The organism is Lactobacillus sp. A27, assembly GCF_016742815.1.
Taxonomy (GTDB): Bacteria; Bacillota; Bacilli; order Lactobacillales; family Lactobacillaceae; genus Lactobacillus; species Lactobacillus gallinarum.
The window spans coordinates 1-57,671 of record NZ_JAEHNT010000084.1; the positions used below are offsets into that span (position 1 = coordinate 1).

Here is a 57,671-nt window from a genome sequence, read left to right on the forward strand (position 1 = left end):
CAAGCTGGTACATAGCAGCTTGATGCTTAATCCAATTATTAAATTATAGTTGACTTCTATCAACACGATTTGACAGAGAGCCAATTAAAAGCACAAATATTGCCTACTAAACAATATTTGTGCTTTTTTCTTTTTAGTTTTAGATCAAATTCATTTTTACTAAGTATTCCGCATTTTCAACAGTGTTCCAAGCTGCACCCTTTAAGAGGTTATCAGCTACGATCCACATATTAAATGCACCTGGATTTTCATAGTCAGGACGAATACGACCCACAAAAGTCTCGCGCTTACCTGCTGCATTAATAGGTTGAGGATAAATTTGATGTTTAATATCATCTTCAAGCACAACACCTGGGAAGTCAGCAACTGCAGCCATGATATCTTGAGTTGTTGCACTTTCATCTTCAACAGTGAAGTATACACTTTCACCGTGAGCAATTGGAACAGGAACTCTAACACAAGTTGCAGTGACTTTGATGTCTTTAGCGTTCATGTCGTTGAGCATAATCTTCTTGGTTTCATGAATCATCTTCCATTCTTCATGAGAATAACCAGAATCTTCTAACACATCAATTTGAGGTAGAAGATTGAATGCTAGTGGATAATGCTTCTTATCACCTTTAGTTGGCAAAATTTGTGCATCTGCTTGCATATCTTTGCCATCCAAATAATCTTGTGTTTCCTTTTTTAATTCTTCAATTGCGGCTTGACCTGCACCGGAAGCTGCTTGATAAGTTGAAACGATAATTTGCTTCAAACCAAACTTTCTTCTAATTGGTTCCAAAGCCATCACCATTTGAATAGTTGAACAATTTGGATTGGCAATAATACCGTGATGCTCTTTCAATGCATCTGGATTTACTTCTGGTACAACTAATGGGACATCTGGTTCCATTCTAAAAGCACTGGTATTATCTACACAAACTGCACCGCGCTTAACAGCTTCTGGTAAAAATTTCTTTGATACTGCACCGCCAGCTGATGAAAGAACTAAATCAACGCCATCAAAGGATTCTGGAGTAGTCTCTTCAACTACTAGGTCTTGATCTCTAAACTTTAATACAGTACCAGCTGAACGTGATGAGGCTAATAACTTTACACTTTTTACCGGAATAGTTGACTTAGCCAATTGATCAATCATTCTTCTACCAACAGCACCCGTAGCTCCTAAAATTGCAACATTATATTCTCTAACCATTTTTATTCAACCTCTTGTAAAAAATCATTCATTCTCTTCATTGCTTCTTGTAAGTTCTCATCGCTAGATGCATATGACAATCTTACATAACCTTCACCGCCAGGACCAAAGGCACTACCAGGAGTTACGCCTACCTTAGCTTTGAAGGCCAAGTCTAATGCAAATTGCATATCATCTTTACCATATTGAGATGGGATTTTCGTAAAGATGTAGAAGGCTCCTTCCGGCTTTACTGCTTGCATCCCCATCTTATTTAATTTTTCTAAGACAAAATCTCTTCGTTTTTGGTAAACTTTGCGATACTCCACTGGATCATTTAATCCATTTTCTAATGCTTCGGTCGCTGCGGCTTGGGATGAATCAGTTGTCGTTGTTACCATTAATCCGTGTACTTTACCGATTTGATCCATAATTTTAGCAGGTCCTGTAATGTATCCTAAACGATATCCAGTCATCGCATGGGACTTGGATAAACCAGAAATATAAATTGCTCGCTCAGGAATCAAACTAGCAATAGAATGATGCTCAACACCATAAGTCAAAGTACTGTAAATCTCATCAGTAATAACGTACAAATGATTTTCTTCAATTACCTTAGCCAAAGTCTTAATTTCATCTTCTGTATATTCCACGCCTGTTGGATTAGTTGGATAATTTAAAATCACGGCTTTAATTGTCGGATTTTCTTTAATAGTCTCAGTCAATTTTTGCGGCGTTAATTTGAAATTATCTGCAGTTGTGTTCATCAACACGTAACTGGCATCGGCTAAAGTAGCAACTGGCCAATATAATGAAAAGACTGGCGTTGGAATAGCTATCTTGTCACCAGGATTAGTAATAGCAAAAAGTGCAGCGTTGATCGCTTCTGTAGCACCAACTGTAACTACAATTTCTGTTTCTGGATCGTATTTAACGCCGATAGTCTTATCTAAATAGTTGCTAATAGCTTGTCGCAATTCTAATTTTCCTTTTTGAGGAGCATAGTGTGAATCATTATTTTGGATGCTTTTAATTGCGGCTTCTTTAACATGTTCAGGCGTATTCATATCAGGCTCGCCTAAAGTTAATTTGATGATTCCTGGAATAGTTGAAACCTTATTATCAAAGATTCTAATTCCTGAAGCTTTGACATTTTGTACTTTTTGGCTAAAACCTAAATCATTAGCTAATTCCGGCATAATCTTTCCTCCCTTAGTCTTTAAAGGATATTTTCTAAACCAATTACTAATTCATCTAATTGGTCAACTTTTTCTAACGCCACTTTTACTCCACTCATAAATGAGCCACGATCAAATGAATCTTGACGAATAGTTAATGCTTCACCCGGTCCCCCAAATAATACTTGTTCATGTGCAATATAGCCAGGCAGACGAACTGAATGAATCTTGATTCCTTGATAATCACCACCGCGAACATTTTTCAAGGTTTCCACTTCATCTGGTGCTGTTTGATGTTCAGGACGATTTTCAGCAATCATCTTAGCTGTAGCAAGCGCCGTTCCGGACGGAGCATCTTTTTTATCAGCGTGATGCATTTCAATAATTTCAACATCTGGGAAATATTTAGCAGCTTCTTTTGCAAATTTCATCAACAAAACTGCGGACATTCCGAAATTGGGGGCAATCAGACCGCCTACTTTTTCTTTTCTTGAAAGTTCAATCAGTTCTGCTTCTTGCTCATCACTCATACCGGTAGTACCTACTATTGGTCTAATATGATGTTGCAATGCAAATTTTACATTGTCATATACTGCCTTAGGTGTAGTAAAGTCGATCCAAAAGTCTGCTAAATGATCAGGAATTTCTGTTAGGCTCTTAAAAATTTTAGCGTCTGCAGGCAAATGATATTGTTCAGGATTATTTTCGGCAATTGGAGAAAGTCCTGCAACTACTTCAAAGCCTGGCATATTATTAACTAAATTCACGGCTTTTTGCCCCATGGCCCCCGTAAAACCTGCAATTAATACTTTTTTAGTCATTTTCAAGGTCCTTTCCTAAATCTAGTGGCAATTTTTGCAATAAAGCTTTATCTTCTAAGCCTAAATGCTGGGCTAAAGTTACTTTTTCTTCATCATTCAAGGCAACTAAAGGCAAACGACAATCTCCTGTTTCAAAACCTTGTGCATTTAAAACTGCCTTTACTGGTGATGGAGATGGATACATGAACAGAGCTTGCATTCTAGGCGTTAACCAACGTTGAATTCTTGCTGCTTCGGGATATTTTCCTTCATATAAAGCATCATACATCCGGCGCATTTCTTTAGTATAAATATGAGAGGCTACGGAAACGACACCATTTGCTCCGAGCAATCTTGCAGTTAAGGCTTGGGTATCTTCTCCGGTAAAGACTTGAAAATCTGCTGCTTTATGATCGATGATGTATTCCATTTCTTCAAGGGATGCACATTGCTTAATTCCCTTAATATTATCTAATTTAGATAATTGAACAACCGTCTCTTTTTCCATCTTAACGCCGGTTCTGCCTGGAATATTGTAGATTAAAATTGGCATCTTAACGTTGTCATTCACTGCAGTAAAGTGAGCAACCATGCTGCGTTGATTTGGCTTATTATATGGCGGTACAACAACCAATGCATAATCAATGCCGTCAATTTCTGCCACTTCATTGGTAAATTTAATTGTTTCAGCAGTATTATTGCTACCAGTTCCGGCAATCACAACAGCACGGCCATTAACGATTTGACCAAAGTGTTTATACAATTCGATCTTTTCATCATGAGTCAAAGTCGGGGTTTCACCGGTCGTACCACCTATCACAAAGCCATTACAGCCTTGCTCAATTAAGTAATTGGTTAATTTTTCCAAACTATCAAAATCAATCTTTTTATTCTCATCAAATGGCGTCACAATTGCCGTCAATAAATCTGCATCAATTAATGTAGCCATATTAGTTCCCCATTCTATCGATTAAAAATCCCTTAATTGCGTTAACTCCGCGCATAATACTCTTTTCGTCTGGATTCAAAGTTGCTGAATGCAGCTGTGAATTTGGATCACCAACACCTAGCCAAAACATTGTTCCTGGAAATTTGGCAAGTAAGAAGCCAAAATCTTCTCCTGTCATTTTTGGCTTAGTTTCAACAAAATCCACTTCCGGATTATTCTTCATATAATTAATGAAGTTTTTAGTTAGCTCTGGATTATTTTCTACTGGCCAATAACCACCCTGATTTAACTCAAGATTTACTTTCATGTTATAGCTACGAGCTATACCTTCACATAGATCACGCAACCGTTGATCAATTTGCAGAATCATTTTTTGCGTTAATCCGCGAATTGTTCCTTCAATCCGAGTCTGTCCAGCGATTACATTTCTAATAGTTCCAGCTCTAACCTTACCCAAAGTGATAACACCGCTTTGAATTGGATCGATACTTCGTGAAATAACCGTTTGTACTTGCATAATTAGACTAGCAGCAGCCACCACAGTGTCATTAGCATTCTGCGGAAAAGCCGCATGACCGCCCTTACCAACCAAATCAATGTTAACTTCAGTAGTTCCTGCAAATAATGTACCTTCACGACAACCAATTGTTCCAGCCGGTAATTCAGGGTTATCATGCAAGCCATAGAATTCATCAGGTTTAAACTTCCCCTGAAAGATTCCTCTTTCATATGCTTTTTTACCGCCACTTTCACTTTCTTCAGCTGGCTGGAAAAAGAACAGCATATTATCCTTAGGCTGATTTTCACTGAAATAACTAAGTAGTCCTAATGCAACACTCATGTGAATATCATGACCACAGGCATGCATAACTCCTGAATGCTTTGACGAAAAAGGTAAATCTGTTTTCTCCTCAACTGGTAACGCATCAATATCGGTCCGATAACCAATTGTTCTTTGCGGATTGCTTCCTTTAATTAGTACCAAAATCGCTGTTGGTAATTCTTCTGGTACTTTTACAGTTAAAAACTCTGAATTAAATCCCTTAATTACTTCTAGTAAATAATCATGTGTCTCTTTTTCTTGTAAAGCTAATTCAGGAATTTCATGCAAATGCCTTCTAATTTGAATTAGCCCGCTTTCAGTTAAAACTGCCATAATTAAATCTTTCTCAAGTTATCTTCTAGTCCTGTCTTGCTCTCAGTTTGATCGTCAACCTTTTTAATTACCTTAGCAGGAACGCCAGCTACCATCGTATGTGGTGCTACATCATGAGTTACGACTGCACCAGCGGCAATTACGGCACCTTCACCAACATGGACACCTTCGATCACTACTGCATTGGCACCCATTACTACGTTGTCGTCAATCTTAACTGGAGTAGCAGAAGCTGGTTCAATTACGCCTGCTAAAACGCTGCCTGCACCGATATGGCAATGCTTGCCGACGATTGCACGTCCACCTAAAACAACCCCCATATCAATCATGGTATCATCACCTATTTCAGCACCGATATTAATAATCGCACCCATCATGATGACTGCATTTTTACCAATAGCTACCTGATCTCGAATAATAGCACCTGGCTCAATTCGCGCATCAAATTTCTTCATATCAATCAGAGGCACAGCTGAATTTCTAGCATTATTCTCAATACGATAATCTTGAATCTTGTTGTAATTTTCTTTTAAAAATGGTTCAACATCTTTCCAATCACCAAAAAGCACTCCGGAATGTGCTTCAGTGAAATTGTCGATTCCTTCTGGAAACTTAATTTGATCAAGTCGTCCCTTAATAAAGACCTTAACTGGCGTTTTTTTAGGAGCATTGCCAATATAATTGATAATACTTTTTGCATCTAATTTCGTCATAATCTTTCCCCTTTAAAAATTAATCTTCATTATTATATGGTTGATCTAAATGAACTAAATCTTCTAGACTTTCTCGTTTAATGACTAGTTGAGCCTTGCCCTTTTCTGCAAAAACAACAGCTGGACGAGCATTGCGGTTATAATTTGAAGCCATTGAATAACCATATGCTCCAGTATCAAGCATTGCTAAAAGTGAGCCTGATTTAGTTGCTGGAAGTGCTTGATCTTCAGCTAAGATGTCACCACTTTCACAATATTTACCAGCGATTCTGACATGTTCAGTCAATTCAGCTCGAGGATCAGTAGCCAAAACTGTTTCATATTTTGCATCATATAGAGCTGGACGAATATTATCACCCATACCGCCATCTACGGTTACATATGGACGATGACCTGGAACAATTTTGCGACTCCCTGTTGTATATAAGTTATAACCGGCTGGTCCTACGATAGAGCGACCAGGTTCAATATCAATTTCTGGAAGTGGAAATGAGGCATTCTTAGCTTCTTCTTTGATAGTTTTAACAATTGCCCTAACAAATTCTTCTGGCTTTAATGGATTATCTTCTGCAGTATATTTAATACCAAAGCCACCGCCGACATTAATTACTTGAGCAGTATAACCATATTGACTACGCCAATTTTCAGCAATTTCCATTAATTTTTTAGCAGCCATTTCAAAACCATTCAATTCAAAAATTTGTGATCCAATATGAGCATGTAGCCCGATCATATTCATTCTTGAGTTAGCTAAAACTTGTTCTAAGGCTAAATCGGCTTGACCAGATTCTAAGTCAAAACCAAATTTACTATCGACCTGACCTGTTTGATCATATTCATGTGTATGAGCTGAAATGCCTGGCGTAATTCTTAACATGACATCAATTTTGGTATCTTGTTCACGTAAAACCTGATCCAATAACTTAATTTCATGAAAATTATCAACAATAATTTTGCCCACATGATTTTTAACGGCCATTTCAAGTTCTGACTTGGACTTATTATTACCGTGAAAACTGATTTTCTCTACTGGAAAATGTGCTTTCAAGGCTGTATATAACTCTCCATCTGAAACCACATCAGTGTAAGCTCCTTCTGCTGCAGCTAGTTGGTACATCGCTATACAAGCAAATGCTTTGCTGGCATAACTGACGGCATACTTTACATTTTCTTCTTCAAAAACCTTTTTAAAAGCTCTAATTTGATTACGAATTTGCTCTACATCGTATACAACAAGAGGTGTGCCATACTTTTTAGCTAATTCAACTGTATCAACACCGCCAATAGTTAAATGTCCTGCTTGATTGATCTGATTTTCTAAAATTTGTGAATTCATATCTTGCCCCTAGTCTCTATCCATGCGAAGCACCCAATAAAAAAATCCATTGTCTGCGCTAAACAAACAATGGATTAGTCTTCACTTAATCTAATGGTCGATAGCGCTCCGCGAATTTTGTCCGCGACAGTCCGTAATTTATTCAATCACGACCCAGCTTATCCCTTTAGCCTGGTTTAAGCTTCGGCAACCTCCCCTTTCGCAATTAGTCTTCGTTTTGCCTAACTCGTAATTGCTACTTATGTCAGTTGCGCCTCTTCGATTTACATGTAGTCTACATTCTTATTAAATTTTAGTCAATACTTTTTTATTGATTTTTAATTTATACTATATATGCTTTTCTATTCAAGGCCGGTATTTTCAACTTTTTGTTGCAAGATTAAAAAATAATGCTAAAATTCAAATTAATTTAGTTTGGATCCATTTTTAAATTAACGAATTATGAAATTTCACTTTAAGGGGATTATGTTATGAAAGTAGTTAAGTTTGGTGGTAGCTCTTTAGCTAACGGACAAAATGTAGAACAAGCATTAAATATTATTTTAAGTGATCCTGAAAGACGCGTAATCGTAGTTTCTGCGCCAGGTAAAAGAAACGATGACGACATCAAAATCACAGATCTTTTAATCAAGTACGCCAATATGACACTTAAGAGTGAAAATACTGATGAAATCGTCCAAACCATTTTTATGCGTTATCAAGAAATCGGGCATTTCTTTGGTGTAGCTGACGAAGAACTTAAGGTTATCAAAGATATTCTTTTAGCTTTACCTAGCAGAAATTATCCTAATTCGAGCTACTTAATGGCCGCTTTTAAAGCTCACGGCGAGCGTCTTAACGCCCGTTTAATTGCCATGATATTGCAACATCAAGGTGTTAAAAGTCGCTTTCTTGATCCAACAGAAGCGGGTTTAATCGTTACAGGCGAACCTAACGATGCATTGGTCAATCCGGAAAGTTATCTCAATCTTGACCAAGTAAAAATAGAACCTGATGAACGGGTTATTTTCCCTGGATTTTTCGGTATCACCCCATCAGGTAATATTGCCACATTTTCACGTGGTGGATCCGATATTACTGGGGCGATTCTAGCTCGCGGATTTCATGCAGATATGTATGAAAACTTTACAGATGTTAACGGAATTTTTGCAGCTAATCCGCATATTGTAGATAATCCACAATCCATTAGGAAAATGACTTATCGCGAGATGCGAGAACTATCTTATGCGGGCTTCTCTGTTTTTCACGATGAAGCTTTGATTCCCGCTATTCAAGGCCAAATTCCTATCAACGTAAAAAATACTCATGAGCCTGATCAACCTGGTACTATCATCGTTCCAGACAAGGACTTTGTACCAGATAATGTTATTACTGGTGTAACCAGCCAAAAACAATTCTCAGCTCTTTATTTGCATAAATATTTGCTAAACAAAGAAGCTGGTTTTACTTTACGTATCCTACAAATCTTGTACAAGCACAATGTGCCATACGAACACATGCCTTCTGGTATTGATGACATCACAATTATTTTTAACAATGATTTCCTAAATGATCAGCTAATTGATCAAATTTGTAATGAAATTCAAGCAACAATCAATCCAGATCAACTTGAATGGATTGACGATTATGCCATTATCATGGTCGTTGGTGAAGGAATGAAGAAATATCATGTTGTTAGTCGCCAAATTTTAGATTCTTTAGGTGATCACGATATTTCACCTCGCATGATCAACCAAGGTGCATCCCAAATCTCAATGATGATCGGAACCAAGAAGGAAAAGGCAGACGAAGCAGTTAAAATTATCTATCAACAATTTTTTACGAAGGGAGAAAATCATGGTTAAGTTATTAAAAGTACATGGGTCACAAAATCATTTCTTTATCCTTGATCAAACCGAATTGAAGCAAGAATTGTCTGATTCTGAACTAAAAGAATTAACTATTAAGCTTACAGATTCACAAACTGGTCTTCTTGACGGTGCAGACGGTGTATTAGTAGTCAATAAGCCAGTCAGAGAAAATGCTTTGGCCCAAATGCGTGTTATCAACGCCGACGGTAGTGAAGCTTCAATGTGTGGCAACGGGCTTAGAACTGTCGCTCGTTATTTAAGTGAAAAGTACCAAAAAACTAATTTCTTGGTTGATACAATGAATGCTAGTCTCCGCGTTAGAAAAGACGATGACTTTGCCCCAAGCGTTCCTGCCTTTGCAGTTGAAATTTCGCCTGTCCATTTCAATAAAGAAGCCTTGCCATTTGATAATTTAGGACATGATCGTCTAATAGATGATTTTGCTCCTGAACTTTATCCCGGTTTACGTTTTTCTTCTATTGCCGTGCCGAATCCCCATTTAATTAGCTTTGTTAATCAAAAACAAATAACAGGTCCTATCCTAGGAATCGTCGGTAAACGACTCAATAGTGAGAATCCTTACTTCACTGATGGTGTTAATGTTAATTTTGCTCAAATCCTTGATAAGAATCGCTTATTTGTGAGGACTTATGAACGCGGTGTTGGCTTTACCAATGCTTGTGGAACTGGAATGTCTGCTACCTCATTAGCATTTTGTTTAACCAAACCAGAAATGGCAGAATTTGACACACCAATCAACGTTTACAATCCAGGCGGCATGGTAAAAACCATTGTTCACTATGAAGACAATAATTACTGGATTGAACTCATTGGAAATGCGACCTTTACTCATCAAATTTCTATTGCTGAAGAGGATTTAAGAAATAGGAACTTTGCTAATGCACAAATTACTGAAACTAATGAGCAAACCGCCTATGAAAGATTTGTCGATAATTTACCTAAATTCAACGACATTACAACTTTAGCGTAATCAAAAAGACTTGCTTTTTTTAAAGCAAGTCTTTTTTGTATTTAATTTAAATCGGTTAAACCATGTTTTTTCTTTGAAGTACGATAAAAAATATAAGCTATTAAACCAAAGAAAATAGGTCCAAATCCAGTCCAGAAAGCTGTCGCATATCTGTGTTCCAAAATTGGTTGTAAAACTGTAAATATAATACCCGTGCAAACAATTATTTCAACAAATACTACCAGCGCTACTGTCCATTTATAATTCGTAAATACTCTAAATTTACGCGAATAATCTTTCTTTAAGAAAAATGGAAATGCACCTATCAAAAAGATATATGGCGCAGTTGCAGCAACATTACCCATATCGGTCAAAATTTGATAAAAGCTTGTAGCTGCACTACCACCGAAGGAAACGACCGCAATTAACAAGCAGACGAAAACAGTTTGAGCCCACATTGCATTAGCAGGAATGCCATGTTTGTTTAATTTAGTTGCAGCCTTCGGCCAAAGACGTGGATCAGATCCCATGATAAAGGACTTAACGGGTGAATATAGTAATACGAAGAAAGCACCCATCATTCCCATTAATCCTGATAAGGCAATTGCTCTCGTAAAGATTTTACCAATCATTAAACTAGTCTGCGGATCCAAATGTAAGGCGGTACCGAACGCTTTACCCAAAGTCCCGTAAACCACATAAGTAATATTACCTGTGTTAGCACCGGTTTGAACGATATCCTTTTGATAATTAACCGAAAAACCGGTCATAAAGATCATTAAAACATAAGAAATAATCGTAAACAAACTACCGATAATTAAGCCCTTAGGGAAATCTTTTTCGGGATGCTTCATACTGTCAATTACCCCACCTACGGTCTCCATACCACCATATGCAAATACTGCATAGACAACAAAGGAAATAATAGTAATTGGAGTTTGGAAATCCTTATTAGGTGAAATAATAAAACTCTGCCAACCAGTGATTGGCTGTGCTAATTGTCCATGATTCATAATGATGACTAACAAACTAGATAAGATAAAAATCGAGTTCATCCCGATCATAAACCAGCCACCAATTGAGGACATGATCTTAATTCCAGTCATCCCTCTTGAAGACAAGTATGTAGATACAATCATGAATAGAATTGCCAATACACCTATTAGCTGTGTTCCATGTAAATCAAATAAATTCCAACTCTGAGTTGTATCTTTACCAAAAACTAGCGCTGAAATCGAAATCCAGAGTCTTGAGGCACTAGATACTAGCCAAAGTACCCAGTTAGCCAGCCAAACAAAAGTCCCGATAAAGGCCCATTTTTCGCCAATAGAGCCCGCAAGCCAGGAGTAAATTCCACCTTTTGCATCGTGAAAGGCTGAACCATATTCTGCCATCATTAATCCAGCTGGAAAGAAAAAACAAATTCCGGCTAAAATAAACCAAATAATTCCGGCATAAGTCATTTGCCGGTATGAAACCGAGACATTACCGAAACCATAAACCGTAGTTATGATCATTAAAACCAGGCTTAAAGTAGTTAATGTCTTTTTCTGTGTTTTATTATCATCCAAGATGAAGCCTCTACTTTCTTTACTACACTTTCAATTTTAGCACCCTTTCTTTTAAGTAAATTTATTCTAATAATCATCTCATAAGAAAAAGCTGCTAACCTCAGTTAACAGCTTTCTCATTCTTTATTTACTAATTTTTTCTTCAATCCAGTTGCCCAGTTCTGCAACATGCAATTTAGTTACGGAACTGAATGTCAAAACCGTTACATGATCATAATTAAGATCTATGTTCTTTTTCAAACGGGACATTACTTTATTTACTTGGCTCCTTTTTATTTTATCAATCTTCGTACATACAACTAAAATAGGTAAATTCAGATATTGAGCATAATTATACATTGCAATATCATCTTTAGTTGGTTCATGACGCGAATCAATTAAAATTACTAATCCCTTTAAGTTGGGTCTTGTTTCCAAGTAATCTTGAATCATCTCACCAAATTCTTGGCGTTTCTTTTGCGAAACTCTTGCATAACCATACCCTGGTACGTCTACAAGATAAAACTCATCATTTACTAGATAGAAATTCAAGGTTTGCGTTTTACCAGGCTGTGAAGAGGTTCTAGCCAAGTTTTTTCGATTAAGTAGAGTGTTAATCAGACTTGACTTTCCAACGTTTGAGCGGCCTGATAATGCAATCTCAGGCAAATCATCCTTAGGATATTGATCTTCTCTAACTGCACTGACAGCATAACTACTACTTTTAATTATCATTAGCGCCTACCTGTGCTTTACTACTTTCTTTTTTATCCTTTTTACGAATAACCTTAGGTTCAGCATGACGCGTAATTACATCTTTGGTTACCTCAACGGCTTCAATGTCTTTTTCACTTGGAGTCTTGTACATGATATCCATAATTGAATTTTCAATTATAGTTCTTAAACCACGTGCCCCCATATTTCTTTGAATTGCCAAATCAGCAATTGCTTTAAGCGCACCATCAGTAAACTTAAGGTCAACACCATCAAGTGAAAGTAGCTTCTTATATTGCTTAACCAAAGCATTCTTTGGTTCAGTTAATACTCTTACCAAATCTTCACTGTTAAGCTTATCTAAAGTTGTGATAATTGGAATTCTACCAATAAATTCAGGAATCATTCCAAATTTAACTAAATCTGCTGTAGTTAAATGACGAGTCCAATCATCTGCATCAATTTTATCAACTTCATTTTCAGCACCGAAACCAATCGTCTTTTTACCTAATCTATTCTTAACGATTTGTTCAATACCATCAAAAGCCCCACCAACAATAAACAGAATGTTAGTGGTGTCCATCTTGATCATTTCCTGTTGTGGGTGCTTACGACCACCTTGAGGCGGAACTGAAGCAATAGTACCTTCTAAGATCTTCAGTAATGATTGTTGTACACCTTCACCTGAAACATCACGAGTAATTGAAACATTCTCAGATTTCTTAGAAATTTTGTCAATTTCATCGATATAAATAATGCCGCGTTGAGCACGTTCCAAATCGTAATCTGCATTTTGCAATAATTTTAGCAAGATATTTTCTACATCTTCCCCAACATAACCAGCCTCGGTTAATGTGGTTGCATCTGCAATTGCAAAAGGTACATTTAAGATTCGAGCTAAAGTTTGAGCTAAATAAGTCTTACCTGATCCAGTAGGACCAATCATTGCAATATTAGACTTCTGTAATTCTGTAGAAGAATCAACATCCATTTGACTGATTCTCTTGTAATGATTATAAACAGCAACAGATAATACCTTTTTAGCACGATTTTGGCCAATTACGTATTGATCAAGTTGTTTTTTAATTTCCATTGGTTTTGGTAATTGACTTGCAGTTTTAACAGAATCTGCACGTAATTCATCATCAATGATTTTTTTAGATAAGTCAACGCATTCATTGCAAATATAAACGCCATTACCAGCGATCATTTTTTTGACTTGGTCTTGAGTTTTACCACAAAAAGAACATTTAATCTCTTCTTGATCTGTAAACTGATTTGCCATTATATTTCCTCCCTATACCTACCAAAATAGATTATCATAAATTAACATATTTTGATAAATATTAAGCTTAAATATCAAAAAAAGCGGCCTAAAGCCGCTTTTTAATGAGAAATCAGTAATAATTTATTTATTACTTACTTTCCTTCTTGTCTTCTGCTTCTTTTGCTTCAAGCTTTGCCTTAGCAACTTGCTTAGCATTATCAGTAACAAGATCCATAGCCTTACGTACAGTGATGTCGTGACTTAACATGTCGTCTGACAAAGTGTTACGTACAGTCTTTTCATCCATGTTGTATTCAGCAGCAAGGTCCTTGATTTCCTTATCAATTTCTTCCTTGGTTGCCTTAAGGCCTTCTTTTTCAACAATAGCTTCAAGAACTAAGTTAGTCTTAACTCTTTCAGCAGCGTTCTTAGCAAATTGTGAACGTAATTGTTGTTCATTAGTATTGGTCAACTTGTAGTAAGTTTGTGGATCAATACCTTGACGTTGCATGTTACCTAAGTATTGGTTCAATTGAGTATCAACGTCGTCTTGAATCATTGCATCAGGAATTTCATCAACAGTAGCGTTCTTTACTGCACCTTCAATAGCTGCTTCTTGAATAGCATCGTTTGCAGCTTGTTCCTTTTGATCCTTCAATTGCTTCTTGATCTTGTCTTTTAATTCATCAAGAGTATCTACTGAATCATCAACATCCTTAGCAAACTCGTCGTCTAACTTAGGAAGTTGCTTTGACTTAACTTCGTGAATCTTAGTTGCAAAGTGTGCTTCTTTACCTGCTAAATCCTTTGCACCGTAATCCTTAGGGAAGGTTACAACAACATCAACATCATCGCCTGCTTCGTGACCGATAAGTTGATCTTCAAAGCCAGGAATGAATGCGCCTGAACCTAATTCAAGTGAGTAGTTTTCAGCTGAGCCGCCTTCAAATTCCTTGCCATCAATAGTACCCTTGTAATCGATGGTTACAGTGTCGCCCTTAGCTGACTTACCCTTCTTAAGTACAAGTTCAGCATTTTGTTCACGGCGCTTATCAAGTTCAGCATCAACGTCTTTTTGGTATACACGAGTATTTTGCTTTGGAACTTCGATACCCTTGTAGTCGCCTAACTTAACTTCTGGTTCTACAGTAACAGTAGCCTTCATAGTCCAGTCTTTATCTTTGTCCATTGATACTGGAACAATTTGTGGTTGACCAACTGCAGCAATACCTGCTTCCTTAACAGCAGCAGAATATGCATTTGGCAATACAATGTTTAAAGCATCTTCATATAATGCTTCTTCACCATAGTATTGATCAAAAATAACACGAGAAACGTGACCCTTTCTAAAACCAGGAACACGTAAGTTTTTCTTAACTCTTCTAAAAGCTTGATCCAAACCTAATTTAATTTCATCTTTTGAAATATCAAAAGTAAGTTCACCGGTTGTTTTACCGGTCTTTTCCCATTTTACAGACATTAATAAAATACCTCCAATGTCAAGTTTGAGTTTGCTTCTTGCATACTAAGTTATCTTACCTTAAACTGGCACAAAAAACAAATCTAAAAGAAAAAAGATGCGCTCCTGTGAAGAAGTGCATCTTTTTTGCTATATCGTTAGAAATTAGTCAAGGATTTCAGTAACCTGACCGGCACCAACGGTACGACCACCTTCACGGATGGTGAACTTAGTACCCTTTTCGATGGCAGCTGGCTTAATCAAAGTAACAGTGAATTCAGTGTTATCACCAGGCATAACCATTTCAGTACCTTCTGGCAATTCAATTTCACCAGTAATATCAGTGGTGTGGAAGTAGAATTGTGGACGGTAGTCTGAGAAGAATGGAGTGTGACGTCCACCTTCTTCTTTCTTCAAGACATAAACTTGTGCCTTGAATTCCTTGTGGGTTTGGATTGAGCCTGGAGCAGCCAATACTTGACCACGAACAACTTGGTCACGGTCAATACCACGAAGCAATACACCAACGTTATCGCCGGCTTCACCTAAGTCCAAAGTCTTGTGGAACATTTCCAAACCAGTAACAACTGACTTAAGAACCTTGTCTACCAAACCAACGATTTCGACTTCATCGCCGACCTTAACAGTACCACGGTCGATACGACCTGAAGCAACAGTACCACGACCAGTGATAGTGAATACGTCTTCAACTGGCATTAAGAATGGCTTGTCAGTTTGACGTTCTGGAGTTGGGATGTATTCATCAACGACGTCCATCAACTTAAGAATTTGTTCTTGAGCTTCCTTGTCGCCTTGTAAAGCCTTCAAAGCTGAACCACGAACAACTGGAATATCGTCACCAGGGTAATCGTATTCAGTTAACAAGTCACGAACTTCCATTTCAACCAAGTCGATCAATTCTGGGTCGTCAACCAAATCGCACTTGTTTAAGAATACTACGATGTAGTTAACACCAACTTGACGAGCAAGCAAAATGTGTTCACGAGTTTGTGGCATAGGACCATCAGTTGCAGCAACAACTAAGATAGCACCATCCATTTGTGCAGCACCGGTAATCATGTTCTTGATGTAGTCGGCGTGGCCTGGAGCGTCCATGTGAGCGTAGTGACGATTTTCAGTTTCGTATTCTACGTGGGCGGTGTTAATAGTGATACCACGTTCCTTTTCTTCTGGTGCAGCATCGATTTGTGAGTAATCTTCAGCCTTAGCCAAACCCTTGTCAGCTAAAACAGTAGTAATAGCCGCAGTTAAAGTGGTCTTACCGTGGTCAACGTGACCGATAGTACCAATGTTTACGTGTGGCTTAGTTCTAACGTAATGTTCTTTTTCTGCCATTAAAATGACCCTCCTGTAAATTTGCAAGAAGTCCGTTGAGATAAGTTAACGGATAATTCTCTGTTGAATATTGTACTACTTTCTTCGGCAATTGCCTAGTAAAAAAGCTTAAGCTAAATTGCCTAACGAAAATATCCTTTGCTAATTATACTAAATACTTTGAAAATGTAAACCTTTTTTACCTATTTTTTAATTTGTAAATTTTCGATAAATTTTTTCAAATAAATCTTGATGAGTTCTGCCATTTCTTTGTTGCAAATAAGCTACCAAATCGCTAGCAAAACTATCAGGTTCATCTACATAATCATCTAGCTTAGGGTACAAACTACCTAATACTAAATTGGTTTCACCAATCATAAGCGGTAATTGACTAGGATTATGACTAAATTTAGCCCCAATAGCTGAAATTATCTCTTTGTATTTAGGGGCTTTTTCTAAAAGCAAAGTATCTGCAGGAATAAATTCGGTTAAATCATCCAAAACCCACACTTTAAATTTATCTTTCAACTTTAGTCTAATAAGATCTTCACAAAGAGATAAGCGCACAGCGAATTCTGAAATAGGTTCTAATAAAATACTTTGAGCAAAAGTTGTAAAATTAACCAAATTTAATTTATGCAAGCTTTCATAATCCATTTGGTTAACCTGCTTTTTTGCCTTAAAAGACTGCATAATTTGCTGTTGCTTTTCTTCAGAAACAGGCTGCACCTTAAAAGGTAATTCTAACCCTGTAATTTCTTTTAACTGTAAAGCTTCTATTAAAAAGTTATTTTCCTTTAAAACTTTACAATACATCCGATATACTTGCTTATTAGAAAAAAGATCAGGCTCTTCTTTAATTAAAGCATAGGCCTGATCTTCTTGTTTATTTGCACAATAGAGATCACAAAGCTCCAAGATCACATCTAATGAATGCTCTCCTCGCAATGCTTCTTCTAAATTTTGAATTGCCGCAGCAAGATCTCCCTTGTGCTTATTTTCTTCAGCAAGTTTCAATAAATTCTTTTGACTTACTGATGTCATAATTATTCTTTCTTTTCTTTATTATTTCTTGTTTTATTGTTTGATGAATGTGATTTGTTATTTTCTTGCTTTTTCTCATTACGCTTTTGCATAGCACGATGACGGTTTTGGTTTACTTCCATCACAACTGGCAAAATAACGGGACGACGATTTGTTTTCTTATATAAGAATTTCTCCAAATCGCTGCGAATATCTTGCTTTAATTCTGTCCAATCAAACTTCTTGTGCTCGAAGTTGCTGTTAATTGCCTTTTTAATCACATCAATTGAATCATTCATCAACTGTCTATTGGCTTTAATGTAGACAAATCCACGGCTAGTTACTTTAGGTTCTGCGATAATCTTTTTCTTTTTACGATCAATTGTAACTACAGCAATGAAAATACCATCATCAGAAAGCACTTCTCGATCGCGCAAAACAATGTTACCTACATCACCAACACCTGAGCCATCGATCATAGTGTCTTCACCAGGGACAGGATCAGATAAGTAGAAGCGTTTCCTCTTAAAGTCGTAGTCTAAGCAATCACCATTTTTAGTAATATAGATATTCTTAGGACTCATACCAGTCTTAATAGCCAAGCTACGAACAATTTCTAACAATCTATACTCACCAATAACTGGGATTAAGAACTTAGGCTTTAAAGTATCAATCAATAATTGAATATCACGACCGGTTGCATGCCCACTAGTATGCATGTTGCGGCCCAATTGAATAACTGTTCCGCCTGCTTTATAGACAAGGTCACTGGTTTCAGCCACCATAGTTTCAACGGCATGAGATGGAGTTGTAGCAATAAAGACTAAATCACCATCATGAATAGTAATCATACTATGGCGATTCTTAGCCATTTTTTGTAATGAGTTAAGTGGTTCACCCATTCGACCAGTTTCCAAAATAACTGTTTGATTATCTGGCACGGTCTTTAAATCCTTAACTCGCATTAAAAGGCCATCTGGCACATCTAAATAGCCTAATTTCATTGAAGTTCTAACAATTTTAGCCAAATCACGACCAGTTAAAAGTACTCTCTTTCCAGTAGCTTTAGCTGCGTTTAAAACTTCTTGCACGCGATTCAAATTAGATGCCTTAGCTGCAACGATAATTCGACCAGTTGCATTTCTAAAAACATTAGTTACAAAGTTACCAATATCTTGTTCTGAAACATTAGGATATGAAGCTTCCGCATTTGATGAATCACTTAAAAGAGCAAGAACTCCTTTTTGTTCAATTTTAGCTAAGCGATCCATATCAGTCCGGTAGTTGTCGGCAGCAGTTGGATCAAACTTGAAATCACCAGTATAAACGATCTCACCTGCTGGAGTATGAACATCAATACCTAATGAATCAGGAATTGAGTGGGTAGTATGGAAGAATGAGATACTTGCATTCTTAAAATCGATTTCGGTATCTGCATCAATTACGTGGAATAAACTATTTTTGCGATGCTTATTTTCACGTTGAACTTCTATCTTGGCAAGTTCAATACTTAATTGAGAACCAAATACTGGAATATCATACTTACGCAAAATATATGGCAATGCACCAATTGAATCAGCATGCCCGTGCGTTAAAAAGATTCCTGCTACTCGGTCTCCATATTGTTCAAAGAAATCAAGATCAGGAATTACTACATCGATACCGAATAAAGAACTATCAGGATACTTCAGTCCGGCATCAAGAACAAAAATTTCATCATTAACCTGAACGGCAAACATGTCTTTACCCTGTTCACGTACACCGCTCAAGACCATAATCTTTAGTTGATTAGCCATTATATTTCCTTTTCTATATTAAAATTTTTAATTTTTTATGGATCTAAAAGATCACAACGTAAAAATATCTGTTTCAATTTTAGCATAAAGGAGGAAAATATGACAGATGCAAAAAAAGCCAACCCTATGGTTGACTTTTCTTTCGTTATGATTAAGAAATTAACGACGAAGACCTAGCTTCTTGATCAATTCACGGTAACGGTTAACGTCGTTGTTTTCTAAGTAACGAAGCAAGTTACGACGGTGACCGATCTTCTTAAGCAAACCAACGTATGAGTGGTGGTCGTGCTTGTGGCTCTTCATGTGGTCAGTCAAGTTGTTGATGTCTGCAGTTAAAAGAGCAACTTGAACTTCTACAGAACCAGTGTCGCCTTCGTGAGTTGCGTATTCTTTAATAATGTTGTCTTTTTCAGTTTTTGAAATTGCCATAAAAATTTCACCTTTCATAAATAATTGCCATTAACAACGTTTACCGTCGGTGTGAGCGGGTAAACAGCGTTAACGGTTCACTCGAACTATATTACACAATATTTTTTAAAAAAGCAAGCTCAAATTATCTTGCATCCCAAGTGGTTCTTAAGTATAATGGATGAAGTAAATTTCTAAATCATTGGAGGTGAATTTCATGCCACAAATCAAATCAGCTATCAAACGTGTTAAGACGCAAAACGCTACTAACAAACGCAACGCTTCTGAATTGAGCAAGTTAAGAACTGCTGTTAAGAAGTTCAAGAACGCTGTTGAAAGTGATAGTAAAGAAGACGTCTCCAAATTGCATTTAGAAGCTGTTCGCGCTTTGGACAAGGCTGCTTCAAAGGGCTTAATCCACAAGAACAAGGCTGCTCGTGACAAGAGTCGTTTAACTAAATTAGCAAACAAGTAATTTTACTTATTACTAATCAAAAAGAGAGAAGAAATTTGATTTCTTCTCTCTTTTTTTGCTTTAAACAGATAATACAAACAACTTTAAGAAATTGTCTTCATGATATGTTCCATTTTTGTAATTAAACTCCAGTTGAATTGCTTTTTGCAATAACTGCTCTAATTTAGACACATTTAACTTATTTTTTAAAGCCAATTTTACTCTATAGGGATGGACGCCGAGTTCTTTCACAATTTGTACTTCGCTTCTACCCCTTTTAGCTAGAATTTTTACCACTAATATTAATTCTAATTGGTTTTCAAAAACTGCTAGCAGTTGAATCGGATTTGTACCTTCTCTTAATTGATTATCAAGACGCTCTATGGCTTCTTGATAATTTTTATTTAATGCGGCCTCTAAAATAGCAAAAATATTTTGCGCTAATGATAAATCCACGTTCTGCATAACGGATTTTTCAGTGATCTTATTATCACTAGCTGCCATCTTTAATTTCTGATAATTACTTAAAATAGTATCAATAACTTGATCGCTGCGTTCAATTAATAGTTGCAAAGCAGATTGCGTAATAGTATATCCTTCAGCTTTAATAAGCGATTTTACTACTGCCCCTACTTCATAAGAACGAATAGTTGGCTCAACCACATTAAACTGCTTTAAGACCGTCTTAGTCAGCTTTTTACGACGATCAAGTTTATCATATGAAGCAACAATTACCACTACATCTTCTAATTCATTTAGATTATCAAAAATTTTCTGTAAATCATCCATCTGTTTCTTTAGCTTTTTTGGTACCTTTGCCGTTAAGAAAAATGGATTCTTTATAAGGATTAATTTATTTTCACTAAATAAACTTGATTCTGTCAAACTAGCAATTAATTCATCCAAACCATCATTTTCACAATCTACACTGACATGCTCTAAGTCCTTAAATTGATCTTCTTTAATATATGAATTAGCTAGATAATCATTAAGAAAATCATCTCCACCCCAAATCAAAGTATGGGGGTTATTATTATTCGTATTTTTAAATAAAGAAAGTAAGGTCATTTTTTACCCCGCTTCAAAAAGTAATTAAATTCTGATTTTTGCATTCCACCATAATACCAGCTAATCATACCACAGTCTTGGGTTGAAACCCATGGTATCTGTTGTTCACTAAGCGTGGTTAGCGTCTCTTGATGTGGGTGACCAAAACGGTTCTTTCGTCCTGCTGAAATAAAAACTTTTTGCGGATGAATCACTCGTAGAAAATCCGGATTGGATGAAGTTTTACTGCCATGATGTCCCAATTTGAAATAATCAACAGATAAATTGGATTTCTGCATAATCTCTTTTTCTCCTTCCTGGCCTAAATCTCCTGTAAAAAGCCAATTCTTATTGGCGACTCTAAAGAATAAACTCAAAGAATCCTCATTCTTTCCTTCTCCAGGTTGGTACGGATAAACCACATTAAACGTAATTTTAGGATCTTTTACTTGCATCCCTGCCAGTAGTTCAACTAATTTAGTATGTTTAATTCGACCATTTAATCTTTTTTGAAAAGAAGGATTATTAATCAAACCTTTAGCCATAAAAATTCTTTTCACATGAACTTGCTCAAGTAGCGGCCCTAAATCACCAACATGGTCTGCATCCTGATGCGAAACAAATACTCCATCAAGTGTACTAATCCCCAAACTTTTTAGAAAAGGAATAGTAATACGATTGACTTGGGGTGTTACTTTTTTACCCGAAAAATTCAGCTTTCCCCCTGTGTCAATCATATATGCCTTGCGCGGAAACGGAGTAGTAATCAAAATACTATCTCCTTGTCCTACATCAATGAAGGTTACTTGTCCTCGCAACGGAAAATGTATCATGCCGAAAAATATTAGATAAGTGCTAATTAAAACCATGCTTAATTCTTTTTTATTAAATTTCCATTCCGGACGTTCTCTTAAAGCAATTATCAGCAACATTGTTATCAATATTAAAATTAAACACTGCCACCAATTTATTTTGCCAAATGTTAATAACCCTAATTGGGTATTAGATAAACTACCAATTGCTTTTTCACCCAATTCCAAAATCTGTTCAAATAATGGAGCCAATTTTTTAGTAAAGCTAAATAATACAATATTGATAAACGTTACAGGCATAACACCCCAATTAAAATAAGGGACCACCATCAAATTAAATAAAACAGTCAGGAAATTAACCTGGTAAAAATAAAACAGTAATAATGGCGTTAATAGCACATTCAATAAAATCGATTGTTGCATTTTGCCAAATTTATTTGTCAGCTGTAAGCCTAAAGCCAACAAATAACTCAAAATTGCTCCAGCTATCATAAACAGACGTGGCACAATCATAATATGCAAAATGCAAGCTAAGCCCAATATATCAATTGCCGCTACTCGATATCCTTTGAATTTGCAAATTTTACCTAGAAAGTACGTTAAGCTGGCCCTAACAAATCCTGCTTGCCCATAGCTTAAAAAGATGCCCAACAATAGCACTACGCAACAACAAATAAATGCTTCTTCATCTGTCATTTTTAAGTAAAAACAGATTGTACTAATTATTAAGACGTATAATCCAACGTGCAAACCAGAAATGCTTAATAAGTGAATAACTCCCAAATCACGATAATTATTCAGAATTTCTTGATTTTCTTGCGCATTATTTTCACCTAAAAGTAATTCACTGGCAAAAAAGCCTAATAATTGTGGCATTTTTTGAAAATATTTTTGCAAATTAAAGCGCAATTTATGCAAACCAGTAATTACGCCATTTGATTTGACAGCCTTCATCTCGCAGCTAAAATATTTTATCTTTTGAGTGATTCCTTTTGCCGCGTAATAAGTTTGATAATCAAATTCGCCAATATTAGTTGCAGGTTCAATAATTCCGCATTCACCTTTAATCTGGCTAACTATCAATGGCAGTCCTTGCTTTAAATTATTTTCTTGTTCAGTTGGTACTTTGCCACTTATTAAGATTTTCCCCTGCTTAAAATGACCTACGCCCGTTAAATAATTATCTTTAACACGAACTTGATCGGGATAAATCTGTATTTGACTTTGCTCAGATAATTCAAAATGCACTTCTTTTTTATTCAAAATAATCGAACCAATAAATAGAGTGACTAGTACTAAAACCAATTTCAGACTAGCTGCATATTTTTTTAACAATAAAAAGGAAAAATAACCAGCAGCAGAAATGCAAACTATTTTTTGACTGAATGAGTCACAAATAAATGCTAAAAAAGAGATTACAATCAATAATAAAGCTGTTAATAAATAAAATCCAACATCATTTTTAAACAGTGAGTTGATCCTTGAGACTGGCAAAAGTCTTCTCTCCTATTCCTGATACCTGCATTAAATCCTCCACTTTTTTAAATGAGCCATTTTGTTCACGGTAGGCAATAATTTGCTCTGCTTTCTTTTCTCCTATTCCCGTTAATTTCTGTAAGCCAGCTACATCTGCTGTATTTAAATTAACCTTTTCCCCACTTCCTTGATTTTCAGAGGAGCTATTAGCAGCCGCTGAAGCTGAATTATTGCCCGTACCAGCAGTTAATGCACTATCTACTTTTTCGCCTTTATACGGAATATGAATTTTGTCTTGATCCTTTAATAAAATAGCCCGATTAATCGTCTTTAATTGCGCTTTATCCGTAGTTCCACCAGCGGCTTCAATTAACTCTTGCAATCTAGCCCCATTTTTTAACGTATAAACTCCCTGATGCTTAACGGCACCTGAAATATCGCAAGTTACTGTTTTAGACTCAGAAGAAGCAACATTAGACGCGTTGCTTGCTGAACTAGCATTAGCCGCAGAATTATCATTTGAGCTCATATTACTGGACTGACTTACTTTCTGATTATTATCAAATGAGGGCTCCTCTGCCCCATCTCCTTTTTTAAGCCATAGTCCACCTAGTAGCAATACAACCGCTACAATGAAATATAATTTCTTTTCCAACACAAATTCTTTAATTTTTTCAAAATCCATAAAATTTCACCTCTACTATTTAATACGCAAAAAAAGCCCAGAATTTTTTCTGGACTTTAATTTTTTTGCAAAAATTTTTAGTAATGTGATTTCAAATAGTTCAGAGCATCATCAAAAGTATCTACTGGAACTATTTTCATCTTTGTATGGATTTTTTTAGCGGTTCTTTTAGCTACAGCATAATTAGTTTCACTCTTTTTCACGCTTGATGAATCAGTTGGGGCAAAGAAGACTTCTGCTCCTTCTCGGCTGGCTGCTACTACCTTTTTATCGACCCCACCGATAATGCCGACCTTACCTGTTGGTGAAATTGTGCCTGTACCGGCAATTTTATGTCCATGACTAAGATTTTGCTTGCTGAATACTTCGTAACTTTCCAAAGTAAACATTAAACCAGCAGATGGACCACCGATTTCGCCAGCATTAATTTCTAGTTTAGGCTTAGTTTTAACTTCAACATGTTCAACTAGCTGAATACCAATTCCCGGTTTATTGGTTCCCTTAACTTTAACAACTTTACCGCTGATCTTCTTCGTTTGTTTTTCTCTTAAAACTGAAATAGTTATTTTGGAACCAATTTTTTGCTTACGTAAATATGTCATCATTTCTTCTGTTGAATGAAAACGATGACCATTTGCACCTAAAACAGTATCTCCGATTCTGAGTTTATGCTTAAAGCTAGAATTCTTTTGAACTTCCATTACATAAACGCCTAAATACTGCAAACTATGCTTTTTACCGGCCTTTTTAGCTGCATAATAAATCGCATTTTGTTGACTAGTTTCCATATACCAATCTTGCAACTCATTATATTGCACACTAGTCTGACCACCGAGTAATTCCTTGCTAGGAACTCGTTCATCATACGGCTTAGTGTAACTCCACAAGTATTGCAAAATAGATGCCGGCCGACTAGTTACGCTAACGGTGACTAAGTAAAAATTATCCGGCTTTTTATTTTTGGATTTAATAAACTGACTCACCGGAACCGCTTCACCCGGAGATTCAATAAAATAATCCGTTGGCCAAAATATTAATATACCAACAACTAAAATAGCAATAAGTGCAAGCAGCCAATTTCGTAATTGATGCTTCTTATTCTGCGTATTCATTGTTTAATTTCTTTCTTAAAGCCTTAGCAGCTTTTTCAGGTAAAAATTGACTAACGTCTTTGTCAAATCTAGCCAATTCCTTGATCATGCTGGAAGCTACAAACGAATTTTCTGGACTGCTAAACAATAAAACTGTGTTAATATCCGGAGCCAAGCGTTTATTAATTCCCGCAATTTCTTGTTCATATCGAAAATCAGCACTATTACGGACTCCACGTACTATTGCCTTAGCTTTTAATTCATGAGCCAAATCAACTGTAATCTCATCTGGCTTTTCTAAAACTTCGATGTTAGCAATATCTTTTAATGCATCCCTCGCAAAATCAGCTCTTTCTGCTGGAGAAAACAGATAATGCTTAGAAGTATTAGTCATTGCTACTAAATAAACTTTTTCAAAAATTTGAGCTGCTTTTTTTGCCGTTTCAATATGTCCATTTGTGATAGGATCAAAACTCCCTGGAAAAAGTGCAATAGTCATTTCTAATCCTTTCGATAAATTCTCACAATCGTTTTACCCAAATGGTGTTCCTTAATTAAGGAAAAGCCACTGATATCACCCAATTCAGTGTGATCATCAGTCTCTGCTACCACAGTTGCATTTGCATTCAACAATCCCAACTTATCCATTTGCAACATATCTTTAGCAATTTTTTCTTTAGCATATGGTGGATCCAAAAATACTAAATCAAATTTCTCTTGATTTTCTGCAAACAATTTTAATGCAGCATTGCTGCGCATATTATAAACGCTAAAACGATTTTCTTCTTTAGTTAAAGCTACATTCTTTTTAATAATAGAACAGGCGGCATGATTTATATCCACCAAACTGGCACGGTCGTATCCTCTTGACACGGATTCTATTCCTAAAGCACCGCTACCAGCATATAAATCTAAAACATTACCACCATTAAAAAATTGTCCTAATGAGTTAAAAAGCGATTCTTTAACTTTATCACTAGTAGGCCGAGTTTTATTGCTTTTTAAAGTAAATAAATTTCTTTTAGCATATTTTCCTGAAATGATTCTCATTGCATTTGATCCTCATTCTTTTCTTGTTCAAGTTGTAACTTTTTCTCCGCTTCTTTAGCCATTTCAACCAACTGTCCCTCAATATGTTGGCTATCTAAATTGACTTTTTCTTCTGGAGAAATTTCTACGTGATTTACAAAATCTAATTGTGCTATTTCATTTTTTAACTCTTTAGCTTCTTTGCGATTCACATACAGAACACAGTATTTCATATTCTTAGAGAAATAAACGATGTCACCATAATGACGCAGTTTGTATTGATCACTAACAGATCTTAGATAAATAATTAGTGCTACTCGTTTGGTTAAACGAGTATTTTCTATCTCTTGATTGATACTCACGCTATTGTTTCATCCTTTTCTTTGAGCATTTTTTCATTAGCAGATACATTTAAAACTAGCCCAATTGCGGCCGTTAAGACAATCATAGAAGAACCACCATAAGAAATAAATGGTAAAGTTACCCCGGTAATTGGTAATAATCCCAATACAGCTCCGATATTAAAAAATGCTTCAGTAAAAATAATTGTGGCAACGCCAAAACAAATTAGAGCATCAAATTGAGAAACAGCATGAATTCCCACATTCATGATTTCCAGCATTAAGTAAAATATTAAGCCAACTAACAAAATAGTTAAAATTACTCCAACTTCTTCAGCTGTAATTGACAAAATAAAATCAGTATATGGCTCTGGCAAATAGCCTCTTTTTTGCATACTATTGCCTAGCCCTACTCCTAATACGCCACCATTATGAATGGCATAGTACGAGTTAACTAACTGAGCTCCACCTTTTCTTTCTAATTCAAAGGGATGCAAAAACGACATTAATCGTTGAAATTGGTAACTCTTTTGCAAAAACTCAGGATTCCAAATAATGATTATAAGAACCACCAAGCCAATAACAAGTGCTATACCGATTAGCCAAGTTAAAGCTAATCTAGCTGGTATACCGGATACTGAAAACATTACTAGAGTAATCATAAACAGAATTGCAGTACCACCTAAGTCTGGCTCAACAATAACTAAGCACATTAAAAATGCAGCTAAAATAGCAGGGTGTGATAAATTATCCTTAATCTTACCTTTAACCAATTTACCATCCCTATGGTCTAAAACATAAGCCAAGTAAATAACTAAAGCTAATTTAGTGACCTCTAGTGGCTGTAAATTAATAAAACCTAAATTAATCCAACCTACAGCACCATTAACCGCTGCCGAACTATGGAAGAAGCGCAAAAAGACTAACCATAACAGCATTAAAATACAAATAATTAAAAAGCCCGCCACAAATTTAGGACTTTTAAATACCTTTATTTTTAGTGCAAAAAATGGAATACCAAAAAATAAAAATGCTACTAAAGCATAAATCGCTTGTCTAATACCATAAACACTTGGCTTAAAACCATTAACTAATAAAATATCTGAACTTGCTGAATAGACCAAAACTATCCCCAGAACTACCAAAATTAGATATGGGATAAATATACGATAGTTAAGGTATCTTAATTTTCGACGCACGAGCGTTGCCCCTTTTATGAAATAATACTTTTTCATTATAAAACAAAAAGGCCACCACTTCTATTAAGTGATGACCTTTTTAAGGTTATCTAAAATTAACCATTAGCACGAGCACGCTTCTTATCAGCCTTTTGACGCTCTGAAGTATTCAAGATCTTCTTACGTAAACGAATTGATTCTGGAGTTACTTCACAGTATTCATCATCGTTCAAGAATTCAATAGCTTCCTCAAGAGTCAAAGTTCTAGGGGTCTTAATTGCAGCTGCGTGGTCCTTACCTGCAGCACGAGTGTTAGTTAAGTTCTTACCCTTAGTTACATTAACTGCAATATCACGTTCACGTGATGATTGACCAACAATCATACCTTCGTAAACTTCAACACCAGCACCGATGAATAATTCACCACGTTGCTCAACTGATTGAAGTGAGTAAGTAGTTGATTGACCTTGGTTAATTGATACCAAAGCACCATTACGACGGCCTGGGTTCCAGTTCTTAACAACTGGCTTGTATGCTTCAAAGGTGTGGTTCATGATACCGTACCCACCAGTTTGTGACATGAATTCATTGTTGTAACCAATCAAACCACGTGATGGAACTAAGAATTCAAGACGAGTTTGGCCGTTACCAGTTGATTCCATGTTCTTCATTTCACCTTTTCTTTGTGAAAGTGAATCGATAACTGAACCAACGTATTCATCTGGAGTATCAATTTGAACAGACTCGAATGGTTCACACATAGTACCATCAATTTCACGGTAAATAACCTTAGGACGTGAAAGTTGTAATTCGAAGCCTTCACGACGAAGTTCTTCAACCAAGATTGAAAGGTGAAGTTCACCACGACCAGAAACAGTCCATGCGTTTAATTGATCAGTAGGTTCAACCTTTAATGAAACATCAGTACGAGTTTGACGGATCAAACGATCTTCAAGCTTCTTAGGAGTTACTTGGTCACCTTCACGACCTGCAAATGGTGAGTCGTTAGCAACAAAGTCCATTTGAAGGGTTGGTGGATCAATCTTAAGAAGTGGCAATGCTTCTGGATGTTCTGCTGAAGCAATTGTTTCACCAACGTAAATATCATTAATACCACTAATAGCAATGATATCGCCGGCCTTAGCTTCTTTAATTTCGTTACGCTTCAAACCGAAGTAACCAAATAATTTAGTAACACGGAAGTTTTGAGTAGAGCCATCACGCTTCATAACAGTGATGTTGTCTCCAACTTTAACCTTACCGCGGTAAATTCTACCAACACCAATACGGCCAACGTAGTCATCCCAGTCAAGCATTGTGATTTGAAATTGTAAAGGCTCATCTGAATTGTCGATTGGAGCAGGAATATTCTTAATAATGGTATCAAAGATAGGATCCATAGTTTCTTTTTGAGTACTTGGATCTGCATCATATGATGAAGTACCATTCAATGCTGATGCGTAAACAACTGGGAAGTCAAGCTGTTCATCGTTAGCACCTAATTCGATGAAGAGTTCAAGCACATCATCCAAAACCTTCTTAGGACGAGCACCTGGACGATCAATCTTGTTCAAAACAACAATTGGCTTTACACCGGCTTCCAAAGCCTTCTTCAAAACAAAACGAGTCTGTGGCATTGGACCTTCATAAGCATCAACCAAAAGTAATGCTCCGTCTACCATGTGCATAACACGTTCAACTTCCCCACCAAAGTCGGCGTGACCTGGTGTATCCAAGATGTTGATAGTAGTATCCTTGTATCGAACAGCAGTATTCTTAGATAAAATAGTAATACCACGTTCACGTTCAATAGCGTTTGAGTCCATAGCACGATCTTCCAGATTCATATGTTCTGGTAAAGTATCAGATTGCTTCAATAATTGGTTAACCAAAGTAGTTTTACCGTGGTCAACGTGGGCAATGATAGCAATATTTCTAAGATCGTCTCTTCTTTTTTCTGACAAAAGTATTCCTCCCCACTCTTCAATAAAAAAACTGTGACTCTGTCACAGTTTCGGTAACGCAGTAGCGCCTTATCGAAGTGCTTCTATTTTTGATCTGTATAGTTACGTTAGTGAATTTTACCACCTAACTGCACGCGGGTCAACGCTTAACAATAAGTTAACTTTTAATTGTTTTCATCTAAAATCAAGCAAAATCGCTTAAAATATGGTAAAAATATATTAGATAAGTTTTTTAAAAAGGAGTAATTATTTTGATCTTAATGAAAGATATCGTGCGTGACGGCGATCCCGTTTTACGCCAAGTTGCTAAGCCTTTAACTTTTCCGCTTAGCGACCACTACAAGCAATTAGCAGAAGATATGATGGAATATTTAGTTAATTCACAAGATCCAAAGATCGCTGAAAAACATCAACTTAGAGCAGGTGTTGGATTAGCTGCTCCACAAGTTGGCGAAGGCGTTCAAATGGCTGCGCTTTTAGTTCCTGATGATAAAGGTGAAATCATCTTTAAGGAAGTTTACGTTAACCCAGAAATAGTTTCTGAATCCGTACGTCAAGCTTGCCTTAGCGAAGGTGAAGGTTGCCTTAGCGTTGACAAAGTAATTAATGGTTACGTACCACGTCCAGACAAGTTAACTATTCATTACTACACTGTTGATGGAGAAGAAAAAACTATTCGCTTGAAAGATTATCCAGCTATTGTATCTTCTCATGAAATCGATCACCTTAATGGTCATCTTTTCTATGACAGAATTAATAAAAAAGATCCATTTGCACTTAAAGAAGATACTGTGGTTATTTCTTAATTGTTATTTAACCAAAAAAAGAGTCTGCATAAGCAGGCTCTTTTTATATAATAAAAAACCACTGGGTGACTGGACCAGTGGTTCATACATTGGGAATTAAGAAGATTGAAGAGACTTCTTATAGCGAGTAAATGAGTTTATTCATCATTCACTACAAATTCATAGTACAACTAATGTTATTTTACGTCAATAATTATCAAAAGAATTTCTTAATAATTTTCAAATGAATATAGATCTAAACATATTTATATACTTACCTTTACAAATATGATAAAATTTTTATTAGCTATAGAGTGATTTCACTCTAAATTGAACGTTTATACATTAATTAAGGAGAATCATTTATGATTTACAAAGTTTTGTATCAAAAAGACAAAATTGTCAACCCACGTAGAGAAACTACTCAAACTCTTTACATGGAAGCTGACAACATGGTCGAAGCAAGAAGTACGGTTGAGGACAACACCCCCTATAACATTGAACTCATCCAAGAATTAACAGGCAATTCTTTGGCTTACGAAAAAGAACACGCTGACTTTAAGTTAACTACGTTCGATAAGAAGTAATAAAGAGTGCGAATTAAAAATAATGAAGTAGCCGTTTATGCAATCGGGGGTTTGCATGAAATCGGTAAAAATATGTATTGTGTCCAGTATCAGGATGAAATTATCATCATGGACTGTGGTATTAAATTCCCCGAAGACAATTTATTAGGTATTAACTACGTTATTTCAGATTATTCATACCTAATCAAAAACCGTAAGAAGATTAAGGCTCTTGTAGTTAGTCACGGACATGAAGACCACATTGGTGGTATTCCATTTTTATTGGAAAAGATTCCTGAAATTCCTGTTTATGCAACTCCATTTGCCCTCTCATTAATCAGAGGCAAATTGGAAGAACATGGTATTTTGAAGACTACCGAACTGCATGAAGAACATGAAGATACGGTTTTAAAATTTAAGAAATTATCTGTTTCTTTCTTCAGAACCACACACTCCATTCCTGATACTTTAGGAATTGCTGTTCATACACCGCTTGGTGCTGTTGTCTTTACCGGTGACTTTAAGTTTGACTTAACTCCTGTTATGAATCAACCTGCACCAGATTTCCAAAAAATGGCTCAATTAGGTAAAGAAGGTGTACTTGCCCTTCTTTCAGATTCTACTAACGCTGAAGTTAGTCAATTTACTAAATCTGAAAGATTCGTCGCACAGTCGCTTCATAATATTATTACTGGTATTCATGGGCGAATTATTTTCGCTACATTTGCCTCTAACCTTTATCGTGTTTCTACAGCTATACAAGCAGCTATCGATACAGGTAGAAAAGTTGCCATTTTTGGACGTAGTATGGAAAATGGTGTAGATAACGGAATCGATTTAGGATACTTAAATGTTCCAAAAGATTTAATTGTTGATGCAGAAGAGATTAACAAGCTGCCACCTGACAAAGTTATGATTCTATGTACTGGATCACAAGGTGAACCATTAGCAGCTCTTTCAAGAATTGCCAATGGTACTCACAGACAAATAACTTTACAGCCTGGCGATACAGTTATCTTCTCTTCTAACCCTATTCCAGGAAACACATTGAGCGTTAACCACTTAATTAACAAATTAATGGAAGGCGGCGCTAATGTCATTCATGGTCGTGTTAACAACGTCCACACTTCTGGTCACGGTGGTCAAGAAGAATTAAAGATGATGGTTCGCTTATCTAAGCCTAAGTACATGATTCCAGTTCACGGTGAGTACAGAATGCAGGTTATTCATACACAGTTAGCACAAGAAGCTGGTGTACCTGCTGAAAATACTTTCGTGTTGTCCAACGGTGAAGTTGTTTGTTTTGGGCCAAATGGAGCTAGAATTGCTGGTAGAATCCCTGCAGGCGATGTTTATGTTGATACTTCGGGTACTGCAGATGTTGGTAATGTTGTCGTACACGATCGTCAAATTCTTTCAGAAGAAGGTTTGGTTGTCGCTGTAGCAACTGTTGATTACAAACATAAACGTGTCTTAGCTGGTCCTGATATTCTCAGTCGTGGTTTCGTCTACATGCGTGAATCAACTGAACTGATTAACCAAGCACAAAAGCACGTCTACCACGTTCTTCGAAATGAAATGGCTAAATCAGACAAGCCTAAAGAAAGTGATATCAAGAAGGCAATTTCTGAAAATCTTTCTGATTTTCTTTACTCTAAGACTGAACGGCGACCAATGATTTTGCCAATTATTATTGAAAAGAAATAAAAAATTAGACTCCTTCGGGAGTCTTTTATTTTGAATATAAGATATATGAATAAAAAAATTAAAGTACATTTATTAGTTAATGAAGTAGCTGGAAATGGAAATGCTGTTGCAACTGATCATTCCTTGCAAAAGGTATTAAATAATCTAAATATTCCATTTAGTCATAAAAAGAGCAATTATCCTGGCGAACTCATTAAGTTGGCTGAAGATTATGCCAATAAAAATCCTAACCCAAATGATATTTTAATCGTTGTGGGTGGTGATGGATCTTTCAATGAGGCTTTAAATGGTATTAAAAGATCAAATTTCCCTGAAACACCCATAACATATTTACCTGCTGGAACTGGCAATGATTTTGCGCGAGGAGCTGGATTAACTAACGATCCTTTGCAACTAGTTAATAATTTATTGCAAGATCCCGAGCCGGAACGCGTTGATTGCGGATTCTTTACTTCAAATATAGCTAAAATGCCGCATGGTTATTTTGTTAATAATTTTGGAATCGGCTTTGACGCATTTGTTGTTCATGAAAGCAATAATGAGAAACTAAAGAAAAAGTTAAATCATGTTAATTTTGGTAATTTGATTTATGGCTTAAATATTATTAAAGCTCTTGCAAAACAGAATACATTTACGGTTACGATCAAAACGGCAAATGAAACTGTGCGCTACGGGGATGCTTATTTCGTGACTACTACCAATCATCCATATTTTGGTGGTGGAATTGCGATTTTACCCAAAGCTGACATTTACAGTCATCATTTAGATACTGTGATCGTAGAAAAGCCCAACTTATTCAAATTTATCCATCTTTTTGGCAAATTATTAAAAGATGGATCACATGTAAATGCTCCCCAATTTCACTATATAGAGGCTAAAGAGATTCAAGTTACAACTCAAAAGCCAGAGTTTGCACAAATTGACGGTGAAGATTATGACGCCCAAGATTTTAAATTAACATTTAAAATAGATCACTTTAATTTGTTGAAATAAGCAAAAAAGCTAAGGTTTTCATTCAGATGAATGATTATCTTAGCTTCTTTTTATAATTTAATATTTTCCATTCCAATCATTGGATCTATCTCACCTGAATAAATCTTTTCAGGCGTCAAAATATAATCCTCTGGTTCTTGTTTTTTAGATTCAGGTGCTGCAACTTCATCTTTTGTTTTTTCTTCACCAGTTTCAGTAACTTTAATACCCAATTGAGCACAGATTTTATCTGCTAATCCAGTTTTTCGATCATTTCCTGGCGTATTAAAAGCTGCTGCAAAGGCTCGTGGATCTCCTACTAAAACTAAATTTTTCTCAGCTCGAGTAATCGCCGTATAAAGCAAATTTCGTTTAAGCATCACATAGTTCTGCATAGTCAAATTCAAGATAACTAATGGAAATTCTGAACCTTGTGACTTATGAATAGTAATCGCATACGCTCTGGTTAAATCAGCTAAATCTTTTTTACCAAAACTTACTTCCCGGTCATCAAAATTAGCAACCATGCATTCTTTAGAATTATCTTCATCGATACTAATTATTTTACCAATTTGGCCATTATAGATATCTTTTTCAGGATTATTTTGCAATTGTAAAATTCGATCACCAATTCTGAAAATTTCATTGCGTACTTCTAAAAATTTACTCTTAGCTTTAGGCGGATTCATTATTTCTTGAATAACATCATTTAAATTGTTTACTCCGCCGCTACCATGATACATGGCACTCAATACTTGGACATCATCCTTATCAAAGCCACGTTTTAAAGCTAATTTGACAATTTGTCCTACTGCATCCCCCACCAACTCAGGTCTACAGCTAATAAATGAATAATTCTTAGTCTTCTTAAATAAAGCTTGTTGGTCTCTGCCCTCATTTACATCGTGAGCCAGCGTAATAATCGTTGACTCATCCCCTTGTCGGTGAATTTGCTTTAAAACTGTAGTCGGAAAAGCATGTGACTTAATTAAATCGCTAAATACGTTCCCCGCACCGACAGAAGGTAACTGATCCTTATCTCCTACAAACACAATATGACGAGTTTGGTTAATGCTAGAAAGAAGCTGCTTAAACAAGAACATGTCGACCATAGACATCTCATCGATGATCAAGATTTCACCATTTAGCTCATTTAGATCTTCAGCATTTGCGTCTCCAATGCCTAACCCTAGAAGTCGATGAATCGTTTTGGCACTAATTCCGGTTATTTCTCCCATTCTCTTAGCAGCTCTACCAGTTGGCGCTGCTAATAAAAATGGTGGATCTTCACTATATAGCGATGAAGCAGGTATTTCTGCCAATTTTCTTAATGCTAGCAATATCCCATTGATAATAGTGGTTTTACCTGTCCCAGGACCACCTGTCAAAATTGAAATAGGATTGTTCAAAGCATTCTTGATAGCGAGCTTCTGTGTGTCATCATACTTAATTTTTAATTCTTGCTCCGCATCCTTGATAGCTTGTTCAATTTTCTTATCGCTATACTGTTCATCATCCTGTGCTTTTCTACTTTCCATCAAACTCTTCATAGAACGGGCAATATCGACCTCTGTTTGATAAATATTTTGTAAAAAAGCATTTTCACCATCAACTATTACTTTGCCCTTTTTCTGCAATTCATTTACACAAATCGCAATTGGATCAAATTGTGGGATTTGCAATAATTCTTTAGCACCAGTCAGTAAATCGGATAGTGGAACATAAGTATTGCCTTCACCACTCAAAGCGTCTAGCAGAACCTGATAAATGGCCCCATTTATTCTTCTTGGATCATCATTGGGTATCTCCAATTGCTTGCCGATGGTATCTGCTGTTTTAAATGCATAACCTGTAACTTCATTAACGGCAGCATAAGGATCCTCTTTTAATTTATCTAGAGCTGCTCCATGATAGCATTGGTAAATCCTAGCGGCTACCTGTTTCCTTATTCCATATTGAGCTAGTTTTAAGACGATTTCAGAATAAGAATCCATCGAATTTAGACCCGACAATAAGCTATCTTTTTGCTTTTTAGTTAAAGATAACGTGTCGATTTTAGCAGGATTTTCTTTTAAAACATCTAAAGCATTTAATCCCAATTCTTCAATAATGGTACCCGCTGTTTTTTTACCAATACCTGGGAATTTATTAGAACTCAAATAATTAGTGAGTGAGCCTTCTTCATGAGGCATGATCGGCTTATAGCTATTAGCGCGAAATTGTAAACCGAATTTTTCATGCATAACCAGTTTACCATCGAAGCGATAGCTACTACCAATTTGCACATCACCAAAATTACCAGTTACCTTAATTTCGCTACGTGAATAATTTTCGAGTGAACCAATGATTTCAACATCGAGGATTTTATATAAATCTTTATCATTTTCAAAAACAATCCCGTTAATTTTACCGGTGAATTCGCTCATTACTTTTTCTTTTCCTTATCATTCAGCATTTTCATAATTGAAGCATATTGATCCATTGCCCGCTTATAGTATTTTTCATCCATTGCTTTCGCTTTTGCAAAATATGCTTCTGCCTGAGTTCGATCTTTTTCCATGGTAGAAACACCAAGCAAGAAATATATCTTAGCTGTTCGCCTATCTTTAGGAATCATGAGATAGGCTTGCTGGGCTTGAGCATTTTCGCCTAAGCTCATCCAAATATCCCCTAATAATTCTTGCACCTTATCATCAACTTTTTTGATTGTTAAAGCATACGCAAGAGCTTTTTGGCTCTGACCTAATTTTAAATAAGTTAATGCCTTCTGATATAAAGTCAAATCGTCATTAGGAATTTGATCCAATAATGCCAAAGCTTTATCAAAATCACCCTGCATATAGTAGCTAACAGCTAAATTGTAATTTAACTCTTGCGGCTTTTTAACTAAGTGCTGCGCTTGTTCCAACAGCTGCTGTGCCTGATCTACACTACCTTGTTCAATTAAATAAGTTGATAATTGCAAATAGTTTTCAATATTCTGTGGTTTTTGATCAATTTTTTGAACTAATAAATGAATCGCCTGATCAACCTTGCCATTATCATAAAGCTGTGCAATTTTTTTATCCATTACAGTGAATCCGTCTTTGATAACTTTCTGCCTAAATAACTAGTTTCGTTCCAAACAACTGGTTTAAAAGTCTTACCACCATCAAGCGTTTCAAGTACTGTTAAACTGGTATTGCTTAAACCGCCATTTTTACGAATATCTTTTAAAGGATAGCCTAACAAACCACCCATAATTGCTGATAAAGCTGCTCCATGACTGACTGCTAATACTTTATCATCATCATTCGGGAATCTTTCAGCCATTTCTTTAGCAAAAGACTTGCCACGAGCAATTACGTGTTCATAATCTTCACCATGTAATTCGGTGGGATCATACTTATCCGGATGATGCCAAAAGTTGTTCATTTGCTCAGGAAACTTCTTTTCTGCTTCCGCAAATTTCATTCCTTCCATATCACCTAAGTTAAATTCACGTAATCGTTCATCAATCACTACTGGCAAGTTGGCATTCATAGCATTATCAATACCTTGAGCAGTATTAAAGGCACGATCTAAAGGACTAGCAAAAATACCTCTAAACTTAATTCCTTTTAAATGTTCACCTAACTTCTTTATATCTTTTAAGCTTTGTGGCAAGAGTTGTGAATCACCATGTCCACCTTGAAAACGACTTGCTAAATTCCATTCAGTTTTACCATGACGAACAAAATAAATTTGCATTTTTATCCCCCAAACATGTTTAATTGATATAACTAGTTTAGCACAAAGAAAAGGGCGTTCGAAAATTCGAACGTCCTTTTTTAAAATTCATTTTATACTAATTGCAATTGCTTGTCTTCTTGGTAAGCAGCATCAATATTTCCACCACCAAGACATTCTTCACCTTGGTACAAAACAAGAGCTTGACCAGGAGTAACTGCACGAGCTGGTTCATCAAAGTAAACGTCAGCAGTATTATCATCTGCATGATACTTAACAGTTACACCAACATCACATTGACGATAGCGGAACTTAGCGCTGCAGTGAAATTCCACATCATGATCTGGCTTGCCAGTAAAGAATGACATATCACTAGCCTTCAAGCGACTTGCGTAAAGAAGCTTACTATCATAACCCTGTTCTACGATTAATTCGTTCTTCTTTAAGTCCTTACCAACAACAAACCATGGATCTGTTGATTCCTTAGTTGAACCTAAACCTAAACCTTGTCTTTGACCAATAGTGTAGTACATTAAGCCGGCATGTTCACCAACCACTTTGCCATCAGGGGTAACCATCTTACCTGACTTAGCTGGTAAAAATTCGCTCAAGAACTTTCTAAAGTTTCTTTCACCGATAAAACAAATACCAGTAGAATCTTTCTTCTTAGCAGTAGCCAAACCATTAGCTAAGGCAATTTCACGCACTTGAGGTTTAGTTAAGTTAGCAAGTGGGAAAATAACCTTCTTAATCTGATCTTGATTTAATTGACTTAAGAAGTAAGTTTGATCCTTATTCCCATCCTTCGGACGCATCATATGAGTAAGACCATTTGCATCTTTAACAGTTTTAGCATAATGTCCCATTGCAATATAATCAGCATCTAGATCCATCGCAAAATCTAAAAATGACTTGAACTTAATTTGACTATTGCACATTACGTCAGGATTAGGCGTTCTTCCCTTTTTGTACTCATTTAAAAAGTATTCGAAAACACGATGCCAGTATTCTTTTTCAAAATTAATTGAATAGTATGGAATACCAATTTTATCGGCAACTTTCTTTACATCTTCGTAATCTTCAGTAGCGGTACAAACACCAGAATCATCAGTATCATCCCAATTTTTCATGAAAACACCGACAACATCATAGCCTTGTTGTTTGAGTAATAATGCTGATACTGATGAATCTACACCACCACTCATACCTACAACTACTCTAGTCTTGCTATTGTCAACCATTATTCAATCAATCCTTTACCTCAAGCAATATCTTACGCTCTTCAAGATCCTTCAAAATGTAATCTAAAAGATCTACAGTTGGCGCTAATTGCTTGTTTTTAAAAATATTAACCTTTTGCAAACCATTGCGATCAGTAACAACCATCGTTAAATGAGATAAATCCTTATTAACAGTCATCTTTAACTTAGTTGGTGCATTATAAGGTGAATCATTATACAAAGGATGTTCATAATTAAAATTACCCTTAGCAGTCTTCACAAAACCAGCATCAATTAAAGCATAAAGTTTTAACTCTGGATTTAAAGTAAACTTACGTTTATCACCATTAATCACAACTATATTTGCCATATTTTTCCTCACTTATTTATAATAAGTTACTTTCTTTTTAAAAGCAACTATTTTCTTTTAGACTGAATTCTTTGAACAATTTTTACCAGATTTTCAGCAAATGATTCTACTTCTTCATCTGTATTATACCGCCCAAACGAAATACGAATTGATTCATTAATTCGAGGAGAATCTGCACCAAAACATGCAATTAATACATGTGAAGGTTCAAGTGACCCTGCGGTACATGCGGAACCACCTGAGACAGCATAACCGTTTAAATCTAAATTAGTTTGTAATGAAGTAGTAGAAATACCCTTAAACCATAGATTTAAGACATGGTGAGAATATCCAGGACCATGACCACCATTGATTTTATAATCAATCTTATTTTGATCAAGTTGGTTCAAAATAAGATCTTGGAAATGCGCATATTTTGCCTGAAGATCATCATGACCAATATTGGTCAGTTCTTTAACTGCTTCGCCAAAGCCAGCAATACCGGGTACATTTTCAGTTCCAGCACGACGTTTAGTCTCCTGTTCACCGCCTAAAACCAAATTTGGCAAATCAATATCAGTATTCTCATACAAAAATCCTAAGAATTTTGGTCCATTAATTTTATGAGCAGATACTGATAATAAATCAATATTCATTGCTTTGACATCAATATCAATCGTTCCCATGCCTTGAACATTATCAACATGGAAATATGCATTGCTCTCTTTGACCAATTCGCCAATTTCTTTAAGTGGCATAATGGAACCTACTTCATTATTTACGGCCATAATCGATACTAAAATTGTATCTGGCGTTAATTCTTTTTTCAGTTCATCTAAAGAAATATGTCCCGTCTCATCAACATTTAAATATACAACGTTGTAGCCTTCATCTTCTAATCGCTTCATAGGATTTAAAACTGAAGGATGTTCAATTTGCGTGGTAATAATCTTCTTACCAATATTTTTTCGACTGTATGCTGTACCAAAAATGGCAGTATTATTACTTTCTGAGCCACCGGATGTAAAGATAATTTCATTATCTTTAGCATTAATACTTGCAGCAATTTGATGACGAGCTCGATCAATCACATTTCTTGCTTGACGTCCCAACTCATAAGTACTTGATGCATTACCAAAATCATTTTTCATTTCATCAGTAATTACATCAATTACCTTAGGAGACATAGGAGTAGTCGCAGCGTTATCCAAATAAATTTCACGCACGTTAATTCATCTTTTCTACGTAATCACTAATTAATTTAGCAGCCTTAGCTCCAACCTTTTTAACAAATACATCAAAGTCTTCACTTGCACTGCCATCACCATTGTCAGAGATTGCCCGCATTGCAACTAATGGCTTATTAAAAGCATGAGCAACTTGAGCAAAAGCAGCACCTTCCATTTCACAAGCTAATGCATCAGGGAAGTTCTCTTTTATTTCATCCTTTTGCTTAGTTGAAGCTACAAATGAATCTCCAGTAACCACTAATCCTTCACTAAAAGCAACATTTTGCTTTTCAAGATATTCAGCGAATGCAGCTCTTTCTGGTGAATCAAGTACAAATTGAGCTGGTTGTTGTGGGATTTGGCCTTCTACATAATCACCTGCAGCAGTATTATGAGCATCATAATACATGAAGGCATTAGGCAAAACTAAATCTTCTTGATGAATATCCTTATGTAAAGTACCGGCAGAACCAGTCATAAAGATAACATCAATATCTACATTGCTTAACAAACTAGCTAGGTTCATCGCAGCTTGAACTTTACCAATACCACTCAAACCTAAATAAACATCATTTCCGTTAACAGAAAAATGTTCGAATTCAGTTGATCCGAACATTTCTTTTTTTTCTGCGTGGAAATGATTACGATAAAATTCGGCTTCTTCAGCCATTGGAACAATAATCGCAATCTTCATAAATTTCCTCGTTTCAAATTATAAATGAAATAATGCTAAAAGCACTAAAATAATTAAAACAAACACTATCAGAATAGCACTGTTCAGTCTTTTTTTCAGTTTTAAAGACTTTTCTTCGCGCATCTTTTCTTTATCGATAGGCTGCTGTGCTTGATAAAACTCCTCTCCATCGCCTTCCAAAGGACGTCTTCTTTCAGAATCATCCCTTTGAAAATCAGGATTAACATTAACTTCTTCTGTTGCATCATTATCAGTAAAAGCAGATTTAACTTTGTCTACTAAACTTTTTTTCTGTCTTTTACGATAATCAGAACGCTTTTCTGTCATGATTACTTATTACTTTCAGCTTGAGCATTGCGCAATAGCATATTTTCCCAAACAGAAATGGCATAAATTGTCTTAGCATCGACAATTTTTCCTTCTGCTAATAAATTCTTTAATTCATCTAAACTATACCAATCAGAAGTTAAAAATTCATCTGCATCTAATGATCTCTTTTCAGTCAACTTAGTTAACGTATCACAATAGAAAAGATGCATTTTTTCATCACAAAAGCCTGGTGTAGAATAAAATTCACTAACTTTTTCCCAATATTCTGCCTTGTAGCCGCCTTCTTCATTCAATTCACGCTTCATAGCATCAAGAGGACTAGTGTCAGTTGGGTCAACAATTCCAGCTGGAATTTCTAAAGTGACTTGCTTGATAGCTTCACGCCATTGTTTTACCAAAAGCATTTCTTGTTGATCATTAATTGCAATAACACAAGATGCAGGGCGATGCTTAACTATTTCTCTAGTCGCAGTATCGCCATTAGGTAATTTGATTGTTCGAACAGATAAATCCAAGATTCTACCTTGAAAAATCTGTTGCGATGAGATTTCTGTTTCTTCTAAATCCACTAAGTCTCATCCTCCTTTTTTAAGCTAAATATACATTAACACATTGTAGGCCATTTTTTCCTTGAGCTAATTGATATTGTACTCGATCGCCTACTCGTAATGATTTATAGCCTTCTTCCTTAATAGCTTTATAGAAAACGAAGTACGATTTGTGGTTGCGATCGTCTTCAATAAAGCCATAACTGCTTCCTTCATCAAATTGTTTAACAGTACCTAAACGCATTATTTTTCTAATCCTTCTTGTACTGCTTCAGGGTAGTTTGCTTCAACAATTTCTGCACAACGACCACAAAGCACTGGTAACTTAGAATCTGCACCAATATCAGTTCTAATCATTCTACAACGTGGACAAACTTCACCTTCAGCATGCTTAACTACAACAGCAGCATTAGCAAGTTGTTCAGCGTCAGCTGGAGCTGGATCATCTGAAATAGTTAACTTAGAAACAATTAAAATTTCTCTGAAGTCAGCGTCTAATTCATCAAGCATGGCCTTAGTTTCTTTATCTGGGTAAATTGTTACGGCTGCTTCAAATGACTTACCAATCAACTTCTTGTTTCTTGCATCTTCAAGTGCCTTCAAAACATCATCACGCAACTTCATGAATTTAGCCCAGTTTTCAAGCAATTCATCGCGATTTGCATAGTTTTCTACTTTTGGCATATTTGCAAGTTGAACGTAATCTTCGTCTTCCTTCAAGAAGCCCCAAATTTCTTCCATAGTGTGTGGCAAAATTGGAGTCAAAATCTTAGCCAACTTAACTGCAGCATCATAGATAACTGTTTGCATTGAACGACGTGCATGACTGTTTTCAGCTTCAATGTAAAGAACGTCCTTGGCAAAATCAAGATAGAATGCTGAAAGATCATTAGAAATGAAGTTAAAGACCTTCTTGAAGACAGTAGTAAAGTCAAACTTATCGTAAGCTGCTAAGCATTCTTTGATTAAGTCATTTAACTTAACTTCCATGTATTGGTCTACTGAACGAAGATCATCGTAAGCAACACGATTTTTCTTAGGATCAAAGTCGCTAGTATTAGCAAGCATGTAACGGAAAGTATTTCTGATCTTTCTGTAGCTTTCTGCAGATTGTTGCAAGATTCCCATTGAAACAGCAACGTCTGACGTAGTATCAGCTTGAGCTACCCAAAGACGAATAATTTCTGCACCCATTTGCTTGATTACGTCATTAGGTGAAATAACGTTACCAAGTGACTTAGACATCTTGTGGCCCTTATCATCCAAAACGAATCCTTGAGAAAGAACTTGCTTGTATGGAGCTTGACCAGTGACAGCAACTGAAGTAATCAAACTTGAGTTAAACCAACCACGATATTGGTCACTACCTTCAAGGTAAAGATCAGCTGGGTAATGTAAGCCATCACGTTTTTCCATGACACCTGACCATGATGACCCAGAGTCAAACCAAACATCAAGAATATCCTTTTCCTTAGTGAATTCACCATTTGGTGAGTGTTCTGAAGTAAAGCCTTCTGGCAATAATTCCTTAGCAGTATGAGTGTACCAAGCGTTTGAACCTTCTTTTTCGAAGATCTTAGCAACATGTTCAATTGTTTCTGGAGTAACGATTGGTGTGTCATCTTCAGCGTAGAAAATTGGAAGTGGAACACCCCATGCACGTTGACGTGAGATTACCCAGTCACCACGATCTTTAATCATGTTGTAAAGACGAGTCTTACCCCATGAAGGGATGAAGCTCGCTTTTTCAATTTGATCAAGAATTTGATCTCTAAACTTAGCGATTGAAGCAAACCATTGAGTAGTTGCTCTAAAGATAACTGGCTTCTTAGTACGCCAATCGTGTGGGTATGAGTGAGTAAAGACCTTAAGCTTAAGAAGTGCACTAGCATCCTTTAACTTTTCAATCATTAACTTATCTACGTCTTGGTAAAACATGCCCTTAAGTTCAGGTACTTCATCAGTGTAGCAACCGTGAGCATCTACTGGACTGAAGATTGGCAAGTTATATTTTTGACCAACGTTAAAGTCGTCTTCACCAAAGCCAGGTGCAGTATGAACTAAACCAGTACCATCATCCAAAGTTACGTGGAAGCCTTCAATTACAAGACTTTCCTTGTCGTAAATTGGGTGCTTAGCCTTCATGTATTCCATGTCGGCACCCTTAACTGTTTGAACAACCTTATAGTCATCCCAACCGATTTCTTCAGCTACTTTATCAAGCAAGCCAGTAGCAACAACGTAACGTTTATCGCCAACTTGAACTACTGAGTAATCAAACTTAGGATTTACACAGATTGCTTCGTTTGCTGGAATAGTCCAAGGAGTAGTAGTCCAGATTACGAAATAAGTATCCTTAGGATCGATGATGCCTTTACCGTCAGTTACTGGGAAAGCAACGAAAATTGAATTTGCTTCAACATCTTTATATTCAACTTCAGCTTCAGCTAAAGTAGATTCACTTGACCATGACCAGTAAACAGGCTTCTTACCCTTGTAAATGTAACCCTTCTTGTACATTTCACCAAAGACACGAATTTCTTGTGCTTCGAAGTCATGTTGCAAGGTAACATAAGGATGATCCCAATCTGCCATCACACCAAGACGCTTAAAGTCATTCATTTGCTTTTGAATTTGTTCTTCAGCATATTGACGACAAAGTTCACGGTACTTAGCACGATCCATACTCTTACGGTCCACGCCTTTTTTAGCAAGTTGTTGTTCTACTGGAAGACCGTGAGTATCCCAACCCGGTACGTATGGTGCATAGTAACCATTCATGTTCTTGTAGCGAACAATGATATCCTTTGAGATCTTGTTCAAAGCATGTCCCATGTGGATATTACCATTGGCAAATGGAGGGCCATCGTGTAAGTCAAAACGAGGCTTACCTTCATTAAGCTTTAATCTTTGTTCATATAATTTATTTTCACGCCATTGCTTTTGCCATTCTGCTTCACGAACTGGCAAATTACCGCGCATTTTAAATTTAGTTTTACCTAAATTAAGAGTGTCTTTAATTCTCATTAACAAATTCCTTTCTAAAAAAGAAAACCTCGCCCTAATTAGGACGAGGTTAACCGTGGTACCACCTAAATTGAACTTAAAAAAGTTCCACTTAATTTGCGTAACGTGCAAAAAACGTTTAGATCATTCAGACAGCTGATCAACCTTTAGGCTCTTATGCTAATCTTCCACCAACATTAGCTCGCTGAATTGCCCTCAAGTTTTACTGCCAATCTAATTTTTATTTTTTGTAATCATCCGGGAAAACAATTGTTGGACCTGATGAACTCTTAGGTACTTCAGGTTTTAAATTAATTGTCTCATGATGCGGACTATCGCCTGTCATTGGCTTAGGAGTAGTTTCTTCTTCATCATCAGAATCATCTGACAACTCCTCATCCAAATCATCAGGTTCTTGAGAAGAGTTTACGTCATTTACATCATCGTTGTCAATATCTTCATCATCGATTGCAGTTTCATTTGCGATTTCTTCTTCTTCACCGATTGGCTCTGCACCATTACCCGGATAAAATCGTTCCGTATGGAAATATTCATCTAAAGCATGCTGCCAAGTTTCATCATTTAAATTATTTATCTCATTTTGGAGCATTGCTTGCATATGACTACGAAATTCGCCTATTTGTTTCTTTAAACGCTTGTAATCATTAGAGATAACTTCTTGCTGTTGTTTTTGATAGCCAACTTCTGTTTGAGCTTCCTTTTTAGCATCATCCAGAATACGTTTGGCTTCTGCTTCTGCATTTTCTTTTAATTGATCTACAGTTTTTTGAGCAGAAATAAGCGACTTCTTCATATTACTATACTCATCTACTTGAGCCTGCATATCTTCTACTTTTTTATTTAAAGATACTACTTCGTTCTTTAAATCTACTACTTGATCAAGTGCATCCCCATAATTATCAACAACATCATCTAAAAAACTATCCACTTCATAGCGATCATATCCATTACGACCTCGATGCTTAAATTCCTTATTATGAATATCCATCGGCGTCAATTTCGTTTCTTTGTCTGCCAAAGTTTTAGCACCACCTTATATTTTCCTTTTCTTGTAGCCGAAACATTTTCAATCAAAACACGCCCAAAATGCCTCAAACTCAAAATATCATTCTCTTTAACCATTATATTAGAATCTGCTATGTCATGCCAATTTAATTTGACTAAATGGTTTTCAATCATTTTTTGAATCTGACCACGACTTTGTTTGCTAATTCCAGATAGTACTGCATCAATTCTCATTGAAGCAACAATTTCTATCTTTTCCGTTGAATCATCCTTCGGCACTAGAACATCTTTAAAAGAAATCTCTCTTAATTTTACTTGTGCTCTTCCAATCCGAGTAACCTGCTCTTCAAAAAAATCCACTAATTCTTTTTTAGCAAAAAATTGCCATTTACCATTTTCATCAGTAATTATATCGCCAAAAGTATCAGTCTCAATTCCAGAATTAGCCAGGGTACCTAAAATCGCACTATGATTAATTTTGATAAATTTTTGTAGATATTCAATTTCATATGGCTGAATTAAATAATCGCTGGGTTGCAAATTAACCCATTCCTCGCTTAAATAAACACGTTTTTTCTCCGCATTCGAATATCCGCCATACTCTTGCATAAAAACATCATTACCCACGATGGTTTTTAGAATTGCTCTTTTACCCGGATCTAAAAAATCGGTTAAAATTGGTTCATGTTTAAAAATTATTTGATTAAAAAGACCAGTAAAATAATCAATTACTGGTCTTTCTTCTTGATTAAAATGTGGGTAAAACTTACTTGCTTGTCGCTTTTGCATTAACCTAACACCCTCAATAAAATATTAAAAATCCAAAATAGAACATAATTCTGTACAAAGTACAAAATGAATAATCCAATAATTGGAGAAATATCAATTCCAGTAGAATAGGCCAACTTAGCAAACGGACCTTTTCTGAACAAGTTCAAGTATGGATTTACAATCTTATCTAAAAAGCGACCAATTACAGAATTACTTAACATTGGTACCCAACTTAAAATTGCATCAATAACAATAAATAGACTGTAAAGCCATAAGATCCAAGTAAGAGCTACGTAAATAAAATGTATTACGTTTAACATTAACTTAAATTATCTTTCTTATCAATTAAGTCACTAATTTTGCCATCTGTCACAAATTTAGGTGGAGTGGCTAAAAAGATCTTGTCACCGATGCGTTGAATTTCACCGTTTAATGCATAAACTGTTCCTGTGATAAAATCAACGATTCGTCGAGCGGAACTATCTTCCATTCTGCTAAAGTTAATTACTACTGCCTTATTATTCAACAAGTTTTGTGCAACATCTTTAGCATCAGAATAAACACGCGGCTCATACAACACAATTTTACTTTTGGCTGAATTTAATCCTGATTTAATCGAAACAACATTGTCTCGACTAACAGAATTCAGAGGTAAGTTTTCATTATCATCTTTGTTTGAAGTAGCATATTCTTCTTTTTCCAATTCATCTTCATCATCATTGGAAATGCCGAAAAATCTACCCAATTTATCAAAAGCCATCTGTATCTACCTCCAAACTAGTTTTCACCACGATGTTTGAAGAATGGAATATCATCACTATCATCACTATCGTCTTGAGCACTAGTTTCAATTTGAGAAATACTATCTTGATCATCATTGCTAAAAGTATCGAAGCTTTCATGATCACCCTTTGGCTCAGCAGGCTTAGTATTTCTTCTTTGATTATCTTGATTATCGTTCAATCCCCAAACACTGGTTGGATCAACCATTGTTTGCTTTGGCTTTTCCGCTTCATGATCCGCATCTGCATTATTAGATGGTTGAACAGTTTGTGGACGGTCAACAGTTTGCTTTTCTGGTTGAACAGTATTATTAGCAACAGGTTCTGCTTCCTTCTTAGGTTGAGCCTTAATTTGGTGGCTACGTCCTGGTAATTGCTTTGATGCGGCTTCTTCGGCTTTAGAATCAATACCAGTAGCAATTACAGTAACTACCACTTCATCACCTAAGTTAGGGTTAATTGATGTACCGAAGATAATGTTGACATCATCACCAGCAGCCTTAGAAACAATTTCTGAAGCATCTTGAGCTTCAAACAAAGTAAGGTCAGGACCACCAGTAATGTTAAGCAATACTTGCTTAGCACCATCAATTGATACTTCAAGAAGTGGTGAAGAAATAGCAAGCTTAGTAGCTTCTACAGTTCTATTTTCACCACTAGCACGACCAATACCCATCAAGGCTGCACCTTGGTTTTCCATAACAGTCTTAACATCAGCAAAGTCTAAGTTTACGTAGTCAGTTGAAGTAATCAAGTCTGAAATACCTTGTACACCTTGCTTCAAGACATTGTCAGCTTCTTTGAAGGCATCCATCATTGGGGTCTTCTTATCAACCATTTCAAGCAAACGATTATTAGCAATAATAACTAAAGTATCAACGTATTGCTTTAATTGGGTAATTCCTTCTGCTGCGTTCTTAGAGCGCTTAGGGCCTTCAAAACTGAATGGGCGTGTAACTACACCAACAGTTAAAGCACCGGTCTCACGAGCAATTTTAGCTACTACAGGAGCTGCACCAGTACCGGTACCACCACCCATACCAGCAGTGATAAAGATCATATCAGCACCCTTAAGTGCATCTTCAATTGTTTGTTCACTTTCTTCAGCAGCCTTTTGGCCTACTTCAGGATGTGAACCAGCACCTAAACCTCTTGTTAACTTAGGCCCTAATTGAATCTTGTTTTCAGCTTTATTACTGTTTAAAGCTTGAACATCAGTGTTTGCTGCAATAAATGAAACACCTTGTACACCGTCATCAATCATTCGGTTAACAGCATTGCCTCCGGCACCGCCAACACCAATAACTTTGATGACAGCATTCTTATTGTCGTCTGAATCGAATGTAAAATCCATTAAATTAACCACCTTTAATCAAAGAATTTCTTAAAGAAACTCTTCAAGCCATTAGATTTTTCTTGATTATTATTTTCTTCGTCCACTGAAGAATCATCTCTTGCGGACATTTTGTTTCTATTATAAGCTTCTTTGGCTTCACTTTCACTAGTAGAAACAGTTCTTTTAGAATTCTTGGAAGTTTTTGGTTGTGAAACTGGTTCTTCAACTACATTTTCACCAAAACCGTAAATTACACTGTTAACAAGATAGTCTACTTCTGACATCTTGTAAGAATAATTTACTATTCCATATGCAGCTGTATAAATTGGGTTGCGCATACCAATTTGATCTGGCTGATAAATACGTGCTTTAACGTTTAAACCATTGGCTGTCAAACTATCAATTCCTTGAAGTAAACTAGTTCCACCAGTGATAACAATACCACCCGGTTGCTTCAAAGCATTATGCTTGGCTAAACCCTTGCCAAGACGAGTTAGAATTTGCTCAAGACGTGCATTAATGATTTCACTCAGGTAAACTTCATCAATCATTTGCTGTCCATTTGAGCCTACACTATTAATTGCAAATTTATCATTCTTAGAAGCAAATTGCGGATCAGCAAAGCCATAATCTAATTTAATTTGTTCAGCATCACGTTTAGAAATACTTAAAACAGCAGAAATATCATTAGTGATATCGCTACCACCTTCCAAATCAATATTAGCGTATTTGATTTGGCCTTCCTTAATTACTGTTGCTGTACTTACTCCACCACCGAGGTCAATAATTACAGAACCGAAAGTCTTTTCACTTTCATTTAATGCAACACTAGAAATTGCCAATGGCGTTGGAACAAAGAAATTGTTGTGATAGCCTGCACGTTCAATTGCTTTTTTAATGTTATGCAAAGAACCTGTTGGAGCTGTTAACAAAATACCAGTTACTCCAAGTGAACGAGCAATCATCTTACGAGGATCATCAACCTCAGTTTTTCCATCAATTAAGAATCGACTAGGCAAAAAAGCAATTGCTTCACGATCATCTTTTGCAGCAGCATGAATCGCAGAGCGAATCGTTCTTTTGACATCTTCATTATTTACTTCTTGTCCTTCTTCACCGACATTAGCAAATCCAGTTGCTGTCTCTAATTGCAACATTCCTACTGGAATTCCGGCTACGACACTATAAATTTTTGCATTAGTCTTTTCTGCCACGCCTTTTAAAGCACGGCTGATAGCTGCTGCAGTCTGATCAATATCAACAATTTGACCATGTCTCATGCCTGAATTGGGCGTAGTAACTGCACCAATGACTTTACCCGAATCTGCCACAACTGCTTTCACGCTTGTGGTTCCTATATCAAGACCCACTAAAAGATTTGAATTCTCCAAAATTAAGCCCCCATTAATATTTGCCTTGAAAAAATTCTAACATAAATAAACAAGTAAAACAGCTACGATACCCCGTAGGCTTTCTTTTCACTTGAAGTTAATGGCCTGCTAAACGCACCTATTTCTAAATCAATTAAGCTATTTTTTCCAGCTTTAACTTTAATTTCGTCATAATATTTTAGTTTGCTCTTTAACGTTACGGTACTGCCAATAATTACATTGCCATCTTTCATAACTAAAATTACTTGTGACTTTCGTCTAGTGTTCCCACTTAATAATTTTACCTGGTTTTGGAATGATTTGGGCAAACTATTAAATAAGTTTAAATCTTCTTTTAAAGAAGTTGCTTTATTATAGCCAACAAAAATAGGTTTATCTTGATCGACTTTTGCCCAAGTAATTGCAGTACTGCCTAACTTGCCATTACTTAAAATCTTACGATAATCATCGCCATCTTTTAAATAGCCTACGGTTTTACGTTCATTAATTTGCAATATGAGCTGGTTAACATGACCTAAATGTGCTTGGGCACTTTCTATTTCAGGATACTTCTTAGATAATTTTTGGCTCAAATCTTTTTGTTGAAACAAATAATCAAAAACCTTATCACTGGCTTTGATCTTAGATGCCTTCACGATTCCTTTAATTGGTAAATCCGAAGCACCAATCACCTTAACCGTACTTATATTGGCCAAGGGAGAAATATAATAGCCTAGCCCAGCAATCGCCAAAACTGAAACTGACATTATTAAACCAAGCCGCCGTCTTAGTGACCGTCGTCTTTCCGCCTGTAAACTAGAAAGTGAGGCAGAAATCTTGGCTTGCGATTTACGACTATTTTTTTGTTGATTGAATTCATGATTCAAATAAGGAGATAATTCTTTTCTTGGATCAATCCTCGTTACTGGTTTCTTTGCCATCTGCCTCACCGGCCTCCTAGCGTGAAATCTCTTCCATCACTTTAATCACTTGATCAGATGCATCAGGTACACCTAATGCCTTTGAAGCCTGACTCATTTCTTTAGCGTATTTTTCATCAAGCAAAATATGATCAATTGAAGAAACAAAATTATTAGGGTTAAGATCATCTTCTGGGATGACCAAGGCTGCGCCAGCCTTCTCTAAATCTAATGCATTCTTCATTTGGTGATTGTGCGTTACATTAGGACTTGGAATCAAAATTACAGGTACACCTAATGCAGTGAACTCTGCAATACTTGTTGCTCCAGATCTTGAAACAACACAAGTCATTTCTGGTAATAAACCGGGCATGTTCTTGATGTATGGCAAAACCTTAATATTATTACCAATATCTACGTTCTCTAACTTCTTTTGAACTGAATCAAAATAGTAAGTACCTGTAGCCCAAATAATTTGGTATGGCTTAGTCTTTAAATTCATTAATGACTTAAGCATAATTCGATTGATAGCTAAAGCACCACGGGAACCACCAAAAACTAAAACAGTTGGCATTTCTGAACTAAGTCCCCACTTCTTCTTTATATCAATCTTTTCTTCATGTAAGCTCAAAACCTGTTGTGATCTTGGATTACCTGTTTTAACTAGCTTCTTTTTTTCAGGGAATTCTTTTGCAGCATCGTCAAAAGTGTAACAAATGCGATCAACATAGTGGCCTAAAAACTTGTTAGCTAAACCAACAACTGAATTGGATTCATGGATCATAGTTGGAATATGCATTTTAGCTGCTTCATAAACCATAGCTCCACTAACATAACCACCTGTACCCAAAACGACATCAGGCTTAAATTCTTTTAAAATCTTCCGTGCACTCTTGGTAGCTTGTAAAAACAATTTAATGGTTTCAAAGTTTTTCAACGGATGCTTCCGATTAAATCCTTGAATGTTAATTGTTTTGAAATTAACACCAGCTGCAGGAACAATTTTAGATTCCAATCCTTTTTTAGTTCCGACAAATAGAATTTCATCATTTTTGCTAATTCCACGTTCTTTCAAACGTTCAATAATTGCCATAATTGGATAAATGTGGCCACCAGTGCCGCCGCCTGTAAATATAACTCTCATTTTTATTTAGTCTTTAATTCCTTAACAAATCTAACAAAGTAATCGCCACGTTCTTCGAAGGTTCTGAATTGATCCCATGAAGCACAAGCTGGTGAGAACAATAATACGTCGCCAGGTTCACTTAACTCATATGCTCTTGGAACAGCTTCTTGAAGAGTATTAACAATTACAATATCTTTAATGCCAGCTTTTCTAGCAGCATCAGCTAATAGATATTTTGTTTCTCCATAAAGAACAATAGATTTAACATGCTTCTTGAACAATGGTACTAAATCATCAAACAAGAATCCTCTATCAAGACCACCTGCAATTAAAACTTCTGGTTCTTTGAATGCAGGAATAGCAACTGTAGCTGCTTCAATATTAGTTGACTTAGAATCATTATAAACCTTGCGTCCATCAAGAGTTGTTACATATTGCAAACGGTGCTTAGCACCAGTGAAAGTACTCAAAACCGCTGCAATATCATCATTATCTGCACCCATAATCTTTGAAATTGCAATTGCAACCAAGCTATTTTGTAAATTATGAATACCTGGTAATTTGATATCTGCAATCTTCATGATCTTTTCATTGTGACTCTCAAGATATTCATCACCAATAAAGTAATCTGCATTAGAATCTGTTTCTGAGAAAGTTTGCATCTTAGCAGGTGTTACTTCTTTTTCTTTAGCTAAAATATCTTTTTGATCAAAGTTAGCAATAAAGTAGTCATCACTATTTTGAGTTCTAGTAACGTTCAACTTAGCATTTACATAATTTTCAAAGGTCTTGTGATAGTCCAAGTGAACATTATTATAAATGTCGACAATAGCAGCCACCTTAGGATCAATATCTGTTACGCCAAGTAATTGGAAACTAGAAATTTCTACTACCAAGATATCATCCTTAGTTGCCTTAGGTACTACTTCAGAAATTGGCACACCAATATTACCTACTGCATAGGCATGATGACCTGATTTTTGTAAATGATGATCCAAAATTCTTTGAGTGAGCATCACAGTGGTAGTTTTACCATTTGAACCTGTTACACAAACATAAGGAGCATCACTACAACTTAAAGCAATTTCAGGCTCTGTAATAATTGGAATATTTAGTTCTTCAGCTTTTTTAACCATTGGATTCTCATATGGAATACCTGGATTTTTAACTAAATAATCAAAATGTTCTTTTTCAAGTAAATCAACTGGGTGATGTCCGCCAATTACATGAACGCCTTTAGCCTTTAGCTCTTGTGCTTTTTCATTTTTATCAAGATCAGCCTTGTCATTCAAGGTTAATTTAGCACCTAATTTTAAAAGTAATTCGCTAACTGCAAATCCACTTTTACCTAAACCTAAAACTAAAATATTCTTATTACTATAAGTTTTAATATCCTTCATTTTTTTATTTTTATCCCCAAATTGCTAAATATAAAATACTACCTACTAAACCAACAATCCAAAAAACAATGTCCACTTTCCATTCTGACCAGCCTAACATTTCAAAATGATGGTGAATAGGAGTCATCTTAAAAATTCTCTTACCAGTAGTTTGGAAAGAAATAACCTGCATAATTACACTAGCAGTTTCACATACAAATACAATACCCACTAACAAAAGTGACCATGGTCTATTAAGCATAATACTTACTGTAGCAAGACCACCACCTAATGCAAGTGAGCCTGCATCCCCCATGAAGATTTTGGCAGGCTTATGGTTGAAAATAAAGAAAGCAATCAAACCGCCAATTACACTCATACAAAAGGCTAAAATAGCCAAATTCTTTTGTTTAAATGCGATATAAGCATATGTACCATAGGCTACTACAGATAACCCGGTAGCTAAGCCATCCAAACCGTCTGAAAGGTTAACAGCATTAGAAAAGCCAACTAACCAGAAAATAATGAAGATTACAAATAATGCTACGCTATGAACAACTCCAGCAAATGGAATGTATAAACCAAAATTAAAGTGATCGCTTGAAGCAATTAATACAATCACAATGGCAATAATAATTTGTAAAGCAAGTTTTTGCCATGCTCTTAAACCCAAATTTCTTTTGTAATACAGCTTGATTCCATCATCAAGGAAACCAATGATACCGTAACCTAAAAGACTGATTACTAAAATCCAAACAACTTTGTTCAAGCTATGTTGCCATGCAGCAACCCAGATAACAGAAATTACTGCTGCAATAACAAAAATTGTTCCTCCCATTGTAGGAGTTCCTGATTTCTTTTGGTGCCATTTTGGCCCTTCATCACGAATTTCCTGTCCTTCATGATGCGAATGCATAAACTTAATTAACAACGGTAAAAAAATTACCGTCAAAATTAATGAACTAATTAAAGCAACAAAACTTGCTTGCATAATACTCATCCTATGCTACTCCTTTAAATTAACTTTTATTTTTTCTCCAGACTTTAACTCTGCTCCCTTGGCCACACTTTGGCTGGTAACAGTTCCGGTTCCCTTTATGCTTAATTTAATACCTGATACATTAGAGAATTGATGTAAATCATTAAAACTCCACCCCTTCATATCAGGACAATTTATTTTACCTGAGGTATATACAAAGATCTTGTCCCCAGACTCCAATTTCTCACTGCTCTTAATTCCTTGAGCAGTAATTCTATCTTTTTCACCTACTTTAACTAAGTTAAGACCAACTTGCTTAGCTTTAGCTGAAGCTTGAGCAACTGTCATATTCTTGAAATTAGGAACACTAACAGTCGTGGTTGAATTATCACTTTTAGCCATTGTAATAATTCGACTCATCATTGGTTTAAAGATAGAAGCTAAAATCTTTTCAGCTGTTGTCCCAGCCAAATGAGGTTGCTTGATAGTTAGGTAAATACAATATCTAGGATCCTTGGTAGGGTAAACACCTACAACCGAGAAGATGTAATTACTATCGCCCTTAAGATAGCCGCCACCTTTTGGATTAGCTATTTGAGCCGTACCGGTCTTAACAGCAATATCTGCATTGCCCATCTTGTAGGCATTACCAGTACCTGACTGTTTATTCAAAACTTTTCTCATATTAGCCAAAACAACTCGTTTAGTTTTAGCAGAATAAATTGGCGTACCGACTTTTTTAATTTGGTAACCCTTTATTGTTTTACCATTAAAATCAGTAACTTTATCAACTAATTGTGGTTTAACCATTTGACCATTGTTCCCCAAGGAACTGTAGGCCTGCATCATTTGCATTACATTTACGTTAACCCCCTGACCAAATGCAGTTACCGCTTGGTCAACTGAAGTCTTAAATGAAATGAAGCCTGGTTGTTCACCTGGAAGAGTTATACCAGTTTTTTCACCAATATGGAACCTCTTAAGGTACTTTTTCCAAGTTTTTGAGCCCATCTTTTGTTCCAACTTAACGAAACCGGTATTACTTGATCTTTCAAAAGCTTGTGAAAAAGGAATGGTACCCCAACCCGAAGTAAGCCAGTCATGAATTGTCGAGCCACCAATACTTACTGAACCTGAACGATAATATTCATTAGGATTGTAATTACCACTGTTTACTGCAGCCGCAAATGACAACACCTTAAACACAGAACCTGGTTCGTATGTATCTTGAACTAAAATATTTCGATATGACTTAGTTAAGCCCTTCTTAGTTTGAGGATTAAAAGTTGGACGCTGTGAAGCAGCTAAAATTTTTCCTGTCTTCATATCCTCAACTACTGCGGTAATAGAAGTAGGATCATAAGCCTTCTGAACTTCAGTTAGTTTTGTCTCCAAATAACTTTGTAATTGTGAATTTAATGTCAAATACAAGTTATTACCATTTTCAACTGGTTTATAAACCTGACTTTGGTTAGGTGATTGATTTTCAGTAGCATCTACTGTTGAAATGCGATAACCATCTTTACCAGTCAAAGTATTGTTAAAGTAGGCTTCTAACCCCATAGTACCAACTAATGCTTCACTATTAGTCTTTTTGTCATACTCTGGTTGAGCTAATCCCACAATATGCGAAGCAAAATTACCATTTGGATATAAACGAGAAGGCGTCTCTACAAATTTAATACCAGGCAATTTCATGGCTTCAATCTGTTTCTTCTGCTTTAAAGTTAGGCCGCTACCGCCGCTACCAAATTGAACTTGGAAAGCTTTATGCTTGGGATTCAAATATTGGTAAATCTTATCCGCAGATAGTGGTAAAACCTTTGATAGCTTCTCTGCAGTTTCAGTTTTATTAACCACATATTCTGGTTTATTTTTGTAATTAATTGACGACTTATCCAAAATCGCGTAAATAGTATATAAATGTGAGTCTTCCGCAATTGCTAATCCATTCCGATCATATATCGTACCACGTGTTGCTTTAATAACTTGATTACGCTTATAAAGCTGCTTGGTACGTGCGGATAAGTTCTGCCCATTAACTGTTTTGGATATACCTATATATAAAAATCTAGCCGTAAATACAAGAAAAACCAAAGCGACAGCTACTTGGAGAAATCTCCCCACTGTAAAGCGGTAGCTGTGGGCTTTGGATTTTTGTAATTTTAAATTACTGTTTTTTTTCATTAGCGAATTGTCCTAATGTTTTTATTAATCAGAGTTAATCCTTTTTCACGCGCAATCTTGTTTAAGCGTGAAGTAGAAGTTAACTCACCAATTTCTTGACGTAAATCGGTGATCCTATTCTGTTCCTTAGCAACTGTCTGCTGAGTTTGACTTAGCTCATGTTGAGCCGAAGTTGCAGAAATACTAGAAGAAACCAAGAAGATCATCATTCCCAAGGTGACGATACTTCCTATTGCTAGTAAAGTCTTCTCTAAAATATTGTAAGGAACTTTATGCGGATCAAGGGTAATTCGTTGACGTTTCTGCGAACCATTCTGTTTTCTAGGTTCATATTCAATTTTTCTTGCTGAGCTGTCAGCCATAGCATTTTCCTCTTTATAACTTCTCTGCAACCCGTAGTTTTGCACTGTGTGAGCGGTTGTTGTTTTCTAACTCGGAAGTTGAAGCAATAATCGGTTTGCGATTTACCAAACGAAGTGTTGGTTTCATATCGTCTGGCACAAAGGGCATTCCTCTTGGAACCTCAACCTCTGAATACTTCTTAAAAATCTTTTTAACGATTTTATCTTCATGGGACTGAAAGGTAATCACGCTAATTCTGCCACCAGGTCTTAAAATCTTAATAGCTTCTTCAAGTGAAGCCTGTAAAACATCAAGTTCGTGATTAACAGCAACTCGTAAAGCTTGAAAGCTTTTCTTAGCTGGATGTCCTCCAGTCCTTCGTGCATACGCGGGAATCGCCTCTTTAATAATGTCAACCAATTCAAAGGTTGTCACAATTGGCTTATCCTTACGTCTTTCTACGATCCTATGAGCAATCTGCCGGGAGAATTTTTCATCTCCATATTGATATAAAATATCTGCTAGCTCTTTTTGACTTAAAGTATTAACTAACTGATATGCATCCGTATCTTGACTTTGAT

The 57,671-nt window shown here is 36.1% G+C and carries 55 protein-coding genes and 1 riboswitch (1 of these 56 running past the window's edge); of the genes, 7 read left to right on the forward strand and 48 right to left on the reverse strand.

Translation table 11 applies throughout. The features are described from left to right. Positions 1-139 precede the first annotated feature (139 nt). The 7 genes from JEM49_RS08755 to lysA are packed head-to-tail and all read right to left on the reverse strand — an operon-like array spanning position 140 to position 7,309. Positions 140-1,198 carry an aspartate-semialdehyde dehydrogenase gene (locus tag JEM49_RS08755; protein ID WP_201874666.1) on the reverse strand — a complete coding sequence of 353 codons (1,059 nt, stop codon included), beginning with the start codon at positions 1,196-1,198 and terminating at the stop codon, positions 140-142. Between the two features lie 2 nt (positions 1,199-1,200). Beyond that, a complete protein-coding gene (locus JEM49_RS08760) occupies positions 1,201-2,376 on the reverse strand; it encodes an aminotransferase class I/II-fold pyridoxal phosphate-dependent enzyme (protein WP_201874668.1) in 1,176 nt (391 codons plus the stop codon). Positions 2,377-2,396: 20 nt separating this feature from the next. Beyond that, entirely contained in the window at positions 2,397-3,176 is a 780-nt protein-coding gene (gene dapB, locus JEM49_RS08765; protein WP_025006158.1) for a 4-hydroxy-tetrahydrodipicolinate reductase, read from the reverse strand. Continuing rightward, the gene (gene dapA, locus JEM49_RS08770; protein WP_087235619.1) at positions 3,169-4,104 is read right to left on the reverse strand and encodes a 4-hydroxy-tetrahydrodipicolinate synthase; all 936 of its coding nucleotides are present in this window, start codon (positions 4,102-4,104) and stop codon (positions 3,169-3,171) included. The genes dapB and dapA overlap by 8 nt, the downstream gene beginning before the upstream one ends. Position 4,105: 1 nt before the next feature. Next, the gene (locus JEM49_RS08775; protein ID WP_087235620.1) at positions 4,106-5,260 is read right to left on the reverse strand and encodes an N-acetyldiaminopimelate deacetylase; all 1,155 of its coding nucleotides are present in this window, start codon (positions 5,258-5,260) and stop codon (positions 4,106-4,108) included. A gap of 2 nt (positions 5,261-5,262) precedes the next feature. Next, on the reverse strand, positions 5,263-5,973 hold the full coding sequence (gene dapD, locus JEM49_RS08780; RefSeq protein WP_201874670.1) for a 2,3,4,5-tetrahydropyridine-2,6-dicarboxylate N-acetyltransferase: 711 nt from the start codon (positions 5,971-5,973) through the stop codon (positions 5,263-5,265). A 19-nt stretch (positions 5,974-5,992) separates the two neighbouring features. After that, positions 5,993-7,309, reverse strand: a complete 1,317-nt coding sequence (gene lysA, locus JEM49_RS08785; protein ID WP_191335575.1) for a diaminopimelate decarboxylase — start codon at positions 7,307-7,309, stop codon at positions 5,993-5,995. Positions 7,310-7,402: 93 nt separating this feature from the next. Further along, positions 7,403-7,575, reverse strand: a riboswitch (Lysine riboswitch). Between the two features lie 204 nt (positions 7,576-7,779). Here lysA and JEM49_RS08790 point away from each other — a divergent pair. Beyond that, positions 7,780-9,153 (forward strand): aspartate kinase, encoded by a 1,374-nt coding sequence (locus JEM49_RS08790; protein ID WP_087175812.1) that lies wholly within the window; start codon positions 7,780-7,782, stop codon positions 9,151-9,153. Beyond that, complete coding sequence (gene dapF, locus JEM49_RS08795) at positions 9,146-10,150, forward strand: diaminopimelate epimerase (protein WP_025006164.1); 1,005 nt, start codon at positions 9,146-9,148, stop codon at positions 10,148-10,150. Before JEM49_RS08790 ends, dapF begins: the two co-directional genes overlap by 8 nt. A gap of 41 nt (positions 10,151-10,191) precedes the next feature. Here the strand turns inward: dapF and yjeM are convergent, their stop codons facing one another. The 8 genes from yjeM to rpsO all read right to left on the reverse strand — a co-directional run bounded on the left by yjeM (position 10,192) and on the right by rpsO (position 19,702). Further along, on the reverse strand, positions 10,192-11,700 hold the full coding sequence (gene yjeM / locus JEM49_RS08800) for a glutamate/gamma-aminobutyrate family transporter YjeM (protein WP_201874672.1): 1,509 nt from the start codon (positions 11,698-11,700) through the stop codon (positions 10,192-10,194). A 123-nt stretch (positions 11,701-11,823) separates the two neighbouring features. After that, a complete protein-coding gene (gene yihA / locus JEM49_RS08805) occupies positions 11,824-12,414 on the reverse strand; it encodes a ribosome biogenesis GTP-binding protein YihA/YsxC (protein ID WP_087235624.1) in 591 nt (196 codons plus the stop codon). Next, positions 12,404-13,678 (reverse strand): ATP-dependent Clp protease ATP-binding subunit ClpX, encoded by a 1,275-nt coding sequence (gene clpX, locus JEM49_RS08810; protein ID WP_087235625.1) that lies wholly within the window; start codon positions 13,676-13,678, stop codon positions 12,404-12,406. The genes yihA and clpX overlap by 11 nt, the downstream gene beginning before the upstream one ends. 130 nt (positions 13,679-13,808) lie before the next feature. Continuing rightward, a complete protein-coding gene (tig, locus tag JEM49_RS08815; protein WP_087235626.1) occupies positions 13,809-15,140 on the reverse strand; it encodes a trigger factor in 1,332 nt (443 codons plus the stop codon). Between the two features lie 144 nt (positions 15,141-15,284). Further along, complete coding sequence (gene tuf / locus JEM49_RS08820) at positions 15,285-16,475, reverse strand: elongation factor Tu (protein WP_025005019.1); 1,191 nt, start codon at positions 16,473-16,475, stop codon at positions 15,285-15,287. Positions 16,476-16,664: 189 nt separating this feature from the next. Beyond that, positions 16,665-17,498, reverse strand: coding sequence for a tetratricopeptide repeat protein (locus JEM49_RS08825; RefSeq protein ID WP_201874675.1), 834 nt, complete (start codon positions 17,496-17,498; stop codon positions 16,665-16,667). A gap of 2 nt (positions 17,499-17,500) precedes the next feature. Then, positions 17,501-19,273, reverse strand: a complete 1,773-nt coding sequence (locus JEM49_RS08830; protein WP_201874677.1) for a ribonuclease J — start codon at positions 19,271-19,273, stop codon at positions 17,501-17,503. Between the two features lie 159 nt (positions 19,274-19,432). Next, on the reverse strand, positions 19,433-19,702 hold the full coding sequence (rpsO, locus tag JEM49_RS08835) for a 30S ribosomal protein S15 (RefSeq protein ID WP_087175854.1): 270 nt from the start codon (positions 19,700-19,702) through the stop codon (positions 19,433-19,435). Positions 19,703-19,898: 196 nt separating this feature from the next. Between rpsO and rpsT the strand changes: the two genes are divergently transcribed. Further along, positions 19,899-20,156: a 30S ribosomal protein S20 gene (gene rpsT, locus JEM49_RS08840; protein ID WP_014919008.1), complete on the forward strand. Its 258-nt coding sequence runs from the start codon at positions 19,899-19,901 to the stop codon at positions 20,154-20,156. 60 nt (positions 20,157-20,216) lie between these two features. Here rpsT and holA read toward each other — a convergent pair whose 3' ends face one another. From holA to typA, 9 genes are all read right to left on the reverse strand, one after another. Further along, the gene (holA, locus tag JEM49_RS08845; RefSeq protein ID WP_087175808.1) at positions 20,217-21,203 is read right to left on the reverse strand and encodes a DNA polymerase III subunit delta; all 987 of its coding nucleotides are present in this window, start codon (positions 21,201-21,203) and stop codon (positions 20,217-20,219) included. Then, on the reverse strand, positions 21,200-23,488 hold the full coding sequence (locus tag JEM49_RS08850) for a DNA internalization-related competence protein ComEC/Rec2 (protein ID WP_201874679.1): 2,289 nt from the start codon (positions 23,486-23,488) through the stop codon (positions 21,200-21,202). The genes holA and JEM49_RS08850 overlap by 4 nt, the downstream gene beginning before the upstream one ends. Further along, the gene (locus JEM49_RS08855; protein ID WP_087175806.1) at positions 23,457-24,155 is read right to left on the reverse strand and encodes a helix-hairpin-helix domain-containing protein; all 699 of its coding nucleotides are present in this window, start codon (positions 24,153-24,155) and stop codon (positions 23,457-23,459) included. Before JEM49_RS08855 ends, JEM49_RS08850 begins: the two co-directional genes overlap by 32 nt. A gap of 77 nt (positions 24,156-24,232) precedes the next feature. Beyond that, entirely contained in the window at positions 24,233-25,267 is a 1,035-nt protein-coding gene (locus tag JEM49_RS08860; protein ID WP_201874681.1) for a SepM family pheromone-processing serine protease, read from the reverse strand. Continuing rightward, entirely contained in the window at positions 25,251-25,745 is a 495-nt protein-coding gene (gene coaD, locus JEM49_RS08865; RefSeq protein WP_025005026.1) for a pantetheine-phosphate adenylyltransferase, read from the reverse strand. Before coaD ends, JEM49_RS08860 begins: the two co-directional genes overlap by 17 nt. Before the next feature lie 2 nt (positions 25,746-25,747). Further along, positions 25,748-26,296, reverse strand: coding sequence for a 16S rRNA (guanine(966)-N(2))-methyltransferase RsmD (gene rsmD / locus JEM49_RS08870; RefSeq protein ID WP_201874683.1), 549 nt, complete (start codon positions 26,294-26,296; stop codon positions 25,748-25,750). Further along, the gene (locus JEM49_RS08875) at positions 26,293-26,637 is read right to left on the reverse strand and encodes a YlbG family protein (RefSeq protein WP_025005028.1); all 345 of its coding nucleotides are present in this window, start codon (positions 26,635-26,637) and stop codon (positions 26,293-26,295) included. Before JEM49_RS08875 ends, rsmD begins: the two co-directional genes overlap by 4 nt. Then, on the reverse strand, positions 26,634-27,815 hold the full coding sequence (locus JEM49_RS08880) for an FtsW/RodA/SpoVE family cell cycle protein (protein WP_201874685.1): 1,182 nt from the start codon (positions 27,813-27,815) through the stop codon (positions 26,634-26,636). Before JEM49_RS08880 ends, JEM49_RS08875 begins: the two co-directional genes overlap by 4 nt. Before the next feature lie 95 nt (positions 27,816-27,910). After that, positions 27,911-29,758, reverse strand: a complete 1,848-nt coding sequence (gene typA / locus JEM49_RS08885) for a translational GTPase TypA (RefSeq protein WP_025005030.1) — start codon at positions 29,756-29,758, stop codon at positions 27,911-27,913. 251 nt (positions 29,759-30,009) lie between these two features. On the opposite strand from typA, the gene def reads away from it, so the two are divergent. The 4 genes from def (at position 30,010) to JEM49_RS08905 (ending at position 33,809) form a co-directional block, all read left to right on the forward strand. Next, positions 30,010-30,564, forward strand: a complete 555-nt coding sequence (def, locus tag JEM49_RS08890) for a peptide deformylase (protein ID WP_025005031.1) — start codon at positions 30,010-30,012, stop codon at positions 30,562-30,564. 344 nt (positions 30,565-30,908) lie between these two features. Beyond that, positions 30,909-31,130 carry a DNA-dependent RNA polymerase subunit epsilon gene (locus JEM49_RS08895; RefSeq protein ID WP_025005032.1) on the forward strand — a complete coding sequence of 74 codons (222 nt, stop codon included), beginning with the start codon at positions 30,909-30,911 and terminating at the stop codon, positions 31,128-31,130. A 6-nt stretch (positions 31,131-31,136) separates the two neighbouring features. Further along, complete coding sequence (gene rnjA / locus JEM49_RS08900; RefSeq protein ID WP_098036595.1) at positions 31,137-32,816, forward strand: ribonuclease J1; 1,680 nt, start codon at positions 31,137-31,139, stop codon at positions 32,814-32,816. 45 nt (positions 32,817-32,861) lie between these two features. Further along, on the forward strand, positions 32,862-33,809 hold the full coding sequence (locus JEM49_RS08905) for a diacylglycerol/lipid kinase family protein (RefSeq protein WP_201874723.1): 948 nt from the start codon (positions 32,862-32,864) through the stop codon (positions 33,807-33,809). Positions 33,810-33,859: 50 nt separating this feature from the next. On the opposite strand, the gene recD2 is transcribed toward JEM49_RS08905, so the two are convergent. The 24 genes from recD2 to rsmH form a co-directional block, all read right to left on the reverse strand. Then, positions 33,860-36,214, reverse strand: a complete 2,355-nt coding sequence (gene recD2, locus JEM49_RS08910) for an SF1B family DNA helicase RecD2 (protein WP_201874687.1) — start codon at positions 36,212-36,214, stop codon at positions 33,860-33,862. Then, entirely contained in the window at positions 36,214-36,858 is a 645-nt protein-coding gene (locus JEM49_RS08915) for a tetratricopeptide repeat protein (protein ID WP_098036567.1), read from the reverse strand. The genes recD2 and JEM49_RS08915 overlap by 1 nt, the downstream gene beginning before the upstream one ends. Further along, positions 36,858-37,517 (reverse strand): histidine phosphatase family protein, encoded by a 660-nt coding sequence (locus JEM49_RS08920; protein ID WP_201874689.1) that lies wholly within the window; start codon positions 37,515-37,517, stop codon positions 36,858-36,860. The genes JEM49_RS08915 and JEM49_RS08920 overlap by 1 nt, the downstream gene beginning before the upstream one ends. Before the next feature lie 92 nt (positions 37,518-37,609). Further along, a complete protein-coding gene (gene mnmA, locus JEM49_RS08925) occupies positions 37,610-38,737 on the reverse strand; it encodes a tRNA 2-thiouridine(34) synthase MnmA (RefSeq protein WP_025005038.1) in 1,128 nt (375 codons plus the stop codon). Positions 38,738-38,744: 7 nt separating this feature from the next. After that, the gene (locus JEM49_RS08930; protein WP_025005039.1) at positions 38,745-39,086 is read right to left on the reverse strand and encodes a DUF1831 domain-containing protein; all 342 of its coding nucleotides are present in this window, start codon (positions 39,084-39,086) and stop codon (positions 38,745-38,747) included. A 47-nt stretch (positions 39,087-39,133) separates the two neighbouring features. Continuing rightward, a complete protein-coding gene (locus tag JEM49_RS08935; RefSeq protein WP_201874691.1) occupies positions 39,134-40,291 on the reverse strand; it encodes an aminotransferase class V-fold PLP-dependent enzyme in 1,158 nt (385 codons plus the stop codon). Position 40,292: 1 nt separating this feature from the next. After that, positions 40,293-40,988, reverse strand: a complete 696-nt coding sequence (locus tag JEM49_RS08940) for a 5'-methylthioadenosine/adenosylhomocysteine nucleosidase (protein WP_025005041.1) — start codon at positions 40,986-40,988, stop codon at positions 40,293-40,295. An 18-nt stretch (positions 40,989-41,006) separates the two neighbouring features. Beyond that, on the reverse strand, positions 41,007-41,315 hold the full coding sequence (locus JEM49_RS08945) for a hypothetical protein (protein ID WP_098043737.1): 309 nt from the start codon (positions 41,313-41,315) through the stop codon (positions 41,007-41,009). A gap of 2 nt (positions 41,316-41,317) precedes the next feature. Continuing rightward, positions 41,318-41,887 carry an NUDIX hydrolase gene (locus tag JEM49_RS08950; RefSeq protein ID WP_087175795.1) on the reverse strand — a complete coding sequence of 190 codons (570 nt, stop codon included), beginning with the start codon at positions 41,885-41,887 and terminating at the stop codon, positions 41,318-41,320. Between the two features lie 19 nt (positions 41,888-41,906). Further along, a complete protein-coding gene (locus JEM49_RS08955) occupies positions 41,907-42,110 on the reverse strand; it encodes a cold-shock protein (RefSeq protein ID WP_003627651.1) in 204 nt (67 codons plus the stop codon). Beyond that, positions 42,110-44,893, reverse strand: a complete 2,784-nt coding sequence (gene ileS, locus JEM49_RS08960; RefSeq protein ID WP_087235779.1) for an isoleucine--tRNA ligase — start codon at positions 44,891-44,893, stop codon at positions 42,110-42,112. The genes JEM49_RS08955 and ileS overlap by 1 nt, the downstream gene beginning before the upstream one ends. 220 nt (positions 44,894-45,113) lie before the next feature. Then, positions 45,114-45,911 carry a DivIVA domain-containing protein gene (locus tag JEM49_RS08965; RefSeq protein WP_087175793.1) on the reverse strand — a complete coding sequence of 266 codons (798 nt, stop codon included), beginning with the start codon at positions 45,909-45,911 and terminating at the stop codon, positions 45,114-45,116. Further along, positions 45,887-46,687 (reverse strand): YlmH family RNA-binding protein, encoded by an 801-nt coding sequence (locus JEM49_RS08970; protein WP_201874693.1) that lies wholly within the window; start codon positions 46,685-46,687, stop codon positions 45,887-45,889. The genes JEM49_RS08965 and JEM49_RS08970 overlap by 25 nt, the downstream gene beginning before the upstream one ends. Continuing rightward, on the reverse strand, positions 46,687-46,989 hold the full coding sequence (locus tag JEM49_RS08975; protein ID WP_087175791.1) for a YggT family protein: 303 nt from the start codon (positions 46,987-46,989) through the stop codon (positions 46,687-46,689). The genes JEM49_RS08970 and JEM49_RS08975 overlap by 1 nt, the downstream gene beginning before the upstream one ends. Beyond that, positions 46,989-47,429 carry a cell division protein SepF gene (locus JEM49_RS08980; protein WP_025005048.1) on the reverse strand — a complete coding sequence of 147 codons (441 nt, stop codon included), beginning with the start codon at positions 47,427-47,429 and terminating at the stop codon, positions 46,989-46,991. Before JEM49_RS08980 ends, JEM49_RS08975 begins: the two co-directional genes overlap by 1 nt. A gap of 17 nt (positions 47,430-47,446) precedes the next feature. Next, a complete protein-coding gene (gene ftsZ, locus JEM49_RS08985; RefSeq protein ID WP_087235781.1) occupies positions 47,447-48,805 on the reverse strand; it encodes a cell division protein FtsZ in 1,359 nt (452 codons plus the stop codon). Positions 48,806-48,819: 14 nt separating this feature from the next. After that, positions 48,820-50,178, reverse strand: coding sequence for a cell division protein FtsA (ftsA, locus tag JEM49_RS08990; RefSeq protein WP_025005049.1), 1,359 nt, complete (start codon positions 50,176-50,178; stop codon positions 48,820-48,822). Between the two features lie 62 nt (positions 50,179-50,240). Next, positions 50,241-51,098 (reverse strand): cell division protein FtsQ/DivIB, encoded by an 858-nt coding sequence (locus JEM49_RS08995; protein WP_025005050.1) that lies wholly within the window; start codon positions 51,096-51,098, stop codon positions 50,241-50,243. 16 nt (positions 51,099-51,114) lie between these two features. Then, positions 51,115-52,221, reverse strand: a complete 1,107-nt coding sequence (gene murG, locus JEM49_RS09000; protein WP_025005051.1) for an undecaprenyldiphospho-muramoylpentapeptide beta-N-acetylglucosaminyltransferase — start codon at positions 52,219-52,221, stop codon at positions 51,115-51,117. A gap of 2 nt (positions 52,222-52,223) precedes the next feature. Beyond that, positions 52,224-53,603: a UDP-N-acetylmuramoyl-L-alanine--D-glutamate ligase gene (gene murD, locus JEM49_RS09005; protein WP_201874695.1), complete on the reverse strand. Its 1,380-nt coding sequence runs from the start codon at positions 53,601-53,603 to the stop codon at positions 52,224-52,226. Between the two features lie 10 nt (positions 53,604-53,613). Then, on the reverse strand, positions 53,614-54,582 hold the full coding sequence (gene mraY / locus JEM49_RS09010; RefSeq protein WP_025005053.1) for a phospho-N-acetylmuramoyl-pentapeptide-transferase: 969 nt from the start codon (positions 54,580-54,582) through the stop codon (positions 53,614-53,616). A gap of 6 nt (positions 54,583-54,588) precedes the next feature. Next, entirely contained in the window at positions 54,589-56,748 is a 2,160-nt protein-coding gene (locus JEM49_RS09015; RefSeq protein ID WP_201874697.1) for a penicillin-binding protein, read from the reverse strand. Then, positions 56,748-57,110, reverse strand: a complete 363-nt coding sequence (gene ftsL, locus JEM49_RS09020) for a cell division protein FtsL (RefSeq protein ID WP_087175785.1) — start codon at positions 57,108-57,110, stop codon at positions 56,748-56,750. The genes JEM49_RS09015 and ftsL overlap by 1 nt, the downstream gene beginning before the upstream one ends. A gap of 13 nt (positions 57,111-57,123) precedes the next feature. After that, positions 57,124-57,671, reverse strand: the 3' portion of a protein-coding gene (gene rsmH / locus JEM49_RS09025; RefSeq protein WP_201874699.1) for a 16S rRNA (cytosine(1402)-N(4))-methyltransferase RsmH. Its footprint extends 400 nt past the window's final position; the window shows 548 of its 948 coding nt (coding positions 401-948); the start codon falls outside the window, past its right edge; the stop codon is at positions 57,124-57,126.

What these genes read in the sequence shown, in the direction of transcription:
- yihA (WP_087235624.1), bottom strand. Translation starts at nt 12,414, where the DNA reads ATGATAATTAAAAGTAGTAGTTATGCTGTCAGTGCAGTTAGAGAAGAT.
- JEM49_RS08975 (WP_087175791.1), bottom strand. Translation starts at nt 46,989, where the DNA reads ATGTTAAACGTAATACATTTTATTTACGTAGCTCTTACTTGGATCTTA.
- JEM49_RS08830 (WP_201874677.1), bottom strand. Translation starts at nt 19,273, where the DNA reads ATGGCTAATCAACTAAAGATTATGGTCTTGAGCGGTGTACGTGAACAG.
- JEM49_RS08790 (WP_087175812.1), top strand. Translation starts at nt 7,780, where the DNA reads ATGAAAGTAGTTAAGTTTGGTGGTAGCTCTTTAGCTAACGGACAAAAT.
- JEM49_RS08995 (WP_025005050.1), bottom strand. Translation starts at nt 51,098, where the DNA reads ATGGCAAAGAAACCAGTAACGAGGATTGATCCAAGAAAAGAATTATCT.
- rpsT (WP_014919008.1), top strand. Translation starts at nt 19,899, where the DNA reads ATGCCACAAATCAAATCAGCTATCAAACGTGTTAAGACGCAAAACGCT.
- JEM49_RS08970 (WP_201874693.1), bottom strand. Translation starts at nt 46,687, where the DNA reads ATGCAAAAGCGACAAGCAAGTAAGTTTTACCCACATTTTAATCAAGAA.
- JEM49_RS08755 (WP_201874666.1), bottom strand. Translation starts at nt 1,198, where the DNA reads ATGGTTAGAGAATATAATGTTGCAATTTTAGGAGCTACGGGTGCTGTT.
- ftsZ (WP_087235781.1), bottom strand. Translation starts at nt 48,805, where the DNA reads ATGGATTTTACATTCGATTCAGACGACAATAAGAATGCTGTCATCAAA.
- clpX (WP_087235625.1), bottom strand. Translation starts at nt 13,678, where the DNA reads ATGGCAAATCAGTTTACAGATCAAGAAGAGATTAAATGTTCTTTTTGT.
- dapD (WP_201874670.1), bottom strand. Translation starts at nt 5,973, where the DNA reads ATGACGAAATTAGATGCAAAAAGTATTATCAATTATATTGGCAATGCT.
- tuf (WP_025005019.1), bottom strand. Translation starts at nt 16,475, where the DNA reads ATGGCAGAAAAAGAACATTACGTTAGAACTAAGCCACACGTAAACATT.
- JEM49_RS08905 (WP_201874723.1), top strand. Translation starts at nt 32,862, where the DNA reads ATGAATAAAAAAATTAAAGTACATTTATTAGTTAATGAAGTAGCTGGA.
- JEM49_RS08955 (WP_003627651.1), bottom strand. Translation starts at nt 42,110, where the DNA reads ATGCGTTTAGGTACTGTTAAACAATTTGATGAAGGAAGCAGTTATGGC.
- ftsL (WP_087175785.1), bottom strand. Translation starts at nt 57,110, where the DNA reads ATGGCTGACAGCTCAGCAAGAAAAATTGAATATGAACCTAGAAAACAG.
- murD (WP_201874695.1), bottom strand. Translation starts at nt 53,603, where the DNA reads ATGAAGGATATTAAAACTTATAGTAATAAGAATATTTTAGTTTTAGGT.
- coaD (WP_025005026.1), bottom strand. Translation starts at nt 25,745, where the DNA reads ATGACTATTGCACTTTTTCCAGGGAGTTTTGATCCTATCACAAATGGA.
- JEM49_RS08920 (WP_201874689.1), bottom strand. Translation starts at nt 37,517, where the DNA reads ATGCAAATTTATTTTGTTCGTCATGGTAAAACTGAATGGAATTTAGCA.
- JEM49_RS08775 (WP_087235620.1), bottom strand. Translation starts at nt 5,260, where the DNA reads ATGGCAGTTTTAACTGAAAGCGGGCTAATTCAAATTAGAAGGCATTTG.
- JEM49_RS08860 (WP_201874681.1), bottom strand. Translation starts at nt 25,267, where the DNA reads ATGAATACGCAGAATAAGAAGCATCAATTACGAAATTGGCTGCTTGCA.
- lysA (WP_191335575.1), bottom strand. Translation starts at nt 7,309, where the DNA reads ATGAATTCACAAATTTTAGAAAATCAGATCAATCAAGCAGGACATTTA.
- rsmD (WP_201874683.1), bottom strand. Translation starts at nt 26,296, where the DNA reads ATGAGAATCATTTCAGGAAAATATGCTAAAAGAAATTTATTTACTTTA.
- holA (WP_087175808.1), bottom strand. Translation starts at nt 21,203, where the DNA reads ATGACCTTACTTTCTTTATTTAAAAATACGAATAATAATAACCCCCAT.
- murG (WP_025005051.1), bottom strand. Translation starts at nt 52,221, where the DNA reads ATGAGAGTTATATTTACAGGCGGCGGCACTGGTGGCCACATTTATCCA.
- JEM49_RS08855 (WP_087175806.1), bottom strand. Translation starts at nt 24,155, where the DNA reads ATGGATTTTGAAAAAATTAAAGAATTTGTGTTGGAAAAGAAATTATAT.
- JEM49_RS08945 (WP_098043737.1), bottom strand. Translation starts at nt 41,315, where the DNA reads ATGACAGAAAAGCGTTCTGATTATCGTAAAAGACAGAAAAAAAGTTTA.
- JEM49_RS08895 (WP_025005032.1), top strand. Translation starts at nt 30,909, where the DNA reads ATGATTTACAAAGTTTTGTATCAAAAAGACAAAATTGTCAACCCACGT.
- recD2 (WP_201874687.1), bottom strand. Translation starts at nt 36,214, where the DNA reads ATGAGCGAATTCACCGGTAAAATTAACGGGATTGTTTTTGAAAATGAT.
- JEM49_RS08825 (WP_201874675.1), bottom strand. Translation starts at nt 17,498, where the DNA reads ATGACATCAGTAAGTCAAAAGAATTTATTGAAACTTGCTGAAGAAAAT.
- ileS (WP_087235779.1), bottom strand. Translation starts at nt 44,893, where the DNA reads ATGAGAATTAAAGACACTCTTAATTTAGGTAAAACTAAATTTAAAATG.
- rpsO (WP_087175854.1), bottom strand. Translation starts at nt 19,702, where the DNA reads ATGGCAATTTCAAAAACTGAAAAAGACAACATTATTAAAGAATACGCA.
- JEM49_RS08930 (WP_025005039.1), bottom strand. Translation starts at nt 39,086, where the DNA reads ATGGCAAATATAGTTGTGATTAATGGTGATAAACGTAAGTTTACTTTA.
- mraY (WP_025005053.1), bottom strand. Translation starts at nt 54,582, where the DNA reads ATGAGTATTATGCAAGCAAGTTTTGTTGCTTTAATTAGTTCATTAATT.
- JEM49_RS09015 (WP_201874697.1), bottom strand. Translation starts at nt 56,748, where the DNA reads ATGAAAAAAAACAGTAATTTAAAATTACAAAAATCCAAAGCCCACAGC.
- tig (WP_087235626.1), bottom strand. Translation starts at nt 15,140, where the DNA reads ATGTCTGTAAAATGGGAAAAGACCGGTAAAACAACCGGTGAACTTACT.
- JEM49_RS08760 (WP_201874668.1), bottom strand. Translation starts at nt 2,376, where the DNA reads ATGCCGGAATTAGCTAATGATTTAGGTTTTAGCCAAAAAGTACAAAAT.
- dapF (WP_025006164.1), top strand. Translation starts at nt 9,146, where the DNA reads ATGGTTAAGTTATTAAAAGTACATGGGTCACAAAATCATTTCTTTATC.
- mnmA (WP_025005038.1), bottom strand. Translation starts at nt 38,737, where the DNA reads ATGGTTGACAATAGCAAGACTAGAGTAGTTGTAGGTATGAGTGGTGGT.
- JEM49_RS08915 (WP_098036567.1), bottom strand. Translation starts at nt 36,858, where the DNA reads ATGGATAAAAAAATTGCACAGCTTTATGATAATGGCAAGGTTGATCAG.
- dapA (WP_087235619.1), bottom strand. Translation starts at nt 4,104, where the DNA reads ATGGCTACATTAATTGATGCAGATTTATTGACGGCAATTGTGACGCCA.
- dapB (WP_025006158.1), bottom strand. Translation starts at nt 3,176, where the DNA reads ATGACTAAAAAAGTATTAATTGCAGGTTTTACGGGGGCCATGGGGCAA.
- JEM49_RS08940 (WP_025005041.1), bottom strand. Translation starts at nt 40,988, where the DNA reads ATGAAGATTGCGATTATTGTTCCAATGGCTGAAGAAGCCGAATTTTAT.
- JEM49_RS08980 (WP_025005048.1), bottom strand. Translation starts at nt 47,429, where the DNA reads ATGGCTTTTGATAAATTGGGTAGATTTTTCGGCATTTCCAATGATGAT.